The organism is Microvirga flocculans ATCC BAA-817 (assembly GCF_000518665.1).
Lineage (GTDB): Bacteria > Pseudomonadota > Alphaproteobacteria > Rhizobiales > Beijerinckiaceae > Microvirga > Microvirga flocculans.
The window spans coordinates 57,672-114,084 of sequence record NZ_JAEA01000011.1 but is presented as its reverse complement, the minus strand read 5'-3'; the positions used below and the strand labels follow the sequence as shown (position 1 = coordinate 114,084).

The following is a 56,413-nucleotide window of genomic DNA, read 5'->3' as shown; positions in this document are numbered from 1 at the left end:
CCGTCGTGAGCGGCAGAAGGCCGACGAAGCTGATGGAGTGTGCGGCCGTGATGTGCTGCAGGGCGAGCGCCGTCAGCAGCGGGAAGCCGACGACAACGCCCAGGGACACGATGGCGAGCGGCAGGAGATCGCCTCGGCCAGGATATTTCTGGCGCAGGAGCATGAGCAGCGCCATTGCCAGGAGACCGGCGATCGAGGCGCGCGCCAATGTCAGGAACAGCGGCTCGATATCCAGAACTGCGATGCGGGTTGCCGGCAGGGATCCGCTGAAGATCACCACCCCGAGAAAACCGCAGATCCACCCTTCCGTCGTCCTGTCCATGCCTGGCCCTCCCGTATGGCTCGATTTCAACCGGTCGGCATGGCTTTTCCAGAGACAGTGCAATACAGTTTGGCAAAACTGTCATGGAACGATGAGCGGTACAGTGGACGAACTCGCTTCTTCCGCACGTCGCGACGGAACGCTCGTGGAGCGTGTCATGCGCGCGATACGGCACCAGATTTCCAGCCGGTCCCTGGCTCCGGGCGGGAAGCTTCCCTCCATCCGCGCCGTCGCGCAGACCATGCAGGTCTCGAAATCCACCGTCGTGGAGGCCTATGACCGGCTGGCCGCCGAAGGCGTCATCCGCTCCCGCCCGGGCTCCGGCTTCTACAGCGCGGCTCCGCCCGCACCCCTGTCGCTGACGGAACTCGCTCCGCGCCTCGACCGGGCCATCGATCCCTTCTGGGTATCGCGGCAATCGCTCGAAGCGGGAAAGGACGTGCTGAAGCCCGGATGCGGCTGGCTGCCCGGTTCCTGGATGCCCGGAGACGAGATTCGCAGGGCACTCCGCGGGCTTGCGCGGACGAGGGAGGAGGCTGGACTCACGGATTACGGCACGCCGCTTGGGCTTGCGCCGCTCCGTCAGTTCCTGTCGCGGCGCCTGGCCGAGCAGGGGCTTCAGGCTGCGCCGGACCGGATCCTGCTGACGGATTCAGGGACGCAGGCCATCGACCTCGTGTGCAGGCTGCTGATCCAGCCGGGGGATGCCGTCCTGGTGGACGATCCCTGCTATTTCAATTTCCTGGCCCTTCTTCGCGCGCATCAGGTGACGGTGATCGGCGTGCCCCAGACGCCGGCGGGTCCCGACCTGAGCCAGTTCGAGCAGGCGCTCGCGGCGCACCGGCCGCGCCTCTACATCACCAATTCCGGCCTCCACAATCCGACCGGGGCGGCGCTGTCCGGCGTCACGGCGCACAGGCTCCTGAAGCTGGCTGAGAGATACGCCCTGACGGTGGTCGAAGACGACATCTTCGCCGACTTCGAAACCGAGCAGGCTCCCCGGCTGGCGGCCCTCGACGGCCTTGAGCGTGTCGTGCGGATCGGCAGTTTCTCAAAAACCCTTTCGGCGTCCTTCCGCTGCGGCTATATCGCGGCGCGGCCCGACTGGATCGACAAGCTCACGGATATCCGGATCGCCACGGGCTTCTCCAGCAGCCGCCTGTCGGAGGAGCTGGTCTTCGCCGTCCTCGGCAGCAGCGGATACCGCAAGTATCTGGAAGGGCTGCGGGCGCGCCTCGCCGCGAGCATGGCCAGCATCGTTCCGCGTCTGCAGGCGCTCGGCATCCATCCCTGGATCGTGCCGAAGGCTGGGATGCTTCTCTGGTGCCGTCTTCCGGATGGGCTCGACGCTGCCGAGGTGGCGCGCCATGCGCTTAACGCGGATGTCGTTCTTGCGCCGGGCAACGTCTTCAGCGTGTCCCAGGCGGCTTCCGGCTTCATGCGCTTCAACGTGGCCCAGTGCATGGACGAGCGGATTTTCACGGTGCTCGAGAACGCGCTTCGTCTCGCGGCAAACGAGACCGGGAAGGGCAAGCCGTGATCGAGGCCGCGTCAGGAGCGCAGCCGCCTCGGATTTGAGACAGGACAGCCTTATGCGGGCGGCTGCGGCTCGATGACTTTGCCGTCCTGCGTGAAGTCGTAGATCTTGCCGGTCTCTATCCAGGCGGGCAGGGCGAGCTTCACGATATGGGGGGCGAGGTCTTCCGGCGTCTTGAGGGTCAGCGGATCCTCGCCCGGCATCGCCGTGCGGCGCATGGCGGTGCGCAGCGGGCCGGGATTGAGCAGCATGACACGGACCGGCGTCGTCACCGTCTCGGCGGCATAGGTGCGCACCAGGGCCTCCAGCGCGGCCTTCGAGATCGAATAGACACCCCAATAGGCTTTGTGCTTGTGGGCTGCCCCCGAGGTGACGAAGATCGCCCGTCCCGAATCGGAGGCCCGCAGGAGCGGATCGAGGGAGCGGATGAGCCGGTAATTGGCCGTGACGTTGACCGCCATCACCTCGTCCCAGACCGGCTGGTCGATATGGGTGACCGGCGCGAGTTCCCCGAGCTGGCCCGCATTGCCGAGCAGGATGTCGAGCTTGCCCCATCGCTCGTAGATCGCCGCGCCGAGGCGGTCGAGCGCGTCGAAATCCTTCAGGTTAACCGGCACGAGGGTGGCCGAGCCGCCCTTGGCGCGGATCTCGTCGTCGAGGGCTTCGAGTGCGCCCTGCGTGCGGGCCAGCGCAATGACATGCGCCCCGGCTTCGGCGAGAGCGAGCGCCGCTGCGCGGCCGATGCCGCGCGATGCGCCGGTGACGACCGCGACGCGGTTCTGAAGGGGCTTGTCCATGGTTCCTCAGTCGGCTTCGGCGAGAACGGCGAGGCGGCGCGGCGTGGCGACGGTCAGGTCCGTCAGCGGCGTCGGGTAATCGCCCGTGAAGCAATGGTCGGTGAATTGCGGCTGCGCCGGGTTGCGGCCCGTTTCGCCCATGGCCCGGTAGATGCCCTCGATGGAGAGGAAGGCGAGGGAATCCGCGCCGATATAGGCGCGCATCTGCTCCAGGTCGTGCGTGGCGGCCAGAAGCTTCTCCTTCTCCGGCGTGTCGATGCCATAGAAGTCCGGATGCGTGATCGGCGGGCTGGCGATACGGAAGTGGACCTCCTTAGCCCCGGCCTCGCGCATCATCCGCACGATCTTCACCGAGGTGGTGCCGCGCACGAGGCTGTCGTCCACGAGTACGATGCGCTTGCCCTCGATGGCCGCGCGGTTGGCCGAGTGCTTCATGCGCACGCCGAGCTCGCGCACCGACTGGGTCGGCTGAATGAAGGTGCGGCCGACATAATGGTTGCGGATGATGCCGAGCTCATAGGGCAGGCCGCAGCTCTGGGCGAAGCCCAGGGCCGCCGGCACGCCCGAATCCGGCACCGGGATCACCACGTCCGCATCGGCGGGAGCCTCCGCCGCGAGCTCGCGGCCCATGCCCTTGCGCACCGCATAGACGCTGCGCCCGTTCACGATGGAATCGGGCCGGGCGAAATAGATATATTCGAAGATGCAGGGGCGGGGGGCGACCTGGGGCGCGAAGCGGAAGGATTCGATGCCTCCGTCCGAAATCACCACGCATTCGCCGTTCTCGACGTCGCGAATGAAGCGCGCGCCGATGATGTCCAGCGCGCAGGTCTCGGAGGTGAGGATGTAGCGGCCGTCGAGCTCGCCCAGCACCAGTGGGCGGATCCCCATCGGATCGCGGGCGCCGATCAGCTTCTTGTTGGTGAGCGCCACGAGGGCATAGGCGCCTTCGATCTTCTGGATCGCTTCGACGAAACGCTCGACCACCTTTTCCTTGCGGCTGCGGGCCACGAGGTGAACGATCACCTCCGTGTCCGTGGTGGACTGGCAGATGGCGCCGTCACGGATCAGGTTGCGGCGAAGGGTCAGGCCGTTGGTCAGGTTGCCGTTATGGGCGACCGCGAAGCCGCCGCCGTCGAGTTCCGCGAAGAGCGGCTGCACGTTGCGCAGCACGGTCTCGCCCGTCGTGGAATAGCGGACATGGCCGATGGCGGAGAGGCCTTCCAGGCGCTCGATGGTCGCCCGGTCGGAGAAGCTGTCCCCGACAAGACCGAGCTTGCGCTCGGAGTGGAAGACGGAGCCGTCGAAGGAGACGATGCCGGCCGCCTCCTGGCCGCGATGCTGCAGGGCGTGAAGGCCCAGCGCCGTGATGGCGGCGGCATCCGGATGCCCGTAGATGCCGAAAACGCCGCATTCTTCGCGCAGGGTATCGCCGTCGAGGTCGAGGTCCACCTGTTTGGGTGTGACCTGCCACGTCTCAGACAAAGCAGACATCGCTCATACCTTTGGGATTCGCGCCCCAACCGGCGCCGCCTTTATGTAATCGGCCTTGCGCCAATCGCCAATGGCTATTGTGACGCTGGCTGAACCGTGACGCGCGAGGGCTTCAGCCGCGCCGCTGCGGAGCCTGGGGCGCGGCCGGGGCTGCGGGCGCAGGCGTGGCCGGGCGCTGCGGATCGGGCTCGGCGGGCTCGGCCTCTGTCGGCCCATCCTTGTGGCGCAGGCGCTGGAGCAGGGCTTCGGCGTTGTCCGGCAGCATGGCGATGATGTTGTCGCGGGCGTTCTCCATGGCGGGCCGGGTCCGGGAGGCCGCGGCCCATTCCGGCTCCTTGCCCTGGAGGAGCCAGCCCAGGAAAGCCCAGCCGATCACGCAGATCAGGAACCCGCGCGCCGCGCCGAAGAGGAGGCCCAGCGTCCGGTCGAGGGCGCCGATGCGGGAATCGAGGATCAGGTCGGAGACCTGAACCGTGATGATCGAGACGATGATCAGGGTGACGATGAAGATGCCGCCGATGGACGCGATGAGCGCCACCGTGTTGCTGCTGATATATTGCTGCGCGATGGGCAGGGCGGCCGGATGCAGGTACCAGGCGGCCGCGGCGGCCACGACCCATGCCACGATGGCGAGCACCTCTCGGGTAAAGCCGCGAACCGCAGCAAGGAGGGCCGAGATCAGGACGATACCGATGACGACGAGGTCCAGAACGGAAAAGGGCATGGGCCGGGCCTACGCAGAATAACAGGAATGGAGCCGCCTTTGCGGGTGCGGAGCCTGGCTCTATAGCGTTAAGAAAGGCTTTCGTCACCCTTTGAAGTCAGACGGACCGCCGGGAGGGGGCAGGGCCGCCCTCTGGAGCTTCCGAAAGATGGTGGAACCGGCTCGGTCGGGCAATGCTCAGGTGCCTCATTTGGCGAGAGCGTCGAACCAGGCCTTCCAATATGGCACCGCGCTGGCGAAGGTTCCGCGATGGGTGGTGTTTCCTGTCGAGATCGCTTCGACACGCTCGTTCCCGTTCCCCATGGCCCGCTGGTAGGTCATTGCTAACTGACCCAGGCCTGTGCTGATGACTTCATCGCTCTCGCCGTAGTAATTGCGGGTCGGAGTCTTGATGACCCACTGATAGGCGTGGGTCTCTGCCGCGAGCCGCCCATAGGCTGAAGCATCGAAGAACTGAGGGTCGAAGTACTCTGAACGGATCAGCTTGCGCAGATCTGTCGGAACATCGGCCGGATTGATCGGCTTTCTTTCATAGGCATTGCGCGAAATGTCATAATACTCGTCATTAAAGAGGGATCGCGCCAGTCCCGGCACCCCGTAATAGTTCTCGAAGGAGAACGCCGACAGGATGAATGTCGTCGTGACCCACGGCGCATCGATCTTTCGGGGAAAATTGAGAAATCCCTTCAGGGCGACGGAAATACTGATCGGAGCGCTTGCCGTAGCCGCGGCTTGCACCGGCACGCCCGCGTTTTCAAGCTTTTCCAGAAAAGCCATCGTCACAAAGCCGCCCTGCGACCATCCTGCCAAGAACAATTTGGGGGTGCTGATCTTCAGGTGGTCGAGCACGGCGCGGCTCGCCATCAGCCCGTCATAGCTTGCTTGCTGATGGCTGCCTTTCACCATGTAGCCTTCGGGCTCGTTGGAGAGGCCCATGCCAAAGTAGTCGGCGCCTACAACAATATAACCCTGACCTGCGAACTGTGCGATCATCAGCTGGGTTTCGGGAGACTGCTCAGGGAAGGAGGGCACTTCCTGTTTCCCGTAAACTGTTCCATGCTGATACGAAACCATAGGAAAGCTTGCGTCAGCGGTATCGGGAACAGCAACGAGTCCCGTTGCGACGGTAGGCTTGTTGCCGCGCTCCGGGATCACCGAGGGATAGGTGACGCGATAGAGACGTACCGCGTTACGTGCCGGGCTATAGTTGACCGACATGCCGGAGAACTTTGGCATATCGACTTGCAGGATCTGGTTCAGTCGCGCGACATCCCAACGCTCCAGGAATTGATACTGTATTCCCGATGCGACCCGAACCGCTTGAGTCTCCTGTGCTGAAGAAGGCGATAGGGCGAACGGAGCACCGCACAACAATGCAATGCCCACGATCATCCGAACAGGAGCGAACATCATCATCTCCACGCTGACAGAGGGAGTCTCAAGGCTAGACGAGCAAGCTTAGCTTTAGCCTTTTCGCTGCCACGAAAGCAATTCCGTCAGCCGCTCTACCTGATGGTGCCACTCGCTTCAAACCCTGAGGAAGTCGGCTCCAAAACAAGCCAAGCTGTCTCGCGCGCTGTCAAATTCCGTATCGACCGCTCCGCCAAAGAAAAAGGCCCCGGCTACGCCGGGGCCTCTCCGAACAAGGCTGCGCCTTGCACTTAGATGAACAGGAAGTCGTCTGCGCTGAGCGTGGTGCCCGGCTTCAGCTTGATGATCTCGATGCCCTTCTCCTTCCCGGAGCCGTCGACGTCCAGGTAAACCTTGCCGTTCTTCTTATTATAGTAGACGTAATCGTTTGTTCCGTCGGCGTCGTTATCCTTTGTGCCGATGTCGAAGAACTTCTTCTCGAGCTTGTGGCCCTTCTTGAAGATATTGTCGAATCCGACGGACTTCTTGGTGTCCGAAGACTTCTTGGAGATCAGGTCGTTCTTCTTGGGACCCTTGACCTTGAAGGCCTTCAGGGCAGAGAGGCTGATCTGAATCGTGTCGTCGGCCGAGACGAAATCGGCGATATGATCGAAGTGGCCCTTCTTGACCGGGCTGTCGAACACGAAGGTGTCCTTACCGGCGCCGCCGTACAGGTTGTCTTTGCCGGAGCCGCCATTGAGGACGTCGTCGCCGCCAAGGCCATAAAGCCTATCGTTCCCGGCGAGGCCGTTGATCATGTCGGCGCCGGCCGTGCCGACGAGCTTGTTGTTCTTCGACGTGCCATTGAAGAAATCGAACGCGTCCGTCACATTGATCGTAAGCGTCTTTTCGAACGTGTTGCCGTCAGCGTCCGTCACCTTGACAGCGATCTGGTGCGAGCTGGCCGTCAGGTAGTCCAGCTTCGAGCCGTCCTTCACCACCAGCTTGCCTGCGACGATCTCGAAGCGGCCCTCGGCATCGTTGGTCAGGGTAAAGGTGAAGCTGTCGTCCAGGTTCGGGTCGATGGCCGAGAGAGTGCCGACCTCCGTGCCCGCAACCGCTTTCTCGACGATGGAGACGTTCGACAGCGCGATGTCGGTCGGGGCCACATTATCGATCACGTTGACGGTGAAGTCTGCAGGGTCGACAGCGGTCGGATTGCCGGAGGCGTTGCTGACTGCGGTGATGGAGATATCGAATGACGTCAGCCCGGAATCGAAGTCGAACAGGTCACCGTCGGCGGTCTTCACGACCAGCTCGTAAAGGCCCGTGGTCTCGTTGAGCTTGATCTCGAAACGCTCGTCAAGGCTGTCCGTAAGGGTGAAGGTGAACGTCTCGTTGTTCTTGCCGCCCTCGACGCTGAGGGTTCCGATGGCCGTGCCAACCTCGGGGTGTTCCGAAACATTGTTGGCCGACAGCTTGATCGTAGCCATTCTCTTTCCTTCCAAGCGTTTCCGCCGGCTTACCACTAACGAGGTAAGCCAAATGAATTATAGCACAGCCAAACTGTTATAGAATTGCTCTAAAGTGTCAATCTGGCCCGCCTGCTTATCCGCTTGCGGGAAAGCAAGCGGAATCAGGGCACCTTGCGCCTGCGCGCGGCGATATTAGCCACGAGATCCGTGATGTGCCCGATGGCGGAGGTTGCGAGCGGCAGGCGCTCGCTCTTCGCGCCGCTGGACTTCTCCAGCCGCGGCAGAGGGGAAACCGCGCTCGAGAAGCCGAGCTTGGCCGCCTCCTTCATGCGCGCCTGCTCCTGGGCGACGGGGCGGATGGCGCCCGAGAGGCCCATTTCCCCGAAATAGACCGTGTCGGGCGGCAGCGGGTTGCCGGAGAGCGAGGAAACCAGCGCGGCTGCGGCCGCTAGGTCGGCGGCGGGCTCCGTGATGCGCAGGCCGCCTGCCACGTTGAGGTAGACGTCGTGCATGCCGAGCTTCAGCCCGCCATGGGCTTCCAGCACGGCCAGAACCATGGACAGGCGGCTCTGGTCCCAGCCGACCACGGCGCGGCGCGGCGTGCCGAGGGAGGAGGGAGCGACGAGGGCCTGGATCTCGACCAGGAGCGGGCGGGTGCCCTCCATGCCCGCGAAGACCGCCGTGCCCGGGGTCGCCATGTCGCGCCCGGCGAGGAACAGCTCGGAGGGATTGGGAACCTCGCGCAGCCCCTGGTCCGACATTTCGAAGACGCCGATCTCGTCGGTCGGGCCGAAGCGGTTCTTGACCGCGCGCAGGATGCGGAAGTGATGGCCCGTATCGCCCTCGAAGGAGACCACCGCGTCGACCATGTGCTCGACCACGCGGGGACCGGCGATCTGGCCGTCCTTGGTCACGTGGCCCACGAGAATGACGGCGGTGCCCGTGGTCTTGGCGAAGCGGATCAGCGCCTGGGCCGAGCCGCGCACCTGGGTGACGGTGCCGGGGGCGGATTCCACCGTCTCGGTCCACATGGTCTGGATCGAGTCGATGATGGCGAGCGCCGGGGTGCGGCCCTGGCTCAATGTCGCGACGATGTCCTCGACATTGGTCTCCGAGGCGAGCTCGACGGGGGCCTGGCCGAGGCCGAGGCGTTCGGCGCGCAGGCGCACCTGCGCCACCGCCTCCTCGCCCGAGATATAGGCCACCCGCTCGCCGCGGTTCGCCAGCGCGGCGGAGGCCTGCATGAGAAGGGTGGATTTGCCGATGCCGGGATCGCCGCCGAGAAGGATGATAGACCCATGTACGAACCCGCCGCCCGTGACGCGGTCGAGCTCGGCGATGCCGGAGGGCGTGCGCGGAGCCTCCTTGATCTCACCGGAGAGGCCTTCGAGCGGGAAGATCCGGCCCTTGGCGCGAGACGGGCGCGTCGCCGCTGGTCCCGACATGGGGCTCGCGGAGCCGGTCTCCTCGACGATGGTGTTCCAGCCGCCGCAGGCCTCGCACTTGCCCTTCCAGCGGTTGTAGACCGCGCCGCATTCCTGGCAGACGAAGGAGGGATGACGCTTGGCCATCAGCCCTCGCCCCCGCGATAGAGGCGGGCGTAGCGCGGGCCGAGATTGGTGAGGATCTCGTAGCCGATGGTGCCGGCGCGGCGGCCGACCTCGTCGATGGTGAGGTCCCCTCCGATCAGGATGACGGTATCGCCCCGCTTCACCTGCGCCTCCGGCACATCGGTCACGTCGACGGTGATGAGGTCCATGGAGACGTTGCCGGCGAAAGAGCAGGGCCGGCCCGCCACCAGGGCCATGCCGGCGAGCAGTTCCTCGCCGCTTGAGCCTCGCGCGCTCGACGCGCGCGGGTAGCCGTCCGCATAACCCACCGAGATCGTGGCGATGCGACGCCTGTCCTGCGCCAGCCAGCGGCCGTTATAGCCCACCGTGTGATGGGCCTCGACCCAGCGCAGCTGCACGATCCGGGCCTCGAGACCCGCCACCGGCCGCATCGGGTTGTCCCGGTCCGGCGTCGGGTTGCCGCCGTAGAGCGCATATCCCGGTCGGGCAAGGTCGAAATGCGGCTTGTCCTTCAGGAAGATGCCCGAGGAATTGGCCAGCGAGGCCGGGATGCCGGGGAGGGACACCCGCACGGCCTGGAAGGCTTCGATCTGCTGCCGGTTGAGCGGATTGTCGCTCTCCTCGGCGCTCACGAAATGGCTCATGACGAGAGCCGTTTCGAAATCCCCCAGTTCAGCGCGATCCGTGAGGGTGAGCCCCTGCGGCACGGTGAGGCCGAGGCGGTTCATGCCGGTATCCACATGGATCGCGGCCTTGAGCCTGCGGTTCTGGGCGCGGCAGAACCCCGCCCATTCCTCGATCTCCTCGAAGGAGCCGAGGACGGGGCGCAGGTCGAAGGCGGCGTAGGTCGGGCAGGTGCCCGGAAAGAGACCGTTCAGCACGTAGATCGTCGCGTCCGGCGCAACGGCGCGCACGCGGATGGCCTCGCTCAGATGCGCCACGAAGAAGGTGCGGCATCCGGCCTTGCCCAGGGCGGGCACGGCCTTCTCGATGCCGATGCCATAGGCATTCGCCTTGACCACGGCGGCGGTTTCCGCGCCGCCCGCATTGTCGCGCAGGATGCGCCAGTTGGCGGCAAGGGCGTCGAGATCGATGTGGAGGATGCCGCCGGCGGCCTGTTCGGGAATGCCGCCCTCGGCATTGGTCTGGAAGCTGAGCTGGGTCAATCGCCAATCCGTTCGGGAAGTTTGTCTTCATCCGCAAGGTCGGTGAAGCGGGTTATGTCAGCCTGGAAGGCCAGCTGCACGGTGCCGGTCGGTCCGTGACGCTGCTTGCCAATGATGACCTCGGCCTTGCCGTGGACCTGATCCATCTCCGCCTGCCACTTGAAGTATTCCTCGGTGCCGGGCTTCGGCTCCTTGTTCTTCAAATAATACTCTTCGCGGTAAACGAACATGACCACGTCGGCGTCCTGCTCGATCGAACCCGATTCACGCAGGTCCGCGAGCTGCGGCCTCTTGTCGTCGCGGGCCTCCACCTGACGGGAGAGCTGGGACAGGGCGATCAGCGGAACCGACAGCTCCTTGGCCAGCGCCTTGAGGCCGGTGGTGATCTCGGTCAGTTCCTGCACGCGGTTCTCGCCCTTCTTGGCGGAGCCGGAGAGAAGCTGGAGGTAGTCGACGATGAGCACGTCGAGGCCGCGCTGGCGCTTGAGGCGGCGGGCGCGGGCGGCGAGCTGGGCGATGGAGATGCCGCCGGTCTGGTCGATATAGAAGGGGATCGACTGCATCTCGCGGGCGGCTTCGGTGATCTTGTAGAAATCGTCCTCGCGCATGTCGCCGCGGCGGATCTTGTAGGAGGGCACGCCCGATTGCTCGGCGATGATACGGGTCGCGAGCTGCTCCGCCGACATTTCGAGGGAGAAGAAGCCGACGATGCCGCCGTTCACGGTCTTCAGAGAGCCGTCCTGCTGCTTCTCGGCCCTGTAGGCCTTGGCGATGTTGAACGCGATGTTCGTCACCAGCGAGGTCTTACCCATTGCGGGACGTCCGGCGAGGATGACGAGGTCGGAGGGCTGAAGGCCGCCGAGCGACTTGTCGAGATCGATCAGGCCGGTCGAGATGCCTGACAAGGCTCCTTCGCGCTTGTAGGCGGCGGCGGCCATGTCGATGGCGGCGGTGAGAGCGTCGGAGAAGCGTTGGAAACCGCCGTCGTAGCGGCCGGTTTCCGCCAGCGCGTAGAGGCGCCGCTCCGCTTCCTCGATCTGGTCGCGGGGCGAGGAATCGACGGGCGAGTCGAAGGCGGTGTTGACCATCTCCTCGCCGATATTGATCAGGTTCCGGCGCACGGCGAGGTCGTATATCGTGCGGCCGTAATCCTCGGCGTTGATGACGGTGGTCGCCTCGGCGGCGAGCCGCGCGAGATATTGCGACACGGTGATGCCGCCGAGATCCTGGTCGCCCAGGAAGGTTTTCATGGTGATGGGCGTCGCGACCTTGCCGGCCTTGATCAGGCTCGTCGCCACCTCGTAGATGCGACGGTGCAGATCCTCGATGAAATGCTCGGCCGCGAGGAAGTCGGAGACGCGGTAATAGGCGTCGTTGTTGACCAGGATCGCGCCCAGCAGGGCCTGTTCGGCCTCGAGGTTGCTGGGAGGCGTCCGGAACTGCGGCTCAGCGGTCTCGAGGCGGGCGATCAGGGCATTGGCGGTGGCCATCCGGCGCTCCGAAAACAGGGGAAAGGGTTCAGGAAGGTCTTAGACCGCATTCGCGTCCGGAAGGTTGCCCGCCGGACACAGAGCGCGGACTTGGCCTCTCTGTCCTCACTGTCCTCGATTCTCACAAGCACGTCTTTTCATCGGCATCGCGGCTTGACTCTCCGAGAGGCCGCGCAACCACGAAAAAAGCGCTCCCCATCGAATCGATGGAAAGCGCCATTTTGGAACAAAACGCGAACCGGAGCAATGCTCCGGTTCGCAATCTGTCTTAGAGTTCGACGTCGCCGGCTTCGGCGAGAGCAGCGCCGACCTCGAGGCCGAGGTCGTCGAGGTTGGTCTCCTCGCGGGTCGTGACCGACTCGCCGCGAGCCTGACGCTCGGCTTCCTCGGGGCTGCGGGCGACGTTGATGGTCACCTGCACCTCGACCTCCGGATGGAGGACGACCGGCACCGTGTGCAGGCCGATGGTCTTGATCGGCTGATTGATGGCGACCTGGTTGCGGTCAACCGAGAAGCCGTTCTGGGTCATGATCTCGGCGAGGTCGCGGGTGGAGACCGAACCGTAGAGCACGCCGGTCTCGCCGGACTGGCGCAGGATGACGAAGCTCTGGCCGTTCAGCTTCTCGGCGACGACTTCCGCTTCCTTGCGGCGCTCGAGGTTGCGGGCTTCGAGCTGGGCGCGCTGCTGCTCGAAGTGCTTCTTGTTGGCCTCGGTGGCGCGCAGAGCCTTGCCGCGCGGCAGGAGGAAGTTGCGGGCGTAGCCCGAGCGGACCTTCACGGTTTCGCCCATCTGGCCGAGCTTTGCGACGCGCTCGAGAAGAATCACTTCCATGGTTGTCTCCTTATATGTTCGTGATCAGGTTGACAGGGTTGGCGGTTGGTTGGGCCGCGAGCCGAAGCGGCTGCGCAGGTTGAAAGCCGTGTCGGCGATGCCGAACAGGGCCAGGGGGATCATCAGGATGCCCTGAGTGACGAAGATGAGCAGGTAGAGGGCCGTCAGCAGGAACGCGCGGCCCGATTTGCCCCGGGTGCGGTCGTGGATGGCCGCAAGGCCCTGCAGGGCGAAGGCCATGAAGAACGCACCCGACAGGGCCATTCCGAGTGCGCCGATGAAGCCGTCGAAGCTGGCCACGACGATGGCGCCGATCAGGAGCAATCCGGCGGAGCGCGGCATGACCAGTTCCGGCACAGCCGGCCAGGGGCGCGGCAGCCGCTTGGAGGCCTGGACGATCCGCGCGGCCGCCCAGAGATAGAGCGCCAGCACGGTGGTGAAGCCCTGCGCGGACAGGAAGGGTGTGAGACGGGCGAGAATGCCGATCATCTCCTCGCGGGTCTCGGCATCGAGCGCGCCGGGCCCTGTCGTGGCGAACTGGGCGCTCACGAAGGCCTCGGCCACCTGGCGGGCGTTCTCGCCGAAAGCGGCGTAGTCGCCGCCTGTCGAGATCAGCCCGGCCGCAATGATCGTGAGCGCCGCCGTGGCCGCAGCCCAGGCCAGGAGCCGCCCGACCGGATACCACTCCATGACGCCGTCGGCGCCGGGGCGGCCGAGCAGGGCGAGATACGAGAGCCACCAGGCGGGCAGGGCGGTGATCAGGGCAAAGCCGAAGCCGCTCAGGGGCGAAAGGAAGAGCCCGATGGCGAGGCCGCCGACGAGGGCCGCGACGAGGCCGGAGCGGTGGTCCCAGCCCAGCGATACGATCAGGACGGGAATGGGGGCAAGGAGATACAACAGGGCCGCCAGCGGGGTCGCCTTGACGATCACCGCGGTCAGAAGGGCCGATACGAGGCCCGCGCCTATGCCTGTTGCAACAAAATTCATCGTCTCGCTGTCCCGCTGCTCGTCGGCAGGGTTAGGGGCGGCTGGCCCCAACTGACCCGGCGGGATTTCACCGCTGGGCGAAAGGTGGAGAGCGGGCCGCGCGAGGCGGCCCGCCAAAGGCTTGCTTAGCGGATCACGTAGGGCAGAAGGCCGAGGAAGCGGGCGCGCTTGATCGCCTGGGCGAGCTCACGCTGCTTCTTGGCCGACACGGCCGTGATGCGGGACGGAACGATCTTGCCACGCTCGGAGATGTAGCGGGACAGGAGCTTCGTGTCCTTGTAGTCGATCTTCGGCGCGTTCGGGCCCGAGAACGGGCAGGTCTTGCGGCGGCGGAAGAAGGGACGACGGCCGCCAGCGGCGCCACCGGTTGCACCAAATGCCATGATTAAGCCTCCTCGCCTTCGCCGCCTTCAAAGCCGCCGTCGCGCTCGCGGCGCTCGCGGTCCTTGCGCTCGTCGCGGTCACGCTTCTGCATCATCACGGACGGCTCGGTCTCGAGCTCTTCGACCTTGATGGTCATGAAGCGAAGGATGTCTTCGTTGATGCGCATCTGACGCTCCATCTCGGCCACCGCGTTCGCGGGAGCGTTGAGGTTGAACATCGTGAAATGCGCCTTGCGGTTCTTCTTGATGCGGTAGGCGAGGGACTTCACGCCCCACATCTCGGTCTTCTCGACGCTGCCGCCATTCTGCTCGATGACGCCCTTGTACAGGTCGACCATAGCCTCGACCTGCTGCGGGGTGACATCCTGGCGAGCCATGAAGATATGCTCGTAGAGAGGCATAATGGGCCTTTCTCAGGGTTTGAGGGTCAAGCCTTGCACTGTTTTAAGGAGTGTTCCGGCCGTTTCGCGCATCCGATCGGCGCCAAGCCCTTCGAGCCTGCAAGGCCCGAGCGGTTGTCGAAGGCGGAGACACGGGACGACGGAGCCGAAACCCCTGTGCGGCAAGCCGCACCGTCCGTTCAGCCCCCGGCCGGAGCGAACGCGAAGTGGGGCCTATAGTCGATTTGACCTGGGATGGCAAGGGATCGGCAAGTCGCCGGGTTATGCGTAGGTTCCCTTCCTCTCCGATACGCGCCGTGTCAGAAGGCCATCGGAGGCCGATTTGCCGTTGACAGCGTCCGTGGACAGCAGGCTGACTCTGGTCAACAGGCCTCCTTAAGCTAAAACACCCTTATGAAAACTCCTCCTCTTCGCCTCGGCGTCAATATCGACCACGTCGCGACCGTCCGGAACGCCCGGGGCGGCGCGCATCCCGATCCGATCCGGGCCGCTCACCTGGCCGTGCTGGCCGGGGCCGACGGGATCACGGCCCATCTGCGCGAGGACCGGCGGCATATCCGGGATCAGGATATGGAGCGGCTCAAGCGCCAGCTCTTCGTGCCGCTCAATTTCGAGATGGCGGCCACGTCGGAGATGGTGGGCCTCGCCACCCGTCTTCACCCCCACGCCTGCTGCCTCGTGCCGGAGAAGCGCGAGGAGCGCACCACGGAGGGCGGGCTCGACATCATCGGCGGCCATGCCCATCTGCGCCCGGTGATTCAAGAGCTGAAGGGCGAGGGCATCCGGGTGTCGCTCTTCGTCGAGCCGGAGGTGGAGGTCATGGACGCGGCCTGCGACCTGCGCGCGCCCGTGGTCGAGCTCCATACGGGAACCTATTGCGAGGCGGTCGCCGAGGGCGACGAGGCCAGAGTAGCCCACGAGCTGGAGCGCCTGCGCCGGGCCGCCGAGCACGGCGCGAGGATCGGGCTCGAAATCCATGCGGGCCACGGCCTGGCTCTCGACTCAGTGCGCCCGGTCGCGGCGATTCCCCAGATCGTCGAGCTCAATATCGGCCATTTCCTCATCGGCGAGGCGATCTTCCTCGGCCTCGACGAGGCCGTGCGGGCCATGCGCGCCGCCATGGACGAGGGCCGGGCGCAGGTGCCGGCATGATCCTCGGAATCGGGTCCGACCTCTGCGACATCCGCCGCATCGAGAAGTCCATCGAGCGCTTCGGCGACCGGTTCACCCACCGCATCTATACGGAGGGCGAGCGCGCGCGAAGCGACCGCCGGGCCGCCCGGGCTCCTTCTTACGCACGCCGCTTCGCCGCCAAGGAGGCCTGCGCCAAGGCCCTAGGAACCGGCCTCAGCCAGGGGGTCTTCTGGCGCGACATGGAGGTGGTCAATCTCCCGAGCGGCCGCCCGACCATGCGCCTAACGGGGGGCGCGCTGGAGCGCTTGCAGGCCATGACGCCGCCCGGGCACAGGGCGATCGTTCACGTCTCGCTGACGGACGATCCGCCGCTGGCTCAAGCCTTCGTGATCATCGAGGCGATTCCGGCCTGAGAGGGGCTGCGTTGCGGCAAGGCGCGCCTTAGGTTAGAGCATGGCCCTCCACGCCGTCGGAAGCGGTTTGCACTCGGGGCTGAGTGCAAACCACTCTCGACGGCCGAAACAGGGAAGGACGGCAACCGCCGCTCCATTTCGAGAAGCATAGGTCGACGGACGTGAGTGACAAAACCGGCAAATACTTAGGCAGCAGCGCAAAGACCGAGGAAGGAGGCCTCTGGGAAACCGTCAAGGTCATCGTCCAGGCCCTCCTGATCGCGGTCGTCGTCCGCACGGTGCTGTTCCAGCCCTTCAACATTCCCTCGGGATCTCTCATCCCGACCCTGCTGATCGGCGATTACCTCTTCGTCTCGAAATATTCCTACGGCTATTCGAAGCACTCGATCCCGTTCAGCCCGGGCCTCTTCTCCGGCCGCATCTTCGGTTCGGAGCCGAAGCGGGGCGAGATCGTCGTGTTCAAGCTGCCGAAGGACAATTCGACCGACTACATCAAGCGGGTGATCGGCCTGCCGGGCGACCGGATCCAGGTGAACGGCGGCGTGCTCCACATCAACGGACAGCCCGTGCAGCGCGAGCGGGTGGAGGATTACAAGACCGTCGATCTCTACGGCCGCACCGTGAGCGTTCCGCAATATAAGGAGACGCTGCCCGGCGGCGTATCCCACTACGTCATCGAGCGCGATGGCGACCGCGGCTACTGGGACAACACGAACGTCTACACCGTGCAGCCCGGCCATTACTTCATGATGGGCGACAACCGGGACAATTCCACCGACTCCCGCGACGAGGCGAGCGTCGGACAGGTGCAGTTCGAGAACCTCGTCGGCCGGGCCGAGATCATCTTCTTCTCGATTGACGAGAGCGCATCCCTGTGGCGTCCGTGGGAATGGCCGCAGAAGATCCGCTGGAACCGTCTCTTCGAGAGGATCCGCTGACCCGTGGCCCGTCGTAAACCCAATATCGAAGAGCTTCTGAACAGGCTCGGCTACCGCTTTGGAAAGCCTGAGCTCCTGGATGAGGCGCTGACCCATGTGAGCGCCCCTCAGGCTGCCGGCCAGAGCTACCAGAGGCTCGAGTTCCTCGGCGACCGCGTGCTCGGCCTCGCCATCGCGGAGCTTCTTTTCAAAACGTTTCCCGGCGCGCCCGAGGGCGAGTTGTCCCGCCGGCTGGCGGAGCTCGTGCGGCGCGAAAGCTGCGCCGAGATCGCCATTGCCTGGGATGTCGGCCCCTATCTCAAGCTCGGCGCCGGCGAGGCGCATTCGGGCGAACGGCGCAACCAGACGATCCTGGCGGATGTGTGCGAGGCGATCATCGGCGCCGTCTTTCTCGACGGCGGCTATGAGGCGGCCAGTGCCCTCGTGGAGCGCGCCTTCCAGCCGCTTCTCGCCGCCCCCCGGCGTCCGCTGCGCGATCCCAAGAGCGCGTTGCAGGAATGGGCGCAGGGACGGGGCCTGCCGCCGCCGACCTACTCGGTCGTCGAGCAGACCGGGCCCGATCACGCGCCCAAGTTCCGGGTGGTGGTGAAGGTCCAGGGAACGGACAACGAGTTCGGCGTCGGCACATCGAAGCGCATTGCGGAACAGGCGGCGGCCCGCAGCCTCCTCCTCAGGGAGGCCGTTTGGACGGAGGAAGAGCATGGAACAGCCTGAACAGGCCAGGACGAAGGCCGGTTTCGTCGCTCTCATCGGCGCGCCCAATGCGGGCAAGTCCACGCTGTTGAATTCGCTCGTCGGTTCCAAGGTCTCCATCGTTTCGCGCAAGGTGCAGACGACCCGCGCCCTGGTGCGCGGCATCGCCATCGAAGGCGAGGCGCAGATCGTGTTCGTGGACACGCCCGGCATCTTCAAGCCGAAGCGCCGCCTCGACCGGGCCATGGTCACCTCGGCCTGGGGCGGAGCGGGCGATGCGGACGTGGTCGCGCTGCTCCTCGACGTGCGCAAGGGCCTCGACGAGGAGGCCGAGGCCATTCTCGCGAAGCTGCCCGAGCTGAAGCGGCCGAAAGTGCTGATCCTCAACAAGATCGACCTGATCGAGCGGTCGCGGCTGCTGGAACTCGCGGCCAAGCTCAACGAAAAGGTGCCGTTCGCGCATACCTTCATGATCTCCGCCCTGAACGGCGACGGGATCGAGACCCTGAAGCGCCAGCTCGCCGGGATGATGCCGGAAGGTCCCTGGCTCTACCCGGAAGATCAGATTTCCGATGCGCCCCTGCGCATGCTCGCCGCCGAGATCACCCGCGAGAAGATCTACGAGCGCCTGCACGAAGAGCTGCCCTATCAGTCCACCGTCGAGACGGACCAGTGGCAGGTGCGCCCCGACGGCTCGGTCCGCATCGAGCAGACCGTGTTCGTGGAGCGGGACAGCCAGCGCAAGATCGTGCTCGGCAAGGGTGGGCAGACCATCAAGGCCATCGGCCAGGCGGCCCGCAAGGAAATCGCCGAGATCGCCGAAGCGCCGGTCCACCTCTTCATCTTCGTGAAGGTGCGCGAGAACTGGAGCGACGACCCGGAGCGCTATCGCGAGATGGGCCTGGAGTTCCCGCGCGGTTAAGCGCGATAGGCCGTTCTCAGGCCGCCCCAGTGGCGGCCGAGAATGCGGATCGGCGCATCCACTTCCTGCATCATTACGATCTTGCCGCCGCCCATGTCGCGGGCATAGGACTGCACCGCGAAAGGCCGTGTGGACCTCGCCGCCGTAATGCCCGCGCGGTCGTCGAAGATGCGCCTGTTCCGGCAATGGGCCGCGTTCCATACCGGATCGCCTGCTCGCTGGGGCTGCGAGTAGATCCGGTTATGGACCGGGATGTAGCCGTTCCGGTCGATGGCGAGGCAGAAGGCCATGGCGGGATCGGAAGCCAGAACCCTTTCGAAGAGAGGCGGCAGGAGCCGCTCGAAGACGGGAAGGTAGCTCGTGCCGTACTGAGCCGGATCCGTGCCCGGCATCGGCTTGTAATCCGTGTCGAACACCGCCTCGCGCGAGAGGCTCCCATCCGCCACGGCCCGCTCGATCAGGCACCCGGCCTGACGGGCGGTCTCCTGCGCAAGCAGGATCCGCGGGCGGTAAGTGGCCTCGACCTCTGCAATGAAGCCGTCAATGCGCGAACGGGCTTCGCCGGCGAGGTCCTCGAAGGCGCAGTGAAGGCCCATGGCGCTCGTGGCAACGATCCGCGCATCGAAGCGTCCCACGTCCTTGATGTCGATTGCTGCTCTGTGCCCGGGTGCGGCGGGCGCATCGGCAATGGGCGCCAGCAATGCGCCGCCGGCGCTGATGTCGATCAGCCGGGACGAGGTGCTGCGCCCGGAGATCCAGAGCGTCGCGGGTCGATCCACCGGCAGGCGGTCCGTTTGCCGCCTGTCACCGATCTCGCTCTGGCGCATGACCGTGACGAACCGTTGTCCGAGTGCCTTGGCCAATCCGTCCGCTGTCTTCGTCGCCTGATCCGCCCGGTGGGCGAGGTTGCTCGCATCCAGCGAGATATGGTCCACAGCGCCCGCACGCTCACTCACCTGGCTGACGCTGACCGACGTGACGCCGGCCAGCCGCGAGACCTCATGAATGGCGGAGTTCTGCTCGCCGACGGCATGGCGCACCGTCTCGAAGACCGGACGGACATCCTGCACCACCTCAACGACCTCCGCCACGGCATCGGTCGAGGCCTGTGCCGTTTCCCGCAAACGGTCGATCCGCAGGCGGATGTCATCCGCCGCCTTGGCCGTCTGTGTCGAGAGGGCCTTAACTTCGCTCGCGACGACGGAAAAGCCTTTGCCCGCCTCTCCGGCGCGTGCCGCTTCGATGGTGGCGTTGAGCGCCAGGAGGTTTGTCTGTCGAGCTACGGTCGAGATCGTGTCGACGATGCCGACAATCTCCGCCGTGGCAGAGGACAACTGAAGAATGAGGTCGCTTGCCTTCCGGGCTGCCTCAACGGCGTTCTCGATCTGCGCACCCGCATGATCCATGGCCCGGCCGATCTCTGCAGACGTAGCCGACAGTTCCTCAGTCGAGGAGGCGAGAGAAACCGTCTCTCCCGACGCCTTCTGTCCAGAGGAGGCGAGTTCCTCGGCATGGGCGCGAATGGTCGCCAGATCCTTCTCAACTGCGGCGACATCGGCCGCCGCGATGGCGATGGCCTGCGTGACGCCCTCGATGGCCTTGAGAACATCAGCCTCAAGTGCATCCATGACTTCCGTATCGAGGCGACTCCTGTTGGCGACTGGAGGTGGCGTTTCCTCAGAGGCGGGCTGGGCTTCGTTCTCGGAAAGCTTTGCTTGCGGAGCGCGCCGTAGAATACCGAGCATTGCCGGGCCCCCTCATCCCTTTTATGTTTGACCAAACGTCATCTCAAAAGGTTAAGGAACGGAAAATCCGTGCGGCTGCTCCGCCTAAGGTTGTAGTCGGGGCTCTCCGAGGACGCAACGTCACCATATCTTTCCCCGTCGCGGGCTGCATCTTGAGCGCTCGAATTCCTTTTATTGCCAACATTGTCAGGCATTTTTGCAACGCAACCGGATGAAGCCGGCGGCTTTATCCTAAAAGATGAACGGGAAGCTGGATCGTTGTGGGCGAGTCTTCCTGGAGTTGCGCGTCCTGTGCAGCGTCGACATCCCGGAGAGGCCATGAGCAGCCCTTCTGACCAGACGGCGCAACGGCGTCTCGCAACGGTCCTCTGCGCGGATGTGGTCGGCTATTCCGATCTCATGGCCCAGGACGAGGAAGGGACCATGAGCCGTCTCAGGGACCTTCGCCGGCGGGTGATCGAACCAGGGATCCGCTCCCATCACGGCCGTCTGGTGAAAACCGTCGGCGACGGCTTCCTGGTGGAGTTCTCGAGCCCCGTCGAAGCCGTTCGCTGTGCGGTCGAGCTTCAGGAAAGCATGGCAGAGGACGCCCGGCTCTCGGCGATCCATCCGCTGCGCCTGCGCATCGGCATCAATCTCAGCGACATCATGATCGACGATGAAGGCGACATCTTCGGTGACGGCGTGAATGTCGCGGCGCGCCTGCAGAAGATCGCGATGCCGGGCGGCATCTGCCTGTCAGGCAAGGTCTACGAAGAGGTGAGGGACAAGGTTCCCTACACCTTCGAGGATCGCGGAGAGCAGGAATTCAAGAATATCGGGCGGCCGATTAGGGTTTTTTCACTCCTGAAGGGTCTCGATCTTTCGAAAGGCGTCGTCAGCCACCGAACCGTCGTGCCCATCCAGGACAGACCGTCTATCGCCGTTCTTCCCTTCTTGAACATCAGCCAGGATCCCGAGCAGGAATATTTCGCCGACGGTATCGTCGAGGATATCATCGCAGCTCTCTCCCGCTTCAAATCCTTCTTCGTCATCGCTCGTAATTCGACCTTCACATACAAGGGGCGTGTGGTGAGCGTGCAGCAGATCGGGCAGGAACTGGGTGTGCGCTACGTGCTCGAAGGCAGCGTGAGACGATCCGGAAAGAGGATCCGCATCACGGCGCAGCTCGTCGATGCCGTGACCGGCGGGCATCTCTGGGCCGAGCACTACGACGGCGTGGTCGAGGACGTCTTCGACCTTCAGGATCAGATCACGGCGAGCGTCGTCGGATCGATCCAGCCGTCGATCCGGGCTGCCGAGATCGAACGCGCAAAACGCAAGCGGCCCGAGAACCTGGATGCCTACGACCTGGTCATGCGGGCGCTTCCCCATGTATGGTCACTCGATGCCGAGGCCAATCAGGAAGCGACATGGCTGATCGACAGGGCGCTCGTTCTCGACCCGAGCTATCCGCTGGCTCTCTCACTGGCGGCATGGTGCCGCGGGCAGCGGATCGTCTACAACTGGTCCGTGAACGTGCCGGACGACAAGCGCGAGACCTTGCGCCAGGCGCAGGCTGCTGCGGCGTTGGCTCATGACGATCCCTTCATTCTCACGGTCCTGGGAGCTGCACTGACGATTACGCGGGAATATCAGCGCGCCGCGTCGATGCTCGAGCGGGCCCTGGCGCTGGATCCGAACTCCGCTTGGGCTTGGAACCGTAGCGGGTGGCTGCACAATTACCGGGACGATCCCGAGGTCGCGATCCAGCATTTCGAGCATTCCCTGCGCCTGAGCCCGTTCGATCCCATGGCGTTCAACTGCGAGATGGGAATCGGATGCGCCCATTTTATCGCGAAACGCTACGATCTCGCTGCGCTGTGGCAGGAGCGGGCGCTGTCCGTGAATCCGAGTGCGACCTGGATCCTCCGGACGCTTGCGCCCACCTATGTCTTCGCCGGAGACCACGAGAAGGCGCGAAGCTGCATCCGGGACCTCCTCAAAGCTTATCCCGAGATCCGGATTTCGGACATCCGCCAGGCCCTGGCCTTCAGCGACGAGGTTATGGGCCGCTTCGCGCAGGGCCTGCGAGAGGCGGGCCTTCCTGAGTGAGCAATGAAAAAGCCGGGAGGGTGGGGCCCTCCCGGCTTTTGTTTTACTGCTGGTTCTGTCCCTGAAGGAGCGGCGTGATCCGGCGCAGGGTCACGCGGCGGTTCTCCCGCTCGGGCCCCTGGCTGGCCACCTTCAGATACTGCTCGCCGTAACCCTGGGTCGTGAGGTTCTCGGCGGGAATCTGGTAGCGCTGGGTGAGGATCGTCGCGACCGTTTCGGCGCGGCGGTCGGACAGGGTCAGGTTGTCCTCGTCTGAGCCGACCGCATCCGTATGGCCTTCCACGAGGAAGATCTCGTTCGGGTTGCGGGAGATGGCTTGGCGCAGACCGTCCGCGATGCCCCTTAGGGCGTCGATCTGATCCGGCGGCAGCTCCCAGGAGCCGAACTCGAAATTGATCGTGTCGAGGTCCACGCGCCGCATGCGCTCGCGAAGGGACTCGCTGCGGCGGATCTCATCGAGGGTGTAGGCGCGCTCGATCCGTTCCACGGGCGGCGCCGTGAAGGCCTGCAAGATGTCGGCTTCCGAGGCGCGTTCCGTCTCGACGATGTACTGCTCGCGCGGAATGCGGACCACGGGCGGAGGCATGCGGATGACCTCCTCCTCGACGTAGCCGTATCCGGGACGCCGGTCTATGCCGCTGCGCCTGTTCTCGATGAGAACGATCTCGCGGCCCGCGGGCTCGCGCCGGATGCGGCGGATGAGGTTTCCGTCATCGTCACGAACGGTCACGATCTCGGAACCGTCGGGGCGCCGCACGATGGTCACCTCCTCGCCTGGGCCGCGTCGCTCCACGCGGATGTCGGCGTCGCGATAGGTGCGGCGGAACCGTTCCGTCTCATCGTGGCGGATGATGACGTCGTTGCCCTCGCGGATGATCGTGCGGTTGCCCGGTTCCTCGATGATGAGCCGGTCGCCCTCGCGGCGCTCGCGACGCTGGCTGCGCAGATCCTCGATACGCACCCGCGATGGGTCGAGGGGCTGCGCCGCGACGGGAGCGGAACGCTGAGGAGCGGTCTGGACGGGCGCCGGGAGCGGCGCAGGTTGAGCCCGCGTCGCAGGGGCCGGGGCGACGGGCTCTTGCTGCGAGGGGCGTCCGTCGCGCCGGATGTCCGGACGCTCGGTCTCGCCGGAGCGGGACGGACGCTCGGTTTCGCCCGGACGCGGTGCTCCGGTCCGCTGCCGGTCGGAAGCCGGCGGGGTCGCAGGCTGTGCCGCAGACGGCGCGGCGGGGCGGCGGATCTCGTCGGTCGGGGTTCCGGAGCGCGGGCGTTCGGCGGCGGGCCGTTCGCGCTCCTGGTCGCGATCCTGGGCCGCGGGGCGCTGCTGCCGCGACGGGGTTTCCACAGGTGGCCGGGCCCGCTCAGCGGGAGCCTGCTGTTCCGGGCGAGCCGGGGTTGCCGGGGTTGCGCCCGAGGGAGGTACTGGGCGTTCGGCGGGACGGCCCTGCTCGCGACGCTGGCGCGGGGCCTCGGGGGTTTCGTCGGCGCCTGGCGCGCGCGACCCGCGCGTTGCATCGGGGCCGCCGCGTTCCGCCGGACCCGCATCACGCGACGGGCGCTGGCCGCGCTCCTCGGAACCGCCCCGGCGCTCTCCATCCTGCGGTCCCTGCCTGCGTTCCTGACCCTGACGGCCCCGCGGCGAATCCGCATCTTGCTGGCCCGGCCGCTTCTGGCGGGTCTTGGGCGGCAGTTCCTCGTCGGGTCCGGGCGAGGCCTGGGCCATGACGAGGGGAGCGGTCGCACCCGGCTGGAGCGCCGACACGCTTGCGGGCAACAGAACCAGGGGCAGGGCGGTACTCACAAGAAACAGGCTGGAAAGCTTCATGATCCTCAATTCGTCATCTGCGCGTTAGGGTCATCGACAATGCCAAGGTACCGCATTGGTTCCGCCGAGGGACTGGTCCAGCTTCCACAACCGAATCTTAGCAGTTGTGCGATATCGTTGGAAAACATGGCGAAAAGCCGACCGGATCCATATATCCCAGGTTCAGGAAGCCACTCGCCGAAGGCGCCCGCGACCGATGCATTGGACTGACGAAGGCGTCGTTCTCGGCGTCCGCAAACATGGGGAAACGAGCGTCATCCTCGAGCTGATGACGCGCGATCACGGCCGCCATCTGGGCCTCGTCCAGGGCGGGCGCTCGAAGAGCCTCCAGGCCGTGCTGCAACCCGGGAACACCGTTCAGGCCACCTGGCGGGCGCGGCTCGACGAGCATCTGGGAACCTATCAGGTCGAGGGTCTGGAGCTGCGGGCCGCACGGCTCATGGGCTCCTCCATGGCCCTTTACGGCCTGGCGACCCTGGCCCATCTCCTGCGCTATTTCCCCGAGCGGGATCCGCATTTCGCCCTGTTCGAGACCCTCACGGTGCTGGTGGACCACCTGGACGACCCGGACCTCGCCCCCGCGCTGTTCGTGCGGTTCGAGCTCGCCATGCTCACCGAGCTCGGCTTCGGGCTGGATCTCGCGCGCTGCGCCGCCACGGGAAGCGAACGGGACCTCGCTTACGTCTCGCCCCGAAGCGGACGGGCCGTCTCGGCCGAAGCCGGCGAGCCCTACAAGGACCGGCTGCTCAGGCTTCCCGGCTTCCTGATCGGCCAGACCAGGGCCAATCGGCCCCGGGAGGAGGATATCCGGGACGGATTTGCGCTCACGGACTTCTTCCTGCATCACAACGTCTTCGCCCCCCAGGGACGGCGGGCGCCGGAGGAGCGGGCGCGTTTCGTCGCACTGGCCACGGCTGGGGACGAATGAGGTTTGTTTCTGTTATGTTCTCATTTCAGATGATAAGAAGCGATTCGCAGTTGAGGATTTCCACGCATGGGTAAGCCGGTCAATCCACCGTCAGGCGGCGAGATCGAGAACATCAATCTCAAGGACGCCCTGGAGGAGCGCTACCTGGCGTATGCGCTCTCCACCATCATGCACCGGGCGCTGCCGGACGCACGCGACGGGTTGAAGCCTGTCCACCGCCGCATCCTGCACGCCATGCGGCTCCTGAAGCTCGACCCCAAGTCGGCGCCGAAGAAATGCGCCCGCATCGTCGGCGACGTGATGGGTCAGTTCCACCCGCACGGCGACCAGTCGATCTACGAGGCGCTGGTCCGCATGGCGCAGGATTTCGCCCAGCGCTATCCGCTGGCCGACGGGCAGGGCAATTTCGGCAACATCGACGGCGATGGCGCGGCGGCGATGCGCTACACCGAAGCGCGCATGACCGAAGTGGCCCGGCTGCTGCTGGAGGGTATCGACGAGGATTCCGTCGATTTCCGCGAGACCTACGATCAGGCCAACGAGGAGCCGGTGGTGCTGCCCGCCGCCTTCCCGAACCTGCTCGCCAACGGCTCGCAGGGCATCGCGGTCGGCATGGCGACCTCGATCCCGCCGCACAACGCCGCCGAGCTCTGCGATGCGGCACTGCATCTCATCGCCAAGCCGAGCGCCACCTCCGAACAGCTCATGCAGTTCGTGCAGGGTCCCGATCTTCCGACCGGCGGCATCGTCGTGGATTCTCCGGCCTCCATGGTCGAGACCTACACCACGGGGCGCGGCTCCTTCCGCGTGCGCGCCCGCTGGCACAAGGAAGAGCTGGGTCGCGGCAGCTGGCAGATCGTCGTCACCGAAATTCCGTATGCGGTGCCGAAGTCGCGCCTGATCGAGAAGATCGCCGAGCTGCTGCAGGAGAAGAAGCTGCCGCTGCTCGCAGACGTGCGCGATGAATCGGCCGAAGACATCCGCGTGGTGCTGGAGCCCCGCGCCAAGACGGTCGATCCGATCATCCTGATGGAATCGCTCTTCAAGCTCACCGAGCTGGAGAGCCGCGTGCCCATGAACGTGAACGTGCTCGCGGGCGGCAAGGTGCCGAAGGTGCTGGGCCTGGCCGAGTGCCTGCGCGAATGGCTCGACCATCGCCGCGAGGTGCTGATCCGCCGCTCGCGGTTCCGGCTGGCGGCCATCGACAGGCGTTTGGAGATCCTGGGCGGCCTGCTCATCGTCTATCTCGACCTCGACCGGGTGATCAAAATCATCCGCGAGGAGGACGAGCCGAAGGCGGAGCTGATGCGGGTCTTCAAGCTCACCGAGGTCCAGGCCAACGCCATTCTCGACACGCGCCTGCGGAGCCTGCGCAAGCTCGAGGAGATGGAGCTCAAGCGCGAGCAGAAGAGCCTGCAGGACGAGAAGGCCCAGATTGAGAACCTGCTCGATTCCGAGAAGGTGCAGTGGAAGACCGTCGCCTGGGAGATCAAGGAGGTCCGCAAGACCTTCGGTCCCGAGACGGAGCTGGGCCGCCGCCGCACCACTTTCGATCAGGCGCCGGATACGTCCGACATCGACTTCGCGGAGGCCATGATCGAGCGCGAGCCGATTACGGTCATCGTGTCCGAGAAGGGCTGGATCCGCGCCATGAAGGGCCATCAGGCCGATCTCTCGGGCGTGCAGTTCAAGGGCGACGATGCGCTGAAGACGGCCTTCTTCGCCGAGACGACATCCAAGATCGTCGTGGTGGCGGATAACGGGCGCTTCTTCACGCTCGATGCGTCCAAGCTTCCCGGCGGGCGCGGCTTCGGCGACCCGATCCGCCTCATGGTCGACCTGGAGGAGGGGGCGGACTTCATCGCGGCCTTCCCTTACAAGGCAGGCTCGAAGCTGCTGGTGGTGGGCACGGACGGCCGCGGCTTCGTGGTCCCGACGGACGACATCACGGCGAATACCCGCAAGGGCAAGCAGATCCTCAACCTCGACGCGCCCGCCAAGATGGTGGTCTGCACCGAGGCCGAGGGCGATCATGTCGCCATCATCGGCGAGAACCGCAAGCTGCTGATCTTCCCGGCCAACCAGGTGCCGGAGATGACCCGCGGCAAGGGCGTGCGCCTCCAGCGCTACAAGGACGGCGGCGTCGCCGACGCCAAGGTCTTCAAGCTGAAGGAAGGCCTGACCTGGAAGGACACCTCGGGCCGCACCTGGACGGTCGCCAAGGAGGATCTGCGCGACTGGCTCGGCAACCGCACCGAAGCCGGCCGCCTGCCGCCGAAGGGTTTCCCGAAGTCGAACAGGTTCGGGGAGTAAGGCTCACCGGAAAGTCATCCCGGATGAAGCGAACATCCGGGATGAAAAACCTACGATTGATTGCCCGTTTGCTCAGCCGACCCGCACCCAGCCGTGCGGCAGGAGCCGCTCCTGCGGCCTGAAGCGGGCCTTGTAGGCCATCTTCTTGGAGCCATCGACCCAGTAGCCGAGATAGAGGTAAGGCAACCCCATCGCTCTGGCGCGGCGGATGTGGTCGAGAATCATGAAGGTGCCGAGGCTGCGGTCCTGCATCTCGGGCTCGTAGAACGAATAGACCATGGAGAGGCCGTCGCTCATCTCGTCGGTGAGGCTGACGGCGATCAGGTCGCCTTCTCCCTTGCCCGTGATGTCGCTGTCGATGCCGCGCCGGCGATACTCGATCAAGGTCGTGTCCACGTGGCTGTCCTCGACCATCATGGAATAGTCGAGCATGGTCATGTCGGCCATGCCGCCATCCGCGTGGCGGGTGTCCACGTAGCGGCGGAACAGGGAGTATTGCTCCGATGTCGGGCGGTTGGGCAGGGCGGTGCCGATCAGGTCGGCATTGTCCTTCAGAACGCGCTTCAGGTTGCCCGAGGGCTCGAACTCGTCCACCAGTACCCGCACCGAGACGCAGGCACGGCAGGTTTCGCAGGCGGGGCGGTAGGCGATGGTCTGCGACCGGCGGAAGCCGCCCTGGGTGAGGATCTCGTTCAGCTCGCGCCCGCGCCGCCCCACGATATGCGTGAAGACCTTTCTCTCCTCCTTGCCCGGCAGATAGGGGCATGCGGATGGCGAGGTGAGGTAGAATTGCGGTGCGTCGCGGGGCTGGCTCGTCAAGCGGGAAAGCCTTGTGGAGAAACCTTGAGCGCTGATTCAACGCTCCAAGGATAACATTGGTGTCAGCCGCGTCCAGGAAAAGTGGGCGGATGCTGCGGAGGCGTGGTCGTGCGCTGAAAGATCGCGTCACACCTCTCGACCTCATCCTGAGGAGCAGACGCAGTCTGCGTCTCGAAGGAGTCTCCAGAGAGCGCTGGAAACGCCCTCGTCCTTCGAGACGGTCACTGACGCGACCTCCTCAGGATGAGGGCTTATGGGATCCTCTCCGCCCCATGGCTCAGGCCCTCACCACCATCATGCCCGTGAGCAGGTCGCGGATGAAGCGCCTGTCGTCGCGCACGAAGCCGATCAGCACGTCGCAGGCCCAGAGCAGGAAGGTCGAGATCGCGACATAAAAGAAGAGCGCGTGCACGGCGGCGGCCAACGGCGACACGCCGCGCCCCGTCTGCGGGTCGATCACCCGCAGGCCCATGGTGCGCATGCCGACCGTGGCCTGAGCCGCGCCGCCGATGGTCACCGCGTTATAGACGATGAAGATCAGCGCCGTGAGGGGCAGCGCGAAGAACAGCCCCCAGCCGAGGCCGAGAGTGATGATCCCTAGGAAGAAGATGCCGATGGAGATCAGCACGACCCAGAGCGCGATCACGACCAGATCGATCAGGTAGGCCCAGAAGCGCCGCGCGATGACGCCCTCCGTCAACCTGCCCGCCTCGTAGGATGGGTAGTTCAGGGTCGGCGGGTAGGGTCGGTTGACCATCGATGTCTCCTCAATGAGCGGTCTGCGGAAGGCAGCGGGAATCGATGCGCTGCGGCGCGAGCCCCTCGGCCGCGAGCGCCTCGAATACCTCCAATGTATGTTTCCTGTCGCGGGTTTCGATAGTGATGTCGATGGAAACGCCCTTGGCCGGCACGTCGAGGAACAGGCGGCCATGGGAGACTTCGAGGATGTTGGCGCCCATGTTGCCCAGCAGGCTCGCCACCCGGCCGAGAAGGCCCGGCCTGTCATGGGAGGTGATGCGGAAGGAGGTGATGCGGTCGTCCCGCTCGAGCTCGCGCACCATCACGGATGCCAGGATCCGCGCGTCGATGTTGCCGCCGCAGAGCACGAGGCCGACGCGCTTGCCCTGAAAACGCTCGGGCTGCGCCAGCATGGCGGCGAGACCCGCCGCGCCAGCGCCCTCGGCCATGGTCCGCTGGAGGGTGGCATAGGCGTTCACCGCGCGCTCGATCAGAGGTTCCTCGACGGTGACGATGTCGGAGACGAGGTCGCGGACGATGGGCAGGGGAAGCTGGCCGACCGTCTTGACCGCGATGCCTTCAGCCAGCGTCGCGCCGCCGATGGGCCGGTGCTCGCCGCGGATGGCGTTGATGAAGGAAGGATAGAGGGCGGCCTCCACGCCGATGATCTCGATGGAGGGCTTCAGGGCCTTTGCCGCCACGGTGATGCCGGAAATCAGGCCGCCGCCGCCGATGGGCACGATGATCTGGTCGAGGTCGGGGGCGTCCGCCAACATCTCCATGCCGATGGTGCCCTGTCCGGCCATGACCTTCGGATCGTCGTAAGGATGGACGAGGACGAGCCCCTCCGACGCGATGATCTCGCGGACGCGGTCGGCGGATTCGTAGAGGGTTTCGCCGTACAGGATGACCCGTGCGCCGTAGGCACGGGTGTTCTCCGCCTTCACTAGCGGGGCGCTCTCCGGCATCACGATGGTGGCCGGGATGCCCAGGCGGCGGGCGTGATAGGCCACGGCCTGCGCATGGTTGCCAGCCGACATGGCGATCACGCCGCGCTTGCGCTCCTCCGCGTTCAGGCTTTCCAGCTTCGTCACCGCGCCGCGCTCCTTGAAGGAGCCTGTCGGCTGCATGTTCTCGTGCTTCACCCAGACGGTGGCGCCCGTGAGCTGAGACAGGCGCGGCGCGGGAACGAGGGGCGTTCGCAGAACCTGCCCCCGGATCGTCTCGGCCGCGCGTCGGATGTCTTCGATGGTGATGGCGTAATCGGCCACGTTGTCCTCCGTACTTGTTATTATACGCCCTTAAACGGGTCTTGGTGTGGGATCTCTGAAGCCCAGCAGGCCGCCGGGCCGGAAGATCAGGAATACGACAAGGGCCCCGTAGAGCGCCATGTCGCGAAGCTCGATGGGCAGATACGCCGACCACAGGGTCTCGAACAAGCCCACGGCGAAACCTCCTAACATTGCGCCGGGGATGGAGCCAATCCCGCCGATGATGGCGGCGATCAGCGCCTTGAGTCCGTATTGGAAGCCGCCGGCAAAGCCCAGGCCGCCGTATTGCGCCACGATCAGCATCCCCGAAAGGCCCGCCATGGCTCCGGCCAGCGCCAAGGTCTGAATGAGGAGGCGGGGTCCGTTGACGCCCAAGAGTGCGGCCGCCTTCGGGTCGTCCGCATAGGCGCGCCACGCGCGCCCGAAGCTTGTGGTCTGGACGAGCCAGAGAAGGCTCGTGGCGGCGGCTGCGCCGATGCCGGTGGTGACTGCCGTGATCGGTGTCAGGCTGACGAGGAAATCCTGGGCGCGGGCGAAGGGCCACGCCTCGGACCAGATCGGCGGCAGCCAGACGGTCACGGGGCTCTGCACGAGCCGCAGGTACTCCATGAGGAAGAGGGAAAGCCCGACCGTCGCGATCAGGCTCGGCTGCGAACTCGCGGCTGTGATCCGGCCGATGGTGAAATACCCGCCGACGGCGCTGTGGCTGGCGCCTGCGAAGAGGGCCGCCGCCAGCCCGGCCGCCAGCCCGGTCAACGGCGAGGTCGCGCCGGAGCCCAGCGCGATCGAGGCGCCCGCGATGGTCGCTGCCGAGCCGATCGCGGCGAGTTCGCCGAAGGCGAGGTTGATCCGGCCGCTCAGGCCGAAGATCAGGGCGAAGGCCACGGAGAGCAGGGCGTAGATGGCCGTTCTCGGCAGGCTCACCAGCACCTGCTGCAGCCAATAGGCCGCCGCCGGCGGGATCTCGGCCACATCCGCGGCGGAACGGCTGCCGGGATCGCCTGCCATGCCTTCGGGCGTATCGAGGTAGTAGCGCTTCAGCAGGTAGAGACTGGCTCCGGACAGGGGGCCCTCCTCGGTGCCGAGGCCCGTCAGCTCCGCCTTGTTGGGCGAGAGCCCTTCGGCGGCGAACTGGCAGATGGCGAACCGCTCCAGCACGGGGCGGTCCGCAGAGGCGACGCTATAATCGATCCGCAGGCTTCTCGGGACCGGTCCCTCGCGCACCCGCTCGACGGTGATGACGCCTCCAGGGTTGAGGGCCGGGAGGGCGGAGCGGCAGACCCGCGTCTGCTCCGCGTCGATGGCAACGGTGCAGGCGGACAGAAGGCCCGAGGCCAGCAGGAATGCGGCCAGCCGCCACATTCCGGGGAGCCTTGAGCCGAACACGCGGAAGGGCCCGCTCTGCGCCTGACGGTCAGCCTTGCGCTTTGAGCCTCTCGGCGACCTGAGGCGCGAAATAGGTGAGGATGCCGTCCGCGCCAGCACGCTTGAAGGCCAGGAGGCTTTCCATCATCGCCCGTTCTCCATCGATCCAGCCGTTCTGGGCCGCAGCCTGGATCATGGCATACTCGCCGGAGACTTGGTAGGCGAAGGTCGGAACGCCGAAGGTGTCCTTCGCCCGGCGCACGATGTCGAGATAGGGCAGGCCGGGCTTCACCATGATCATGTCCGCGCCCTCTTCGAGATCGAGGGCGACCTCGCGCATGGCCTCGTCGGAATTCGCCGGGTCCATCTGGTAGGTGCGCTTGTCGCCGACGAGGGTGGCATTGGTGCCGATGGCGTCGCGGAAAGGGCCGTAGAAGGCCGATGCGTATTTCGCCGCGTAGGCCATGATCTGCACGTCCTGGAAGCCCGTCTCGTCGAGGGCGGCGCGGATCGCGCCGACGCGCCCGTCCATCATGTCGGAGGGAGCGATGATGTCGGCCCCGGCTTCGGCCTGGAGCAGCGCCTGCCGCGCCAGGAGGGCGACGGTCTCGTCGTTCAGGATCAGCTCGCCGCTCATGACGCCGTCATGGCCGTGGCTCGTATAGGGATCGAGGGCCACGTCGCAGATGATGCCGATGTTGGGCACCGCTTTCTTGATCGCGCGCACGGCGCGGCAGACGAGGTTGCGCGGGTTGAGCGACTCCGAGCCGGTCGGATCGCGAAGCGCGGGATCGGTATAGGGGAAAAGCGCGATGGCGGGGATGTTCAGGGACGCGGCCCGCTCGGCCTCGCGCACGGCCTCGACGATGGTCAGCCGTTCCACGCCCGGCATCGACGCCACGGGCGTGCGGCCGCTGTCTCCTTCGACGATGAAGATCGGCCAGATCAGGTCGTTCGCCGTCAGCACGTTCTCTCGCACCAGCCGCCGTGCCCATTCGGCCTTGCGGTTGCGCCGCGGGCGATGAGACAGGTTCAGGGAAGACGTCTGGGCTTCACCCGAGGAGGGGCGGGGCAACGGCGACAATTTCGACATGATCCTCATCCAACCCCGGCTTCGACATTCCGGGTTCGCGAGAGGGTTAGCACACTTGAAACCTTCTAAAAAAGGGTTCGAGGTCGCAGTTTAGCCCGATCCATGGAAGATCGCCGTCAAACCAGCCATGCATTGACGGCTGGCCCCGGTCTTGTTTTAAGCCGAAATGAAACAAAGGAGTGTTCCATGGACGAGAGTGTCGAAGTCGTCTGCGAAAAGCAGGGGAAGGCCGGCCTCATCACGCTCAACCGTCCCAAGGCGCTCAATGCCCTGACTCTCACCATGGTCCGCGAGATGCGCCGGGCGCTCGATGCCTGGGCGCAGGACCCGTCCGTAACGCGAGTCGTCGTCCAGGGCGCGGGCGAAAAGGCCTTCTGCGCAGGCGGCGACATCCGGCGGCTGACGGACCTCCTGAAAGCCGGGGAGAAGGACGAGGCGCTCGCCTTCTGGCGTGAGGAATACCAGCTCAACATCCGCATCAAGCGCTATCCGAAGCCCTATGTTTCCCTCATCGACGGCATCGTCATGGGCGGTGGCGTCGGCGTGTCCCTGCACGGCTCCCACCGGGTGGCAGGCGGGCGCTATCTCTTCGCCATGCCGGAGGTCGGCATCGGCTTCTTCCCCGATGTCGGCGCGACCTATGCCCTGCCGCGCCTGCCGGGCCGGATGGGAATGTATCTGGCTCTCACGGGAGAGCGGGTGAAGCAGGCGGATGCCGTCATGCTGGGCCTTGCCACCCATGCGGTGGCGAGCGAGAGCTTTCCGGCCCTGCGAGAGACCCTTGTCGAGGGCGAACCCGTGGACAGGGCGCTGGCGCGATTGGCCGCCGATCCGGGCCCCGCGCCGCTGGAGGCGGAGAGGGCGACGATCGATGCCTGCTTTTCCTGCGAGAGCGTCGCAGCGATCCTCAAGCGTCTCGACGAGGCCGCAGCCGGGGGATCGGCCTTCGCCGCCGCGACCGCCGCAGGCATGCGCGCCAAGTCGCCCACGAGCATGAGCATCGCCTTCGAGCAGGTCCGGCGGGGCGGCTCCCTCGATTTCGAGGAGGCCATGAAGACCGAGTTCCGGATCGTCTCGCGCATCGGGGACGGCAAGGATTTCTACGAGGGCGTCCGGGCGGTCCTGATCGACAAGGACAACAGGCCCCTCTGGCGCCCCGATTCGATCGAGGCCGTCGACAGGAAAGCCATCGAGCAATACTTCGCCGGGCTCGGCCCGCACGAGCTGGAGATCGCCTGATGATCGGACGTAACGCCAGTCAGGGATCGCCGCCCCAGGCGGCGCGGGAATATCTTTCCGACCGGATCGAGGAGCGCCCCGTCGCCCAAGGATTCATGCGCTGGAGCTTCGTCCTGACCTGGTTCATGCGGATCCTCGCCATCCTGTGGATTATGAAGGGGCTGAGTTCCTGGGCCGTGATCCTTGGGATCTGGACACCCATCGGCCATTTCGAGGCCCGCTCGACGGGCTATCAGGCGACCGTCATCTACTTCGCCCTCATCGACCTGATCGCGGCGGTGGGCCTCTGGATGGCGAGCACCTGGGGCGGCATCATGTGGCTCCTGGCCGTTATGAGCCACCTGATCCTCGCAGCCTTCTTCCCGGGGATCATCTCGGGCGGGTTCCTTACGGTGACATTCTTCCTCACTCTGATGGCCGTCTATCTCGTCATGTCCTGGCTGGCGGCGCAGGAAGGGCAATAACGTAAGGGAACTTAGAGGAAATCCCTGACAAGGCACTCGAGCTTCTCACACAGAAGTGTTTCCCCAAAAGCACAGTTCGACGTTACATGGCATGCTGGAGCGGTTCGGAGGCACCGGGGAGTGTTCGGGCTGCCGTTTTGCCATAAAACGGCCTCGATGTTCCCCGTTTTCGATACCGTTCTTTAATCCTATCCCGGCACATATCGCCGGGAAAGGGGCGTTTCGGGCACCTGTCCGCCGCTTCCTCCGTCGACCACACCTAACCGGGAAGAGCTTGCGCTCATGTTGTCACGCCGTACCCTCCTGACTGGATCGCTCGCCCTTGTCTTCACGCCGGCGACCGGAGCCCTGGCCCAGCAATTCGCCCAGAGCCAGGCCGAGTGGTCGCAGAACTACGAGGCGGTTTCCCGTACCCGTGTGCAGCGGACCTCGACCCCGATGGTTTCGGCCGAGTCCTTGGCCGCCACCGAGCAGATGATCGAGTACTACCGCAACATCGCCGCCCGCGGCGGCTGGCAGCCCGTTCAGGGCGTCCAGGGCCTGCGCGTGGGATCCCGGAGCCCGGCGGTCGTGGCCCTCCGCCAGCGCCTGATCATCACGGGCGATCTCGACCCGGCGGCGGGCGAATCGCCGATCTACGATTCTTACGTTGAGGCAGGTGTTCGCCGCTTCCAGGCGCGTCACGGCATCAGCTCTACCGGCACCGTGACGGCGCCGACCGTGGCGGCCATGAACGTGCCGGTCGAAGTGCGCATCCGCCAGCTCGAGATCAATCTGGGCCGCCTGCGCAGCCTCGTCGGCGGACTCACTAACAAGTACATCGTCGCCAACATCCCGGCCGCCCTCGTCGAGACGGTCGAGAGCGGCGTCGTGCATACCCGCCACGCCGCCGGCGTCGGCAAGATCGACCGTCAGTCGCCGCTTCTGAATTCCAAGGTGGTCGAGGTCAACTTCAACCCGTTCTGGACCGTGCCCGCTTCGATCATCAAGAAGGATCTGATCCCGAAGATGCAGAAGGAGCCCAACTACCTGACGGAGAACAAGATCCGCATCTTCAACGGCAACACGGAGATCGCGCCGTCGCAGGTCAACTGGTTCTCCGACGAGGCGACCCGCTACCGCTTCCGCCAGGATCCGGGCGGCGAGCTCAATTCCATGGGCTTCGTGCGCATCAACATTCCGAACCAGCACGGCGTCTACATGCACGATACGCCCTCCAAGGGCATCTTCGGCGACGATTTCCGCTTCGTGTCCTCGGGCTGCATCCGCATCCAGAACGTGCGCGACTATATCGAGTGGCTCCTGAAGGACACCCCCGGCTGGAGCCGCGAGCAGATCGACGCCACCTTCAAGTCCGGCGAGCGCATCGACGCGCGCCTGGCGCAGCCTGTGCCGATCCACTGGGTCTACATCACCGCCTGGGCGACGCCGGACGGCCTCGTGCAATTCCGCGACGACATCTACAACAAGGACGGCCTCGGCAGCGCCATCCCGGTTGCGAGCAGTACGCCGACCGAGCCCGACGCCGAGATGTTCCTGCAGAACTGAAGGCATCTTTTCCCGTACCTCTCGCGATCGCCGGCCTTGCGCCGGCGATTTGCTTTTGGACGGCAGCTTTCCAGGATTCCCTTATGTCATTCCGGGCTGTTGCATTCTCAAAGCTGGGTGGGCATGTCTCCAGGGTGCTTGGCGCGCTCGGGCGGCCCATGATAAAGGCCTGGACAATTCGGATCGAGCGCCCGGGTGAAGCCGGGCTGACAGGAAGGCGAGGGTCCCCATGAGCGCGAGTGAATCGGCACGTAGCCATCTCTCCAACAGCTTCTTCTCGGCGAGCCTCGCCGACAGCGATCCCGAGATCGCACGCGCCATCGAGCTGGAGCTTGGCCGCCAGCGCGATGAGATCGAGCTGATCGCCTCCGAGAACATCGTCTCCCGCGCCGTCCTGGAAGCCCAGGGCTCGGTGATGACCAACAAGTACGCGGAAGGATACCCGGGCCGCCGTTACTATGGCGGCTGCCAGTTCGTGGACATGGCCGAGGAGCTCGCCATCGAGCGCGCCAAGCGCCTGTTCGACTGCAAGTTCGCCAACGTCCAGCCCAATTCCGGCTCCCAGGCCAATCAGGCCGTGTTCATGGCCCTCATGAAGCCCGGCGACACCTTCATGGGCCTCGACCTCGCCTGCGGCGGCCACCTGACCCACGGCTCGCCGGTCAACATGTCCGGCAAATGGTTCAACGTGGTGAGCTACAAGGTCCGCGAGAGCGACCAGATCATCGACATGGACGAGGTCGCCCGCCTTGCCCGCGAGCACAAGCCGAAGGTGATCGTGGCCGGCGGTTCGGCCTATTCCCGCTTCTGGGACTTCGCCCGCTTCCGCGAGATCGCGGACGAGGTCGGCGCCTTCTTCATGGTGGATATCGCGCACTTTGCCGGTCTCGTGGCCGGCGGCGCCCATCCGTCGCCGTTCCCCCACGCCCACGTGGTGACCACGACGACCCACAAGACCCTGCGCGGCCCGCGCGGCGGCATGATCCTCACCAATGACGAGGACATCGCCAAGAAGGTCAACTCGGCCATCTTCCCCGGCCTCCAGGGCGGCCCGCTCATGCATGTCATCGCCGCCAAGGCCGTGGCTTTCGGCGAGGCCCTGCGCCCCGAGTTCAAGCTCTATGCCCGCTCGGTCGTCGAGAACGCCAAGGTCCTGGCCGATACCATGCTGGCGAACGGCTATGCCATCGTCGCGGGCGGCACGGACAATCACCTGATGCTGGTGGACCTGCGCCCAAAGAAGCTCACCGGCAAGGCTGCGGAAGCAGCCCTCGGACGCGCCCACATCACCTGCAACAAGAACGGCGTGCCCTTCGATCCCGAGAAGCCGATGGTCACCTCCGGCATCCGCCTCGGCACCCCCGCCGCCACCTCCCGCGGCTTCGGCGTAGCGGAGTTCAAGAAGGTGGGCGAGCTGATCGTCGAAACCCTGGACGGGCTTGCCAAGCACGGCGAGGAGGCCAATGCGGCCGTCGAGGAATCGGTCAAGCACCGCGTCCACGAGCTGACCCGCCGCTTCCCGATCTACGCGTGAGGTTTAGGCTGATCCATGCGTTGCCCTTATTGCGGGGGCCTGGACACCCAGGTGAAGGATTCCCGCCCTACGGACGATTCCTCGTCCATCCGACGCCGCCGCATCTGTCCGGATTGCGGCGGACGCTTCACGACTTTCGAGCGCGTCCAGCTGCGCGAGCTGACGGTCGTGAAGCGGTCCGGACGCCGGGTGCCCTTCGACCGTGACAAGCTCCAGCAATCGGTGGAAGTCGCCCTTAGGAAGCGGCCGGTGGAACCGGAGCGGGTCGAGCGTATGATCAACGGCATCGTGCGCCAGCTCGAGAGCATGGGCGACGGCGAGGTGCCGAGCGAGACCGTGGGCGAACTCGTCATGGAGGGGCTCAAGGGCCTCGACGACGTGGCCTATGTGCGCTTCGCCTCCGTCTACAAGAACTTCCGCGAGGCCAAGGACTTCGAGGAGATTCTTGGCAAGCTGGCCGAAGGCGAAGGCGTGGACGACCTGCCGCCTCCGCCCAAGAAGAAGCGCGCGTCGAGCGAGCAATGACGGACCCCGGCGCGTTGGGGCCACAGCCTGACCAAGCCCTTTTGGACGAGCGCTTCATGCGTCTGGCGATCGCGCTCGGCGAGCGCAATCTCGGCCTGACCTGGCCCAATCCGTCTGTCGGATGCGTGATCGTCGATCAGAGCGGCGATGCGCCCGTCATCGTCGCGCAAGGGGCGACCCAACCGGGCGGAAGGCCGCATGCGGAGCGCGTCGCCCTCGCAGCGGCGGGCGCGCGGGCGAAGGGGGCGACGCTTTACGTCTCCCTCGAACCCTGTTCCCATCACGGCAAGACCCCGCCCTGCGCCGACGCAGTGGTCGCGGCGGGCGTGGGGCGGGTCGTGTCCGCCCTGGAAGACCCGGATGACCGGGTCGCCGGTCTGGGGCACCGGATGCTGCGGGAGGCCGGGATCGCGGTGTCGGCCGGCTGCCTCGCCATCGAGGCCCGTCGCGCCCATCGCGGCCATATCACGCGCGTCACGAAGGGGAGGCCCGCCGTGACCGTGAAGCTCGCCCGCAGCACGGAGGGGTTCGCCGGATCGCGTAGCGGCCCGCGCCTGATGCTCACGGGCGAGATCGCCAACGGAAAAGTTCACCTCATGCGCGCCCATGCCGACGCCATCATGGTCGGCGTCGGGACCGTTCTGGCCGACGATCCGCTCCTGAATGTGCGTCTGCCGGGGCTCGAAGGCCGCTCGCCGGTCCGGATCGTCGTCGATTCCCGCCTGCGCACGCCTCAGGACGCCCGAATCGTGACCGGCGCGCGGGAGATTCCGACTTGGATCCTCACCACCGTGGAGGCTCCGGTCGAGGCCGAACGGGTGCTGACCGCGCAGGGCGTCGAGGTCCTGCGGGTTCCGGCGGATGCGGCTGGCCGCGTGGCCCTTCCCGAGGCCCTCCGGCTTCTCGGCACACGGGGCCTGACCCGGCTGTTCTGCGAGGGCGGGCCGGAGCTGGCGGATGCGCTGGCGAAGGACGACCTTGTCGACGAGCTCGTCCTGATCACCGGTCGGTCGGCGAGGGGGCAGGGCGACGTTGCGGCCCTTGGCCTTTCGCTGCAGGACCGCATGGACCAACTCGATCTCTGGGCCGAGGAACAGACCGGCCCCGATCTTTTCATGTTCTGGGAGAGGCCCTGATGTTTACGGGTATCGTCACCGATGTCGGTGAAGTGGCGGCGGTGGAGGGGACACAAGGCACCCTGAAGCGCCTGCGTATCCATTCTTCCTACGATCCCGCCACGATCGCGCTCGGCGCATCCATCGCCTGCGGCGGCCCGTGCCTGACGGTGGTGGCCGTCGGCCCGCGCGAGGGCGGGTGCTGGTTCGACGTGGATGCCGCCGCCGAGACCCTGGAGCGGACAACGGTCGGCGACTGGCAAACGGGCACCAGGGTGAACCTGGAACGCTCTCTCAAGATCGGCGACGAACTCGGCGGCCATATCGTGACCGGGCACGTGGACGGTGTTGCGACCATCGTCGCCAAGGAGGCGATCACCGCAGGCGACGATCCCTGGGGGCCGACGGCCCGCTTCACGATCAAGGCCCCGCGTGCGCTTGCCGCCTTCATTGCCGAGAAGGGCTCCGTCTGCCTCGACGGCACGTCGCTTACCGTGAATTCGGTCAACGACGACATGTTCTCCGTGCTCATCATCCCGCACACGCTCGCGGTGACCACCTGGGGCGAGCGGCAGGTGGGCGACAGGCTCAATCTGGAGGTCGATCTCATGGCCCGTTACGCGGCGCGGCTTGCGGATGCGCGCCGGGCGGAGTAGGGACTTCCAACTTTCCTTAACAGAGCCCTGATCCTGAGGAGGCCGATGGGCCGTCCCGACGGGCAGGGCGTCTCCAGCATGCACTGGATCCTCCTTCGCGATGCCGGTCTTCGGCTTCGCAAAGGGGGCCTGGTTCTTCTTGGAATTCAGAACGGTTTCTCATGGTCGCCCATTCAGCAGCTCCCCGCGCCGCCCGCCCGCCGGTTCCCGGCGCCCGCATCCTGGTCGTGGAGGCCCGCTTCTACGACGATATCGCCGACGAACTCCTGCGCGGCGCGCGGGGCGCCGTCGAGGCGGCCCAGGCCACCATGGACGTGCTGACCCTGGACGGGGCGCTCGAAATTCCGGCGACCATCGCCATCGCGCTCGATGCTGCCGAGAAAGCCGGCAGGCCCTATGACGCGGTCGTGGCCCTCGGCTGTGTGATCCGCGGCGAGACGGGGCATTACGACATCGTCGCCGGCGAGAGCGCCCGCGCCCTCATGGATCTGTCCGTGGCCCGCCGCATTCCGCTCGCCAACGGCATCCTCACCGTGGAGAACGAGCAGCAGGCCTGGACCCGCGCCAATGTCCGCGAATTGAACAAGGGTGGCGGAGCCGTCGAGGCGGCTCTCGCCGTCCTGCGCATCAAACGCCAGCTCGTGGAGGGTTGATCATGGCAAAGCCAGCAGAGCGTTCGGCCGCTCGCCTCGCTGCCGTTCAGGCCCTTTACCAGATGGACATCTCGGGCAAGACCGTCCTCGATGCCCTGGCCGAGTTCGAGGCCTTCTGGATCGGCCGCGAGGTCGAGGGCATCGAGTTCCAGCCCTCGGACAACAATTTCTTCCGCGACATCCTCTCCGGCGTCGTGAAGAACCAGCGTGAGATCGACGTGCGCATCGACAAGGCGCTCGCGTCCGACTGGCCCCTCAAGCGCGTCGAGGCGGTGCTGCGCGCCATCCTGCGGGCGGGCGGCTACGAGCTGATCTTCCGCAAGGACGTTCCGGCCCGCGTCGTCATCACCGAATACGTGGACGTGACCCACGGCTTCTACGGCGAGGACGAGCCGGGCCTCGTGAACGCCGTGCTCGACAAGGTCGCTCGCGAAGTGCGTCCCGGCGAGCTCGAGAAGAAAGCCGGCGGCCAGGACAAGCGGTAGAACCCATGCGGGCGAGGGCCGTCAGCCGATGAGCGCCAAGCAGCGTCCCAGCGAAGACAGCCTGATCGCCCGCTTCTTCGCCCCCATCGCAGGCGAAGCGGCCTTGGGCCTCAAGGACGATGCGGCCTGCCTGAGACCGAAGCCGGGCCACGATCTCGTTCTCACCACCGATGCGCTGGTGGAGCGCGTTCATTTTCTGCCCGAGGATGCGCCGGGCTCCATCGCCCGCAAGGCGCTTGGGGTGAATGTCTCGGATCTCGCCGCCAAGGGCTCGGAACCGGCGGGCTTCCTGCTGAGCCTCGCCCTCCCGGACGACTGGACCGAGGATTGGCTTGCCGCTTTCGCCGCCGGGCTGGGCCAGGCTTCCCGGGATTTCGCCTGCCCGCTGCTGGGGGGCGACACCGTCAGGGCGAGGGGGCCGCTGACCCTCTCCGTGACGGCCGTCGGGCAGGTCCCGTCCGGCCGGATGGTGCCGCGCACCACGGCTGGGGTGGGAGACGCCGTCTGCGTGACCGGAACCATCGGTGACGCGGCGCTCGGCCTGAAGCTCCGCGCGGACCCGCCATGGGCGGCTGCCCTGTCCTTGGAAGAGAGGGCTCATCTGGCCGACCGATACCTCCATCCTCAGCCCCGCCACCGCCTCGCCGCCGCGCTGCGGGACCATGCCAGCGCCGCCATGGACGTCTCCGACGGGCTGGCGGGGGACCTCGCCAAGATGATGCGGGCCAGCGGCACCTCCGCCGTCGTCGAGGCCGCGCAGGTGCCGCTCTCGTCCGCGGCGGCCAAGGCGGTGCAGGCCTCGCCGAGCCTTCTCGATCTGGCGCTGACCGGCGGGGACGATTACGAAATTCTCTGCACCGTGCCGGAAAAGAAACTCGACAGTTTCCGCAAAGAGGCCGATAGCGTCGGCATCGCCCTATCCGTCATTGGCCGAGTCGTCGCAGGACAGGACCTGCCGGTCTTTCGGATGAACGGTCTCGAAAGACGCTACGATGTCGGCTCCTACCAGCATTTCTGATCCTTCCTTCAAGCCGATGTCGAGCGATGCCGTCGCCAGGCACAATGCCGTGGTGCTCGCCGTCGCCATGGCCCTGGGCGGTTCGAGCCCCGCCATCGTCGTCTCCCTCGGCGGTCTCGTCGGGCAGGCTCTCGCCTCGAACAAGGAGCTGGCGACGCTCCCCGTGAGCCTGCTCAATCTCGGGCTGGCCCTGGGAACGATCCCGGCCGCCATGCTCATGCGCAAGGCGGGGCGGCGCATCGGTTACATCGTCGGCGCCGGGATCGGTCTGGCCGGAGGGTGCCTCGCCGCCTTCGGCATCGCCTCCTACAGCTTCGCGCTCTTCTGCCTCGGCACCCTGATCATCGGCAGTTACGGCTCCTTCAACCAGAGCTACCGCTTCGCCGCCACGGACGCCGCTTCCGACAGCTTCAAGCCGCGGGCCATATCCTGGGTCATGACCGGCGGCCTGATCGCGGGCGTCATCGGCCCCCAGACCGTGATCTGGACACGGGATGCCGTCCAGGCCGCTCCCTTCGCCGGGGCCTTTCTGGGGCAGGCCACCCTGGCTCTCCTGTCGATGGCCGTGGTGTCCTTCCTGCGGCCCGCGCCGGTCAGCGTGTCGTCCGCGACCCTGGGCGGCGGCAGGCCCCTGCTCGAGATCGTGCGCCAGCCCCGCTTCATCGTCGCCGCGGTCACGGGGCTCGTTTCCTACAGCCTCATGACCTTCATGATGACGGCCGCGCCCCTGGCGATGATCGGCTGCGGCCACCCTGTGGGGGCGGCGGCCCTCGGCATCCAATGGCATATCCTCGCCATGTTCGGCCCGAGCTTCTTTACAGGACGGCTGATCTCACGGTTCGGCAAGAAGCGGGTGACGGCCGCAGGCCTCATCCTGATCGCCGTCTCGGCCCTCATCGGCCTGTCCGGCACCGACATCGCCCATTTCTGGACGACCCTGATTCTCCTGGGACTCGGCTGGAACTTCGGCTTCATCGGGGCCACCGCCCTCGTGACCGACTGCTACCGTCCCGAAGAACGCGCCAAGGTCCAGGCGGCCAACGACTTCCTGATCTTCGGCTCGGTGGCCCTGGCTTCCTTCTCGTCCGGCAAGCTCCTCAATGCCGGGGGCTGGGAAACCGTGAACTGGATGGTCTTCCCGCCCGTCGTCGTCGCGCTGGCTCTTCTGGCGTGGCAGCGGAGAGCCAAGGCGATCGCACCCGCTTAAAGTATAAAGGTCTTCCTGTGGTTTCTTCCGGGGGGATTGTTGCGGACTGCCTAGTTTTTTGCCACCAAATATAAAGTTCGCTGGGGGTAGGGGCCGGTCAAGGCCAAATTCTAGGCCTTGTGGAGTGGCTTTCTGCTTTCCCATAACAAGGATGGCATGATGGCACTCACCCTAATTATCTTGGGCGGGCTTCTCTCGATTGCGTATGGCTTCTGGGCCATCGCCGACGTTATGAAGCGGGACGCCGGTTCTCAGCGTATGCAGGAAATCGCCGGGGCGATTGCCGAAGGCGCGAAGGCCTATCTCCGCAGGCAATACTTCACCATTTCGATCGTCGGCATCGTTCTCTTCGCCGTCATCGCCTACTTCCTCGGCATCCGGGTCGCCGTCGGCTTCGCCATCGGCGCTATCCTGTCGGGTGTTGCCGGCTTCATCGGCATGAACGTCTCCGTCCGCGCCAATGTGCGTACCGCGCAGGCGGCCACCCAGTCCCTGGGCGGCGGCCTGGACGTGGCCTTCAAGGCGGGGGCCGTCACCGGAATGCTCGTGGCGGGCCTCGCGCTCCTCGGCGTGGCGCTCTATTACGGCTACCTGACCCGCATCTCGGGGCTGAACGCCTCCGACCGCGTGGTGATCGACAGCCTCGTCGCCTTGGGCTTCGGGGCCTCGCTGATCTCCATCTTCGCCCGTCTCGGCGGCGGCATCTTCACGAAGGGCGCCGACGTGGGCGGCGACCTCGTGGGCAAGGTCGAGGCCGGGATCCCGGAGGACGATCCGCGCAATCCGGCCACCATCGCCGATAACGTCGGCGACAATGTCGGCGACTGCGCCGGCATGGCCGCGGACCTGTTCGAGACCTATGCGGTGACCGTGGTCGCTACCATGGTTCTCGCCGCGATCTTCTTCGCCGGACAAGCCGCGCTCGACACCATGATGATGTACCCGCTCGCCATCGGCGCTGCCTGCATCCTCACCTCGATCATCGGCACCTTCTTCGTGAAGCTCGGGCAGAACGAGTCCATCATGGGCGCGCTCTACAAGGGCCTGATCGCGACAGGTATCCTCTCGGCCGGCATGATCGGGGTCGTGACCTGGCAGATGATCGGCTTCGGTCCGGTTCCCGGTGCCGCGTTCACGGGTCAGGCTCTGTTCTGGTGCGCGCTCATCGGCCTCGCCGTCACGGCGCTGATCGTGGTCATCACCGAGTATTATACCGGCGTCGGCTTCCGCCCCGTGCGCTCCATCGCGCAGGCATCGGTCACGGGCCACGGCACGAACGTGATCCAGGGACTGGCCGTCTCGCTGGAATCCACGGCCCTGCCGACCATCGTGATCATCGCGGGGATCATCGTGGCCTTCAAGCTCGCGGGTCTCTTCGGCATCGCGATCGCGGTGACGGCGATGCTGGCGCTGGCCGGGATGATCGTGGCCCTCGACGCCTTCGGCCCGGTGACGGACAACGCCGGAGGCATTGCCGAGATGGCGGGCCTTCCCAAGGAAGTCCGCAAGTCGACGGACGCCCTCGACGCGGTGGGCAACACCACGAAGGCAGTGACCAAGGGATACGCCATCGGCTCCGCCGGCTTGGGCGCCCTCGTGCTCTTCGCGGCCTATACGTCGGACCTCAACTACTTCACCCAGAACGCCGCCCAGTATCCCTACTTCCAGGGCGTGGCGCCGAACTTCTCCCTCACCAACCCCTATGTGGTGGTGGGGCTCCTGTTCGGCGGCCTCATCCCCTTCCTGTTCAGCGGGATCGCCATGACGGCGGTGGGCCGGGCTGCGGGCGCGGTGGTGGAGGAAGTGCGCCGCCAGTTCCGCGAGAAGCCGGGCATCATGGCAGGCACCGACCGGCCCGATTACGGCCGGGCCGTGGACATGCTGACCCGTGCTGCGATCAAGGAAATGATCGTGCCTTCGCTGCTGCCGGTGCTGGCCCCGATCGTCACCTACTTCGTTGTCTACTGGGTGGCGGGCAAGTCCGAGGCGTTCTCGGCCGTGGGTGCGATGCTCCTCGGCGTGATCGTCACGGGCCTGTTCGTGGCCATCTCGATGACCTCGGGCGGCGGCGCCTGGGACAACGCGAAGAAGTCCTTCGAGGACGGCTTCACGGATGCCTCCGGCACCACCCACCACAAGGGCTCGGAAGCCCACAAGGCGTCCGTCACCGGCGACACCGTCGGCGACCCCTACAAGGACACGGCTGGCCCTGCCGTGAACCCGGCGATCAAGATCACCAACATCATCGCCTTGCTTCTCCTCGCCATCCTGGCGCATTCGTAAGGGCGCTTGTAGCTCAAGAAAGAAAACCCGCGGCATTCGCCGCGGGTTTTTCGTTGCTCATCCAAGAAAAATGGCCGGGAAGCCCGGCCATTGGGAGATCGTTTTGAGGGGTCCGATCAGCCGAAGGGATTGAAGCTCGTCACGCCGCGGAAGAGCTGTCCAAGGAAGCTGGCTTCCTCGCCGCCGGCAGGGGTGGTCCGGCTGATGAAGTCGAAGACCTTGCCGTCCTGCAGGCCGTAGAGGGCAATGCGCTCGACGCGGAGGTTGCTGTCGAAATAGACGGCCGTGATCTGCTGATCGACCACCTGCTCGCCCATGAACTGGAGGGTCCGGCGTGATTTCTGGCTGATATAGTACCAGTTGCGGTTGCCCACCGTGGACACCGTCGAGGGCGTGCCGAGCGTCTGAAGCACCTGCTCGGCGCTCATGCCCTTCTTGACCTGTGCGATGGCGCGCTCATCCGTGAGATAGCCGCGGTGGAATTCCTCGCCGACCGTGCAGGCGGCCACGGACGAAGCGAGAAAGGTTGCGGTAGCCAGACGCACCCAGAGAGTATGATATCGACGCATCGTACGGTTCTTCCAGAAAGCGGCGCGGACGAGCTTGCGCCTAGAGACCGTGATGGCGTAACCCGAGGTTACGATTTTGACAAGCTTGGAAGGGCAAGGCAGTGATCTTCAGTCTCTTCCGCAAGGATCCACGACGCACGACGATCGCGGCTCTCTACGCGAGAATCGCGACGGCTTCGCGCGTTCCCGGGCTCTATGCGGCGCTTCATATCCCCGATACCGTCGAAGGGCGTTTCGAAGCCCTGTCCTTGCACATGATCTTGGCTCTGAGGGAATTGCGGACGCTGCCCGCGCCCGCCGAGGAGGTGGCCAAGGACCTGACCGATGCCTTCTTCCGCGACATGGACGCTTCGTTGCGGGAGATGGGCGTCGGCGACACTGTGGTGCCGAAGCGCATGAAAAAGATCGCCGAGTCCTTCTATGGCCGGGCTCAGGCCTATGACGGTCCGCTCGACACGGGCGATGAGGCGGCCCTTGCCGCCGCCCTCGGCCGCAACGTCTATGGCAGCGAGGCACCGGCCATTGGCCTTGCGCGTTATGCCCTTGCAGCCGATCGGGGGCTCAAGACGCTGGATCTCGATACGCTTCTGGGGACGGGACCCGTTTTTCCGCAGCCCGAAGCCTTTGCCTGAGGAGGATATCCGATGACACCCGATACCGTGGGCCCCTTGTCGCGGCTGGTCGACGTCATGAGAATCCCTCCCCGGGGCCAGGACGTCCGGGTTGAAGCGACGGCCGAGGAATGCGCGGCGCTCGCCCGGGATTTCGGCCTGCCAGGGATCCAATCGCTGACGGGCGATTACCATCTGAAGACTTCCGCCAAGGGCATCCAAGTGACCGGCACGGTCAAGGCCGCGATCACACAGGTCTGCGTCATGACCCTGGATTCCTTCGATTCCACCCTCGAGGAAGAGGTCGAGGTGGACTTCGCCGAGCCGTCCGGCATGCCGGCGGAGCCGCCGACCGATATCAACGAGTACGAGCCGCCGGACGAGATCGTGAACGGCCAGATCGACCTCGGAGCCTTGACTGCCGAGTTCCTGGCTCTCGGGCTCGATCCGTATCCCCGCAAGCCGGGGGTGGATTTCAGCTTCCAGGACGCTTCGGACGGGAAGGATTCCCCCTTCGCGGCCTTGAGCAAGCTGAAGGAGAGCAAGTAGAAAGGGGAGCGGACGGCGCCTCCCAGGCCCATATTCAAGCCCCGGTTCGCCGTCTCATCGTTTACAGAATTCAGTTGCGGACCCATTGCAAACCGGTATTTTCCGCCCCCTGTTGAATGACTTAAAAGAAAGAACAATCGTTCATGCCGAAGCCGGTGCGTATTTCGCTTGATGCGATGGGGGGCGATCATGGACCCTCCGTCGTGATCCCGGGCGCAGCCTTGGCCTTGGAGCGCCATCCCGACATTCGCTTCCTGATGTTCGGCAACGAATCGGTTGTGATGCCTCTCCTCAACGCTCATCCCAGGCTGAAGGAGGCGGTCGAACTCCGTCACACCGACATGGCGATCGCCATGGACGAGAAGCCCAGCCAGGCCATCCGGATGGGCCGGGGCAAGTCATCCATGTGGCGTGCCGTGCAGGCCGTTCGGGACGGGGAGGCGGATGCGGCGGTCTCGGCCGGCAATACGGGGGCTCTGATGGCCACGGCGAAGGTCTGCCTCAAGACCATGGCCCATATCGAGCGTCCCGCCATCGCCGCCATGTGGCCCACCATGCGGGGCGAGAGCATCGTGCTGGACGTCGGTGCGACCATCGGCGCCGATGCCGGACACCTCGTCGACATGGCCATCATGGGCGCGGCCATGGCGCGCATCGTGTTCGACCTGGAGCGGCCGACGGTCGGCCTGCTCAATGTCGGAACGGAGGAGATCAAGGGGATCGAGGCGGTCAAGGAGGCCAGCCGGATTCTCAAGGAGGCCAAGCTGCCTCACCTGGATTATCGCGGCTTCGTCGAAGGGGACGATATCGGCAAAGGCACCGTCGATGTGGTCGTGACCGAGGGCTTCGCAGGCAATATCGCCTTGAAGACCGCCGAGGGCACCGCCAAGCAGATCGGGCAGTATCTGCGTTCCGCCATGAGCCGGACCCTGATGGCGAAGATCGGTTACCTGTTCGCGAAACAGGCTTTTAACGCCCTCAGGGACAAGATGGACCCGCGCAAGGTGAATGGCGGCGTCTTCCTGGGCCTTGAGGGGGTCGTCGTGAAAAGCCATGGCGGAACCGACGATCTCGGCTTCGCCAGCGCGATCGATGTCGCCTACGACATGGCCCATTTTGAGCTGATGAACACCATTCGGAGCATGCTGGAGCATGATCCGCTCGACCAGACAGTCTAGAGCATGAGAGTGCTCCCAACATATCGATAATAGCGTGGTTTCCGGGTGGGATCGCCCAACCGGATCGTGCTGTAGGAAGGCGCATCTTGAAACGCATCCGTTCCATCGTCCGCGGCATCGGCTCCTATCTGCCAAGGCGCAGGCTGACGAACCAGGAGCTCGAGAAGCTGGTGGACACCTCGCACGACTGGATCGTGCAGCGCACCGGCATCGAGCAGCGCTACATCGCCGACGAGGATGAGACCACGTCGGTTCTCGGCATCAAGGCGGCCGAGGCTGCCCTGGCCGATGCCGGCCTGACGGCCGACGATATCGACCTCATCATCTGCGCGACCTCGACGCCGGACTATACCTTCCCGTCGACGGCGACGATGATCCAGAGCGGGCTCGGGATGACCCATGGGGCGGCCTTCGACCTGCAGGCCGTCTGCACGGGCTTCGTCTATGCCGTGGCCACGGCGGACAAGTTCCTGCAATCCGGCTCGCACAAGCGAGCCCTGGTTGTCGGGGCCGAGACCTTCTCGCGAATTCTCGACTGGAACGACCGAACCACCTGCGTGCTTTTCGGAGACGGGGCCGGCGCCATCGTGCTGGAGGCCCAGGAGGGTGAGGGGACGTCCGCCGACCGCGGCGTCCTGACGTCGCACCTCCGTTCCGACGGGCGCTACCGGGACAAGCTGTATGTGGACGGCGGCCCGGGTTCCACGAAGACCACGGGCGTCCTGAAAATGGAGGGGCGCGAGGTCTTCAAGTTCGCCGTCGGCATGGTGGCGGACGTGGTCCAGGACGCCTTCAAGGCCACCGGCACGAGCCCGGAGGAACTGAACTGGTTCGTCCCGCATCAGGCCAACAAGCGCATCATCACGGCGAGCGCCGACAAGCTCGGCATTGCGCAGGACAAGGTCGTCATCACCGTCAACCGGCACGGGAATACCTCGGCGGCCTCCATTCCGCTGGCGCTCGACGTCGCCCGCAAGGACGGCCGGATCAAGGACGGAGACCTCGTCATGATCGAGGCTATCGGCGGCGGCTTCACCTGGGGAAGCGCCTTGATCCGCTGGTAGGTTTTAGGGCAATTGAACTTTGGGGCGTTTTGGGCGAACCGAACCGGTTCGCCGCTAAAAACTGCGGCATGCCAAAGACATGGGTCGATTCGCCGCCGCGGGAATCGACTCCAGTGGTAACAGGTGGCACCTTGGCGGTTGACCGTAGGGAGCCATCTGCATAGCGTCGTCACGGACGATACAACCAACGATCTCGAATGCGCTGGGGAGCTCAATGGCTGGCAAGACGATAACGAGAGCGGATCTGAGCGAGGCGGTTTACCAGAAGGTCGGCCTGTCCAGGACCGAATCGGCCGAGCTCGTGGAGCGGGTCCTGGCCGAGATCTGCGACAGTCTGGCCGCCGGTGAGACCGTGAAGCTGTCCTCCTTCGGCTCGTTCATCGTGCGCAGCAAGGGCGAGCGCATCGGACGCAACCCCAAGACCGGGGTCGAGGTGCCCATCGACCCGCGCCGGGTCATGGTTTTCAAACCCTCGAACGTCCTGAAGGCCCATATCAACGGCGAGACCTTCGAAGGCGAGGATTGAGCCGGTTATGGCGAGCGGCGCCATGGACAAGAGCCCCGACGCGTTTCGCACCATCAGCGAGGTCGCCGAGGACCTCGATGTTCCGCAGCATGTGCTGCGTTTCTGGGAAACCCGCTTCAACCATATCAAGCCGCTCAAGCGCGGCGGCGGACGCCGCTATTATCGGCCCGACGACGTCGACCTCCTCAAGGGCATCCGCCATCTGCTCTACGGGGAAGGCTACACGATCAGGGGCGTCCAGCGGATCCTGAAAGAGGAAGGGGTTCGCTTCGTCCAAGCGGTGGGGCGGGGCGAGCAGAGCGTTGCGCCCCAGCGATCTGCCGATCGCGAGGCTCCAGGCGAGGTCGAGACCGAAGCGACCTATGCTCCCGCCTTTGCCGAGGATGACGACACCGACATCGCGCCCCTTCAAGGGGGGCTGTCGGAAGCGGCGCTCCACAGCCTGCGGCAGGCGCTCGAAGAGCTTCGTGAGTGTGACCGGGTGCTGGTCTCTCTCAGGAGTCCGGTAGAGACGCCACCGGGCGATTGATCCCCTCGGAGCGCGCGGTCTCCCGGGCGCGGAGTTCCCGAACGGGTCGGGTCGCTCAGGTTTCTTGCAGGCACTCGAAAATGAGCGCACTGAACCCTTGACAGGGGGAAGGGGCGCCCTTAAACCGCACCCACACCGCTTCGGCGGTCACATGCGCGGGCGTAGCTCAGTCGGTTAGAGTGCCGGCCTGTCACGCCGGAGGTCGCGGGTTCGAGCCCCGTCGCCCGCGCCACTTCACAGAAGCTTCAAAGCTCTGACCTTCTCACGAAAATCGAAATTCGACACTGAAGTCCGAGACGCTGGGATGCCGCCTGCTCATTCCCGTCCCGCGACCGGTATCGGGGCGAGATCCCGTCGGTAGAGCATTTTCGGCGAAGTGGATCCGGTTCGTCGTTCAGAAGTGCGGCATGGCAAGGACAAGAGCCGGTTCCACGTCAGTGGAACCGGCTCTGGAAAGCGCTCAGTCGCGCACGAAGCGCCACGACAGGGTGCCGCTCATAGGCGCGACGGTCTGCCCGGAATTGTGAGACACGCTGCCGGCCTTCTCAAGGGTGGCCTGCCCGCTCCAGGCATTCGCCTTCGGATCGATCTTCTGGTCCAGCACCTCGATCTTGGGCCTGCCTTCCAGAAACGTCACCGATTTGACGGGGGCGAAGTTCGCGCCGGTCATTTGAACCGGGACCGGGAGACCGAAGCCCTGCAGACGCAGGCTCAGCAGGCCGGTCTGCCTGTCCACGGACATCTCTACCTCGCATGCCTTATCCATTATGGCCCGGTCCTGGCTGGGAAGGTCGAGGCGGCCCTTGCGCCTGAAGCTGTATGGCTTGGCAGGGGCGGGCGGGTCGATGATCACGCCGTCTCCCGTATCCTCCGCGAGAAGCGTGCCTTTCGCACATGCGTCATTCCGTGCGGAGAGCCAGTTCTCGAAGCGGGTATCGTCCTGTTTCATCCCGCCCATGGCTTGTGGGTTGGCCATCATCTTCTGTCCGATGGCCATCATGGTCTGCCGCTGGCAGGCTTCGTCGCCTTTGCAAACCTTGAGAGCCTCGCCGATGGCCGCCATTCCTGCCGGCATGGGCGCGTTCTCCTTGTCGATCCCGCCGACCTTGACGAAAGGAACCGTTGCCTTGGTCGGGACGACCATGGCGAATTCCAGCTCAAGCTTGCGGGACGCGACGAGGCGATACCACTCGACCTTGTTCGGGAGATCCTTACGCCCACTGCCCTGCAGTTCGATCGTCAGGGTCAGGCGGCCTTTGGGAGCGTTGGGGTAAAGGTCGGGGCTCGATTCCTGGGCCGAAGCCCCCATGGAGGCAAGGAGGGCGAGACCGAAGCTGGCGGCGGAAAAGGAAGACTGTCTCATGGGGTTCCGTTAAGTAAAGAAGAGACAGTATATAACCTTTCTTCTCAGGGTGGGCTATCCCCCCGAACGTAATCGATGAAGCCGGACACCCTGCGCCCCGATGACTTTTCCATGACGGCGGGCCTTTGAGCGAACTTCCCTGACCAAGGGCCGAATGAAGCCTTTTTTGCGAGCTGGGCGTTATCTGCAGGTGTGCGAGGTTGCATCGTCATGTTGATATCGAAGGTTTTTACGAGCTTTTCCAATTGGGTAGCCCAGGTCACGGGCCGTCCCGTCACCTTCGGGCTGTGCCTGGCGGTGATCCTTGTCTGGGCTCTCAGCGGTCCGTTCTTCGGGTTTTCCGATACCTGGCAGCTCGTCGTGAATACCGGGACCACCATCGTGACCTTCCTCATGGTCTTCCTGATCCAGAACACCCAGAATCGGGACGGGGCGGCGATCCAGGCCAAGCTGGACGAGCTGATCCGGGCCAGCGCCGCCCAGAACGTCTTCATCGGTATCGAACATTTGACCCAGGAGGAGCTCGACGAGATTCGCGCCCGATGCGAGGCCAAGGCCAAAGCGGAGACGGCGGCGGGCAGGGCGGAGGCCGCTGCCAATAAAAAGGCGGCCGTCGCGGCCGAAAAGGCCACATCCTAGTTTGGAATGGTTCTTTTTGCGGCAGTGCAAACACTTGTCAGGGAAGGGGAACTCGGCTAAGCCTCCCGCGCAATCAGCGTGTTGTCGCAGGGGCCTTTCTCAGGCCTTTCTGAGGCTTAAATGCGGTTCAGATTGCCGGCTTCGAGCCGAGCTCAGTTCCTTCTAGGTGTCGTATGACGAATCTCCTCGCCGACTACCTGCCTCTCGTAATCTTCATCGGCGTGTCCCTCCTGATCGGAGTGGCGCTGCTCGTGGCGCCGTTCATCGTCGCCTACAGCCGTCCGGACAGCGAGAAGCTGTCCGCCTATGAGTGCGGCTTCAACGCTTTCGACGACGCCCGCATGAAGTTCGACGTGCGGTTCTATCTCGTCGCCATTCTGTTCATCATCTTCGACCTCGAGGTCGCGTTCCTGTTTCCCTGGGCCATTACGTTCGGGAATCTTGGCTGGTTCGGCTTCTTCTCCATGATGATCTTCCTTGGAGTCCTGACGGTCGGCTTCATCTACGAGTGGAAGAAGGGGGCCCTCGAATGGGATTGATCTCCGATAACCAATCGACCCTGGTCGCTCCCGCGCCCCGCGGCATCATCGACCCGAACACCGGAAAGCCGGTCGGCGCGACGGACCCCTATTTCGTCTCCATCAACGAGGAGTTGTCCGACAAGGGATTCCTCGTCACCTCCACCGAGGACCTCATCACCTGGGCGCGCACCGGCTCGCTCATGTGGATGACCTTCGGTCTGGCCTGCTGCGCCGTCGAGATGATGCAGATGTCCATGCCGCGCTACGACGTGGAGCGCTTCGGGTTCGCGCCCCGCGCCTCGCCGCGCCAGTCGGATGTCATGATCGTGGCCGGCACGCTGACCAACAAGATGGCTCCCGCCCTGCGCAAGGTCTACGACCAGATGCCGGAGCCGCGCTACGTCATCTCCATGGGCTCCTGTGCCAATGGCGGGGGCTATTACCACTATTCCTATTCCGTGGTTCGTGGCTGCGACCGCATCGTGCCGGTCGATATCTACGTTCCGGGTTGTCCGCCCACGGCTGAGGCACTCCTCTACGGCGTGCTCCTTCTGCAGAAGAAGATCCGCCGCACCGGTACTATCGAGCGCTGAGCAAAGGTCGTCGCATGAGTGCTGAGCTCCAAGCCCTGAGCGATCACATCGCCTCGTCCCTCGGGGAGGCGATCGAGGACCGGGCCATTGCCTATGGCGAACTCACCGTCGTCGCCCGCCGCGAGGATATCGTGCGGGTGGTGACGTTCCTGCGGGACGACCCGCAGTGCCGCTTCGTCTGCTTCATCGACATCTGCGGCGCTGACTATCCCGCCCGCGAGAAGCGCTTCGATGTGGTCTACCACTTCCTGGCGCCGCACCATAACCGCCGCATCCGGGTGAAGGTGCAAACGGACGAGGTGACGCCCGTTCCTTCTCTGGTGGGCCTGTTCCCGGCGGCGAACTGGTTCGAGCGGGAGGCCTACGACCTTTACGGCATCCTGTTCTCGGGCCATCCGGACCTGCGCCGGCTCCTCACCGATTACGGCTTCGAGGGTCATCCCCTGCGCAAGGACTTCCCGCTCACGGGCTATGTGGAGGTCCGTTACGACAACGGCCAGGGCCGCGTGGTCTATGAGCCGGTGAAGCTCAACCAGGAATTCCGCAACTTCGATTTCCTCTCGCCCTGGGAGGGCACGGATTACGTGCTGCCCGGCGATGAGAAGGCCAAGGCTTAAAGGAGCGGAAAGGGCGACCCATGGGCGAGCATAATATCCGCAACTTCACGATCAATTTCGGCCCGCAGCATCCCGCCGCGCACGGCGTGCTGCGTCTCGTGCTGGAACTCGATGGCGAAATCGTCGAGCGCGTCGATCCGCATATCGGCCTCCTGCATCGCGGCACCGAGAAGCTGATCGAGTACAAGACCTACGTTCAGGCCAATCCCTATTTCGACCGGCTCGACTATGTCGCGCCGATGAACCAGGAGCACGCCTTCTGCCTAGCCACCGAAAAGCTCCTCGGCATCGAGGTGCCCCGGCGCGCCCAGCTGATCCGCGTTCTCTTCTCCGAGATCGGCCGCCTTCTCTCCCACCTCCTCAACGTGACTACGCAGGCCATGGACGTCGGCGCGCTCACGCCGCCCCTGTGGGGCTTCGAGGAGCGCGAGAAGCTGATGATCTTCTACGAGCGCATCTCCGGCTCGCGCATGCACGCGAACTATTTCCGGCCGGGCGGCGTGAGCATGGACATTCAGCCCGAACTGATCGACGACATCGAGGCGTTCTGCGATCCGTTCCTGCAGGTGCTGGACGATCTCGACAAGCTCGTCATCGGCAACCGCATCTTCAAGCAGCGTAACGTCGATATCGGCACGATCACGCTGGACGATTGCTGGAAGTGGGGCTTCACCGGTGCGGTCGTTCGCAGCTGCGGTGTTGCGTGGGACCTGCGCAAGGCGCAGCCCTACGAGTGCTACGAGGAGATGGAGTTCGACATCCCCGTCGGCAAGAACGGCGACAACTACGACCGCCAGGTCATCCGCATGGAGGAGATGCGGCAGAGCGTCCGGATCATGCGCCAGTGCCTGAACAAGCTGCGCGCCCCGGACGGGAAGGGGCCCGTGACGACGCTCGACGGCAAGGTCTCGCCGCCGTCGCGCAAGGATATGAAGCGCTCCATGGAGGCGCTGATCCATCATTTCAAGCTCTACACGGAAGGTTTCCACGTCCCCGCCGGCGAGGTCTATGCCGCCGTGGAGGCTCCGAAGGGCGAGTTCGGCGTCTATCTCGTGTCCGACGGCACGAACAAGCCCTATCGGTGCAAGATCCGCGCTCCGGGTTTTGCTCACCTGCAGGGCATGGATTTCATGTGCCGCGGCCACATGCTGGCCGACGTGGCCAGCGTTCTGGGTTCCATCGACATCGTGTTCGGCGAGGTCGACCGGTAAGTCATCAACCGGACTCGCTGCCGAGCCCGGTCGCACGCTTCTGAGAGCGTGATGGAGAGATCAAGTCGTGGATGGCCGGGCCTCAAACCCGGCCATGGCGATGAGGAGAAGAGTGTATGGCCGTTCGTAAGCTCGCGCCTGAAGACATGCAGCCCGAGAGCTTCGTTCTCTCTCCGGAGACCGAGGCTTTTGCGGACAAGGAAATCGCCAAGTATCCGCCGGGCCGTCAGGCGTCGGCCGTCATCGCCCTCCTGACGAAAGCTCAGGAACAGGCTGGCGGCTGGCTTCCGCGCAAGGCCATCGAGGCCGTGGCCGCCAAGCTCGGCATGCCGGTCATCCGTGTCATGGAGGTGGCGACCTTCTACACGATGTTCAACCTCGAGCCGGTTGGAAAATACTTCATCCAGTTCTGCGGCACCACGCCTTGCGTGCTGCGCGGCGCGGGCGACATCAAGAAGGTCTTGGAGAAGCGCATCGGCGAGCAGAACCACGTGACCGCCGACGGCACGTTCTCCTGGCTCGAAGTCGAGTGCCTGGGTGCGTGCTGCAACGCGCCGATGGTGCAGATCAACGACGATTACTACGAGGATCTGACGCCGGAGAATTTCGAGAAGCTGCTCGACGATCTCGCCGCCGGCCGTCCGGTGACGACGGGCTCGCAGATCGGCCGCAACCGCTCCGAGCCGCATGAGGCCGTGAACACGCTGCAGGATCCGTCGCTCTACGACGGCTCGCAGATCGGTGCCTGGCGCAAGCGCTTCGAGGAGCAGGCGCAGCCTGCCTCGACGGGAGAGCCCGCCGCTGCCGCCGCCTCCCTTCCTCAGCAGGCCAAGGCCGCAAAACCCGAGGCTGGCCGGGCCACCGAGAGCGATGCCGCCGACACCCCGGCCAAGCGC

54 protein-coding genes, 1 tRNA gene and 1 pseudogene (2 of these 56 only partly in view) are annotated in these 56,413 nt (G+C 65.2%); 34 read left to right on the top strand and 22 right to left on the bottom strand.

Going from position 1 to position 56,413, the window contains the following annotated elements:
- On the bottom strand, positions 1-322 hold the beginning of the coding sequence (locus L879_RS0113810; protein ID WP_027316626.1) for a DMT family transporter. 596 nt of this gene lie to the left of the window's left edge; the window shows 322 of its 918 coding nt (coding positions 1-322); it begins with the start codon at positions 320-322; its stop codon lies off the left edge, out of view.
- A gap of 91 nt (positions 323-413) precedes the next feature.
- Here L879_RS0113810 and L879_RS0113805 point away from each other — a divergent pair, with 91 nt between their 5' ends.
- Positions 414-1,862, top strand: coding sequence for an aminotransferase-like domain-containing protein (locus tag L879_RS0113805; RefSeq protein ID WP_154664211.1), 1,449 nt, complete (start codon positions 414-416; stop codon positions 1,860-1,862).
- Positions 1,863-1,912: 50 nt separating this feature from the next.
- Here L879_RS0113805 and L879_RS0113800 read toward each other — a convergent pair whose 3' ends face one another.
- The 12 genes from L879_RS0113800 to rpsF form a co-directional block, all read right to left on the bottom strand.
- Positions 1,913-2,656, bottom strand: a complete 744-nt coding sequence (locus L879_RS0113800) for an SDR family NAD(P)-dependent oxidoreductase (RefSeq protein ID WP_027316624.1) — start codon at positions 2,654-2,656, stop codon at positions 1,913-1,915.
- A gap of 6 nt (positions 2,657-2,662) precedes the next feature.
- Complete coding sequence (gene purF, locus L879_RS0113795) at positions 2,663-4,150, bottom strand: amidophosphoribosyltransferase (RefSeq protein ID WP_027316623.1); 1,488 nt, start codon at positions 4,148-4,150, stop codon at positions 2,663-2,665.
- A gap of 112 nt (positions 4,151-4,262) precedes the next feature.
- Positions 4,263-4,874 carry a CvpA family protein gene (locus tag L879_RS0113790; protein ID WP_027316622.1) on the bottom strand — a complete coding sequence of 204 codons (612 nt, stop codon included), beginning with the start codon at positions 4,872-4,874 and terminating at the stop codon, positions 4,263-4,265.
- 186 nt (positions 4,875-5,060) lie between these two features.
- On the bottom strand, positions 5,061-6,284 hold the full coding sequence (locus L879_RS0113785) for an alpha/beta hydrolase family protein (RefSeq protein WP_027316621.1): 1,224 nt from the start codon (positions 6,282-6,284) through the stop codon (positions 5,061-5,063).
- Between the two features lie 251 nt (positions 6,285-6,535).
- Positions 6,536-7,717 (bottom strand): hypothetical protein, encoded by a 1,182-nt coding sequence (locus tag L879_RS0113780; protein ID WP_027316620.1) that lies wholly within the window; start codon positions 7,715-7,717, stop codon positions 6,536-6,538.
- Between the two features lie 143 nt (positions 7,718-7,860).
- Positions 7,861-9,270: a DNA repair protein RadA gene (gene radA, locus L879_RS0113775; protein ID WP_027316619.1), complete on the bottom strand. Its 1,410-nt coding sequence runs from the start codon at positions 9,268-9,270 to the stop codon at positions 7,861-7,863.
- On the bottom strand, positions 9,270-10,436 hold the full coding sequence (gene alr, locus L879_RS0113770; protein ID WP_084021020.1) for an alanine racemase: 1,167 nt from the start codon (positions 10,434-10,436) through the stop codon (positions 9,270-9,272). Before alr ends, radA begins: the two co-directional genes overlap by 1 nt.
- A complete protein-coding gene (locus L879_RS0113765; protein WP_027316617.1) occupies positions 10,433-11,926 on the bottom strand; it encodes a replicative DNA helicase in 1,494 nt (497 codons plus the stop codon). The genes alr and L879_RS0113765 overlap by 4 nt, the downstream gene beginning before the upstream one ends.
- Before the next feature lie 268 nt (positions 11,927-12,194).
- Positions 12,195-12,758: a 50S ribosomal protein L9 gene (rplI, locus tag L879_RS0113760; RefSeq protein WP_027316616.1), complete on the bottom strand. Its 564-nt coding sequence runs from the start codon at positions 12,756-12,758 to the stop codon at positions 12,195-12,197.
- Positions 12,759-12,782: 24 nt separating this feature from the next.
- Positions 12,783-13,745 (bottom strand): DUF2232 domain-containing protein, encoded by a 963-nt coding sequence (locus L879_RS0113755; protein ID WP_027316615.1) that lies wholly within the window; start codon positions 13,743-13,745, stop codon positions 12,783-12,785.
- A gap of 125 nt (positions 13,746-13,870) precedes the next feature.
- On the bottom strand, positions 13,871-14,128 hold the full coding sequence (rpsR, locus tag L879_RS0113750) for a 30S ribosomal protein S18 (RefSeq protein ID WP_009491074.1): 258 nt from the start codon (positions 14,126-14,128) through the stop codon (positions 13,871-13,873).
- A 2-nt stretch (positions 14,129-14,130) separates the two neighbouring features.
- Positions 14,131-14,529 carry a 30S ribosomal protein S6 gene (rpsF, locus tag L879_RS0113745; protein WP_027316614.1) on the bottom strand — a complete coding sequence of 133 codons (399 nt, stop codon included), beginning with the start codon at positions 14,527-14,529 and terminating at the stop codon, positions 14,131-14,133.
- Between the two features lie 393 nt (positions 14,530-14,922).
- Here rpsF and L879_RS0113740 point away from each other — a divergent pair, with 393 nt between their 5' ends.
- The 5 genes from L879_RS0113740 to era all read left to right on the top strand — a co-directional run bounded on the left by L879_RS0113740 (position 14,923) and on the right by era (position 18,629).
- Complete coding sequence (locus tag L879_RS0113740) at positions 14,923-15,681, top strand: pyridoxine 5'-phosphate synthase (RefSeq protein WP_027316613.1); 759 nt, start codon at positions 14,923-14,925, stop codon at positions 15,679-15,681.
- The gene (gene acpS, locus L879_RS0113735) at positions 15,678-16,076 is read left to right on the top strand and encodes a holo-ACP synthase (protein ID WP_027316612.1); all 399 of its coding nucleotides are present in this window, start codon (positions 15,678-15,680) and stop codon (positions 16,074-16,076) included. The genes L879_RS0113740 and acpS overlap by 4 nt, the downstream gene beginning before the upstream one ends.
- Positions 16,077-16,237: 161 nt before the next feature.
- Positions 16,238-17,014 (top strand): signal peptidase I, encoded by a 777-nt coding sequence (lepB, locus tag L879_RS0113730; protein ID WP_027316611.1) that lies wholly within the window; start codon positions 16,238-16,240, stop codon positions 17,012-17,014.
- A gap of 3 nt (positions 17,015-17,017) precedes the next feature.
- Positions 17,018-17,728, top strand: coding sequence for a ribonuclease III (rnc, locus tag L879_RS0113725; protein ID WP_027316610.1), 711 nt, complete (start codon positions 17,018-17,020; stop codon positions 17,726-17,728).
- Entirely contained in the window at positions 17,715-18,629 is a 915-nt protein-coding gene (gene era, locus L879_RS0113720) for a GTPase Era (RefSeq protein ID WP_027316609.1), read from the top strand. Before rnc ends, era begins: the two co-directional genes overlap by 14 nt.
- Here era and L879_RS21690 read toward each other — a convergent pair.
- Positions 18,626-20,257: a methyl-accepting chemotaxis protein gene (locus L879_RS21690; protein WP_035459627.1), complete on the bottom strand. Its 1,632-nt coding sequence runs from the start codon at positions 20,255-20,257 to the stop codon at positions 18,626-18,628. The two genes, era and L879_RS21690, sit on opposite strands and share 4 nt — an antisense overlap.
- A 435-nt stretch (positions 20,258-20,692) precedes the next feature.
- On the opposite strand from L879_RS21690, the gene L879_RS0113710 reads away from it, so the two are divergent.
- Entirely contained in the window at positions 20,693-22,468 is a 1,776-nt protein-coding gene (locus tag L879_RS0113710; protein ID WP_027316608.1) for an adenylate/guanylate cyclase domain-containing protein, read from the top strand.
- A gap of 43 nt (positions 22,469-22,511) precedes the next feature.
- Here the strand turns inward: L879_RS0113710 and L879_RS24325 are convergent, their stop codons facing one another.
- Positions 22,512-24,293 (bottom strand): OmpA family protein, encoded by a 1,782-nt coding sequence (locus L879_RS24325; RefSeq protein ID WP_245265235.1) that lies wholly within the window; start codon positions 24,291-24,293, stop codon positions 22,512-22,514.
- Between the two features lie 196 nt (positions 24,294-24,489).
- Here L879_RS24325 and recO point away from each other — a divergent pair, with 196 nt between their 5' ends.
- Both recO and parC read left to right on the top strand, forming a co-directional pair.
- Positions 24,490-25,221, top strand: coding sequence for a DNA repair protein RecO (gene recO / locus L879_RS0113700; RefSeq protein ID WP_027316606.1), 732 nt, complete (start codon positions 24,490-24,492; stop codon positions 25,219-25,221).
- Positions 25,222-25,287: 66 nt separating this feature from the next.
- Positions 25,288-27,534 (top strand): DNA topoisomerase IV subunit A, encoded by a 2,247-nt coding sequence (gene parC, locus L879_RS0113695; RefSeq protein WP_027316605.1) that lies wholly within the window; start codon positions 25,288-25,290, stop codon positions 27,532-27,534.
- Positions 27,535-27,606: 72 nt separating this feature from the next.
- On the opposite strand, the gene L879_RS0113690 is transcribed toward parC, so the two are convergent.
- From L879_RS0113690 to hemB, 5 genes are all read right to left on the bottom strand, one after another.
- Entirely contained in the window at positions 27,607-28,353 is a 747-nt protein-coding gene (locus L879_RS0113690) for an arginyltransferase (RefSeq protein WP_027316604.1), read from the bottom strand.
- Between the two features lie 277 nt (positions 28,354-28,630).
- Complete coding sequence (locus L879_RS21685) at positions 28,631-29,110, bottom strand: RDD family protein (protein WP_051435312.1); 480 nt, start codon at positions 29,108-29,110, stop codon at positions 28,631-28,633.
- Positions 29,111-29,120: 10 nt separating this feature from the next.
- Positions 29,121-30,362: a threonine ammonia-lyase gene (locus tag L879_RS0113680; RefSeq protein WP_027316603.1), complete on the bottom strand. Its 1,242-nt coding sequence runs from the start codon at positions 30,360-30,362 to the stop codon at positions 29,121-29,123.
- A gap of 30 nt (positions 30,363-30,392) precedes the next feature.
- Positions 30,393-31,724, bottom strand: coding sequence for a branched-chain amino acid ABC transporter permease (locus L879_RS21680; RefSeq protein WP_051435311.1), 1,332 nt, complete (start codon positions 31,722-31,724; stop codon positions 30,393-30,395).
- A gap of 52 nt (positions 31,725-31,776) precedes the next feature.
- A complete protein-coding gene (gene hemB, locus L879_RS0113670) occupies positions 31,777-32,820 on the bottom strand; it encodes a porphobilinogen synthase (protein WP_027316602.1) in 1,044 nt (347 codons plus the stop codon).
- 186 nt (positions 32,821-33,006) lie between these two features.
- Here hemB and L879_RS0113665 point away from each other — a divergent pair, with 186 nt between their 5' ends.
- The 12 genes from L879_RS0113665 to L879_RS0113610 all read left to right on the top strand — a co-directional run bounded on the left by L879_RS0113665 (position 33,007) and on the right by L879_RS0113610 (position 45,547).
- Entirely contained in the window at positions 33,007-34,059 is a 1,053-nt protein-coding gene (locus tag L879_RS0113665; RefSeq protein ID WP_027316601.1) for an enoyl-CoA hydratase/isomerase family protein, read from the top strand.
- The gene (locus L879_RS0113660) at positions 34,059-34,523 is read left to right on the top strand and encodes a DUF6163 family protein (RefSeq protein ID WP_027316600.1); all 465 of its coding nucleotides are present in this window, start codon (positions 34,059-34,061) and stop codon (positions 34,521-34,523) included. Before L879_RS0113665 ends, L879_RS0113660 begins: the two co-directional genes overlap by 1 nt.
- 282 nt (positions 34,524-34,805) lie before the next feature.
- On the top strand, positions 34,806-36,071 hold the full coding sequence (locus tag L879_RS0113655; RefSeq protein WP_027316599.1) for a L,D-transpeptidase family protein: 1,266 nt from the start codon (positions 34,806-34,808) through the stop codon (positions 36,069-36,071).
- Between the two features lie 229 nt (positions 36,072-36,300).
- Positions 36,301-37,605 (top strand): serine hydroxymethyltransferase, encoded by a 1,305-nt coding sequence (glyA, locus tag L879_RS0113650; protein WP_027316598.1) that lies wholly within the window; start codon positions 36,301-36,303, stop codon positions 37,603-37,605.
- Positions 37,606-37,620: 15 nt separating this feature from the next.
- A complete protein-coding gene (gene nrdR, locus L879_RS0113645; protein WP_027316597.1) occupies positions 37,621-38,130 on the top strand; it encodes a transcriptional regulator NrdR in 510 nt (169 codons plus the stop codon).
- Between the two features lie 56 nt (positions 38,131-38,186).
- A complete protein-coding gene (gene ribD / locus L879_RS0113640; RefSeq protein WP_154664210.1) occupies positions 38,187-39,266 on the top strand; it encodes a bifunctional diaminohydroxyphosphoribosylaminopyrimidine deaminase/5-amino-6-(5-phosphoribosylamino)uracil reductase RibD in 1,080 nt (359 codons plus the stop codon).
- Positions 39,266-39,901, top strand: coding sequence for a riboflavin synthase (locus L879_RS0113635; protein WP_027316595.1), 636 nt, complete (start codon positions 39,266-39,268; stop codon positions 39,899-39,901). Before ribD ends, L879_RS0113635 begins: the two co-directional genes overlap by 1 nt.
- Positions 39,902-40,062: 161 nt before the next feature.
- Positions 40,063-40,554 (top strand): 6,7-dimethyl-8-ribityllumazine synthase, encoded by a 492-nt coding sequence (ribH, locus tag L879_RS0113630; RefSeq protein ID WP_027316594.1) that lies wholly within the window; start codon positions 40,063-40,065, stop codon positions 40,552-40,554.
- A 2-nt stretch (positions 40,555-40,556) separates the two neighbouring features.
- A complete protein-coding gene (gene nusB / locus L879_RS0113625; protein ID WP_027316593.1) occupies positions 40,557-41,039 on the top strand; it encodes a transcription antitermination factor NusB in 483 nt (160 codons plus the stop codon).
- A 28-nt stretch (positions 41,040-41,067) separates the two neighbouring features.
- A complete protein-coding gene (gene thiL / locus L879_RS0113620; RefSeq protein ID WP_027316592.1) occupies positions 41,068-42,057 on the top strand; it encodes a thiamine-phosphate kinase in 990 nt (329 codons plus the stop codon).
- Positions 42,032-43,264: an MFS transporter gene (locus L879_RS0113615; RefSeq protein WP_084021016.1), complete on the top strand. Its 1,233-nt coding sequence runs from the start codon at positions 42,032-42,034 to the stop codon at positions 43,262-43,264. The genes thiL and L879_RS0113615 overlap by 26 nt, the downstream gene beginning before the upstream one ends.
- Before the next feature lie 156 nt (positions 43,265-43,420).
- Positions 43,421-45,547: a sodium-translocating pyrophosphatase gene (locus L879_RS0113610; protein ID WP_027316590.1), complete on the top strand. Its 2,127-nt coding sequence runs from the start codon at positions 43,421-43,423 to the stop codon at positions 45,545-45,547.
- A gap of 116 nt (positions 45,548-45,663) precedes the next feature.
- Here L879_RS0113610 and L879_RS0113605 read toward each other — a convergent pair whose 3' ends face one another.
- Positions 45,664-46,116, bottom strand: a complete 453-nt coding sequence (locus tag L879_RS0113605) for an outer membrane protein assembly factor BamE (protein ID WP_035459624.1) — start codon at positions 46,114-46,116, stop codon at positions 45,664-45,666.
- Between the two features lie 101 nt (positions 46,117-46,217).
- Between L879_RS0113605 and L879_RS0113600 the strand changes: the two genes are divergently transcribed.
- The 7 genes from L879_RS0113600 (at position 46,218) to L879_RS0113570 (ending at position 50,805) form a co-directional block, all read left to right on the top strand.
- A complete protein-coding gene (locus L879_RS0113600; protein WP_027316588.1) occupies positions 46,218-46,748 on the top strand; it encodes a ubiquinol-cytochrome C chaperone family protein in 531 nt (176 codons plus the stop codon).
- A 12-nt stretch (positions 46,749-46,760) separates the two neighbouring features.
- Positions 46,761-47,276, top strand: coding sequence for a YceD family protein (locus L879_RS0113595; RefSeq protein ID WP_027316587.1), 516 nt, complete (start codon positions 46,761-46,763; stop codon positions 47,274-47,276).
- Positions 47,277-47,419: 143 nt separating this feature from the next.
- On the top strand, positions 47,420-48,454 hold the full coding sequence (plsX, locus tag L879_RS0113590; RefSeq protein ID WP_027316586.1) for a phosphate acyltransferase PlsX: 1,035 nt from the start codon (positions 47,420-47,422) through the stop codon (positions 48,452-48,454).
- Positions 48,455-48,540: 86 nt separating this feature from the next.
- Positions 48,541-49,518, top strand: coding sequence for a beta-ketoacyl-ACP synthase III (locus tag L879_RS0113585; protein WP_027316585.1), 978 nt, complete (start codon positions 48,541-48,543; stop codon positions 49,516-49,518).
- Between the two features lie 214 nt (positions 49,519-49,732).
- A complete protein-coding gene (locus L879_RS0113580) occupies positions 49,733-50,044 on the top strand; it encodes an integration host factor subunit alpha (RefSeq protein WP_027316584.1) in 312 nt (103 codons plus the stop codon).
- 22 nt (positions 50,045-50,066) lie between these two features.
- Complete coding sequence (locus tag L879_RS0113575) at positions 50,067-50,573, top strand: MerR family transcriptional regulator (RefSeq protein ID WP_027316583.1); 507 nt, start codon at positions 50,067-50,069, stop codon at positions 50,571-50,573.
- A gap of 155 nt (positions 50,574-50,728) precedes the next feature.
- Positions 50,729-50,805 (top strand) — tRNA-Asp (locus L879_RS0113570).
- A 228-nt stretch (positions 50,806-51,033) separates the two neighbouring features.
- Here the strand turns inward: L879_RS0113570 and L879_RS0113565 are convergent.
- Positions 51,034-51,936: a hypothetical protein gene (locus L879_RS0113565; protein ID WP_027316582.1), complete on the bottom strand. Its 903-nt coding sequence runs from the start codon at positions 51,934-51,936 to the stop codon at positions 51,034-51,036.
- 210 nt (positions 51,937-52,146) lie between these two features.
- Here L879_RS0113565 and L879_RS0113560 point away from each other — a divergent pair, with 210 nt between their 5' ends.
- The 6 genes and pseudogenes from L879_RS0113560 to nuoE form a co-directional block, all read left to right on the top strand.
- Complete coding sequence (locus L879_RS0113560; RefSeq protein WP_027316581.1) at positions 52,147-52,575, top strand: low affinity iron permease family protein; 429 nt, start codon at positions 52,147-52,149, stop codon at positions 52,573-52,575.
- A gap of 173 nt (positions 52,576-52,748) precedes the next feature.
- Positions 52,749-53,114 (top strand): NADH-quinone oxidoreductase subunit A, encoded by a 366-nt coding sequence (locus L879_RS0113555; protein WP_027316580.1) that lies wholly within the window; start codon positions 52,749-52,751, stop codon positions 53,112-53,114.
- Complete coding sequence (locus tag L879_RS0113550; protein WP_027316579.1) at positions 53,105-53,689, top strand: NuoB/complex I 20 kDa subunit family protein; 585 nt, start codon at positions 53,105-53,107, stop codon at positions 53,687-53,689. Before L879_RS0113555 ends, L879_RS0113550 begins: the two co-directional genes overlap by 10 nt.
- Before the next feature lie 14 nt (positions 53,690-53,703).
- Positions 53,704-54,306, top strand: a complete 603-nt coding sequence (locus tag L879_RS0113545; protein ID WP_051435310.1) for an NADH-quinone oxidoreductase subunit C — start codon at positions 53,704-53,706, stop codon at positions 54,304-54,306.
- 20 nt (positions 54,307-54,326) lie between these two features.
- On the top strand, positions 54,327-55,517 hold the full coding sequence (locus tag L879_RS0113540; RefSeq protein WP_027316577.1) for an NADH-quinone oxidoreductase subunit D: 1,191 nt from the start codon (positions 54,327-54,329) through the stop codon (positions 55,515-55,517).
- Positions 55,518-55,633: 116 nt separating this feature from the next.
- A pseudogene (gene nuoE / locus L879_RS21675) lies at positions 55,634-56,413 on the top strand (NADH-quinone oxidoreductase subunit NuoE); its annotated part runs 96 nt beyond the window's last position; the annotation flags it as partial.

Bases quoted from the DNA above. Each gene is read 5' to 3' on its own strand.
- L879_RS0113805 (WP_154664211.1), top strand. From the start codon at position 414: ATGAGCGGTACAGTGGACGAACTCGCTTCTTCCGCACGTCGCGACGGA.
- L879_RS0113800 (WP_027316624.1), bottom strand. From the start codon at position 2,656: ATGGACAAGCCCCTTCAGAACCGCGTCGCGGTCGTCACCGGCGCATCG.
- purF (WP_027316623.1), bottom strand. From the start codon at position 4,150: ATGTCTGCTTTGTCTGAGACGTGGCAGGTCACACCCAAACAGGTGGAC.
- L879_RS0113790 (WP_027316622.1), bottom strand. From the start codon at position 4,874: ATGCCCTTTTCCGTTCTGGACCTCGTCGTCATCGGTATCGTCCTGATC.
- L879_RS0113785 (WP_027316621.1), bottom strand. From the start codon at position 6,284: ATGTTCGCTCCTGTTCGGATGATCGTGGGCATTGCATTGTTGTGCGGT.
- L879_RS0113780 (WP_027316620.1), bottom strand. From the start codon at position 7,717: ATGGCTACGATCAAGCTGTCGGCCAACAATGTTTCGGAACACCCCGAG.
- radA (WP_027316619.1), bottom strand. From the start codon at position 9,270: ATGGCCAAGCGTCATCCCTCCTTCGTCTGCCAGGAATGCGGCGCGGTC.
- L879_RS0113765 (WP_027316617.1), bottom strand. From the start codon at position 11,926: ATGGCCACCGCCAATGCCCTGATCGCCCGCCTCGAGACCGCTGAGCCG.
- rplI (WP_027316616.1), bottom strand. From the start codon at position 12,758: ATGGAAGTGATTCTTCTCGAGCGCGTCGCAAAGCTCGGCCAGATGGGC.
- L879_RS0113755 (WP_027316615.1), bottom strand. From the start codon at position 13,745: ATGAATTTTGTTGCAACAGGCATAGGCGCGGGCCTCGTATCGGCCCTT.
- rpsR (WP_009491074.1), bottom strand. From the start codon at position 14,128: ATGGCATTTGGTGCAACCGGTGGCGCCGCTGGCGGCCGTCGTCCCTTC.
- rpsF (WP_027316614.1), bottom strand. From the start codon at position 14,529: ATGCCTCTCTACGAGCATATCTTCATGGCTCGCCAGGATGTCACCCCG.
- L879_RS0113740 (WP_027316613.1), top strand. From the start codon at position 14,923: ATGAAAACTCCTCCTCTTCGCCTCGGCGTCAATATCGACCACGTCGCG.
- acpS (WP_027316612.1), top strand. From the start codon at position 15,678: ATGATCCTCGGAATCGGGTCCGACCTCTGCGACATCCGCCGCATCGAG.
- era (WP_027316609.1), top strand. From the start codon at position 17,715: ATGGAACAGCCTGAACAGGCCAGGACGAAGGCCGGTTTCGTCGCTCTC.
- L879_RS21690 (WP_035459627.1), bottom strand. From the start codon at position 20,257: ATGGATGCACTTGAGGCTGATGTTCTCAAGGCCATCGAGGGCGTCACG.
- L879_RS0113710 (WP_027316608.1), top strand. From the start codon at position 20,693: ATGAGCAGCCCTTCTGACCAGACGGCGCAACGGCGTCTCGCAACGGTC.
- L879_RS24325 (WP_245265235.1), bottom strand. From the start codon at position 24,293: ATGAAGCTTTCCAGCCTGTTTCTTGTGAGTACCGCCCTGCCCCTGGTT.
- recO (WP_027316606.1), top strand. From the start codon at position 24,490: ATGCATTGGACTGACGAAGGCGTCGTTCTCGGCGTCCGCAAACATGGG.
- parC (WP_027316605.1), top strand. From the start codon at position 25,288: ATGGGTAAGCCGGTCAATCCACCGTCAGGCGGCGAGATCGAGAACATC.
- L879_RS21685 (WP_051435312.1), bottom strand. From the start codon at position 29,110: ATGGTCAACCGACCCTACCCGCCGACCCTGAACTACCCATCCTACGAG.
- L879_RS21680 (WP_051435311.1), bottom strand. From the start codon at position 31,724: ATGTGGCGGCTGGCCGCATTCCTGCTGGCCTCGGGCCTTCTGTCCGCC.
- hemB (WP_027316602.1), bottom strand. From the start codon at position 32,820: ATGTCGAAATTGTCGCCGTTGCCCCGCCCCTCCTCGGGTGAAGCCCAG.
- L879_RS0113665 (WP_027316601.1), top strand. From the start codon at position 33,007: ATGGACGAGAGTGTCGAAGTCGTCTGCGAAAAGCAGGGGAAGGCCGGC.
- L879_RS0113660 (WP_027316600.1), top strand. From the start codon at position 34,059: ATGATCGGACGTAACGCCAGTCAGGGATCGCCGCCCCAGGCGGCGCGG.
- L879_RS0113655 (WP_027316599.1), top strand. From the start codon at position 34,806: ATGTTGTCACGCCGTACCCTCCTGACTGGATCGCTCGCCCTTGTCTTC.
- glyA (WP_027316598.1), top strand. From the start codon at position 36,301: ATGAGCGCGAGTGAATCGGCACGTAGCCATCTCTCCAACAGCTTCTTC.
- nrdR (WP_027316597.1), top strand. From the start codon at position 37,621: ATGCGTTGCCCTTATTGCGGGGGCCTGGACACCCAGGTGAAGGATTCC.
- ribD (WP_154664210.1), top strand. From the start codon at position 38,187: ATGCGTCTGGCGATCGCGCTCGGCGAGCGCAATCTCGGCCTGACCTGG.
- L879_RS0113635 (WP_027316595.1), top strand. From the start codon at position 39,266: ATGTTTACGGGTATCGTCACCGATGTCGGTGAAGTGGCGGCGGTGGAG.
- ribH (WP_027316594.1), top strand. From the start codon at position 40,063: ATGGTCGCCCATTCAGCAGCTCCCCGCGCCGCCCGCCCGCCGGTTCCC.
- nusB (WP_027316593.1), top strand. From the start codon at position 40,557: ATGGCAAAGCCAGCAGAGCGTTCGGCCGCTCGCCTCGCTGCCGTTCAG.
- thiL (WP_027316592.1), top strand. From the start codon at position 41,068: ATGAGCGCCAAGCAGCGTCCCAGCGAAGACAGCCTGATCGCCCGCTTC.
- L879_RS0113615 (WP_084021016.1), top strand. From the start codon at position 42,032: ATGTCGGCTCCTACCAGCATTTCTGATCCTTCCTTCAAGCCGATGTCG.
- L879_RS0113610 (WP_027316590.1), top strand. From the start codon at position 43,421: ATGATGGCACTCACCCTAATTATCTTGGGCGGGCTTCTCTCGATTGCG.
- L879_RS0113605 (WP_035459624.1), bottom strand. From the start codon at position 46,116: ATGCGTCGATATCATACTCTCTGGGTGCGTCTGGCTACCGCAACCTTT.
- L879_RS0113595 (WP_027316587.1), top strand. From the start codon at position 46,761: ATGACACCCGATACCGTGGGCCCCTTGTCGCGGCTGGTCGACGTCATG.
- plsX (WP_027316586.1), top strand. From the start codon at position 47,420: ATGCCGAAGCCGGTGCGTATTTCGCTTGATGCGATGGGGGGCGATCAT.
- L879_RS0113580 (WP_027316584.1), top strand. From the start codon at position 49,733: ATGGCTGGCAAGACGATAACGAGAGCGGATCTGAGCGAGGCGGTTTAC.
- L879_RS0113575 (WP_027316583.1), top strand. From the start codon at position 50,067: ATGGACAAGAGCCCCGACGCGTTTCGCACCATCAGCGAGGTCGCCGAG.
- L879_RS0113565 (WP_027316582.1), bottom strand. From the start codon at position 51,936: ATGAGACAGTCTTCCTTTTCCGCCGCCAGCTTCGGTCTCGCCCTCCTT.
- L879_RS0113560 (WP_027316581.1), top strand. From the start codon at position 52,147: ATGTTGATATCGAAGGTTTTTACGAGCTTTTCCAATTGGGTAGCCCAG.
- L879_RS0113555 (WP_027316580.1), top strand. From the start codon at position 52,749: ATGACGAATCTCCTCGCCGACTACCTGCCTCTCGTAATCTTCATCGGC.
- L879_RS0113550 (WP_027316579.1), top strand. From the start codon at position 53,105: ATGGGATTGATCTCCGATAACCAATCGACCCTGGTCGCTCCCGCGCCC.
- L879_RS0113545 (WP_051435310.1), top strand. From the start codon at position 53,704: ATGAGTGCTGAGCTCCAAGCCCTGAGCGATCACATCGCCTCGTCCCTC.
- L879_RS0113540 (WP_027316577.1), top strand. From the start codon at position 54,327: ATGGGCGAGCATAATATCCGCAACTTCACGATCAATTTCGGCCCGCAG.